The organism is Bacteroides timonensis, assembly GCF_000513195.1.
In the GTDB taxonomy this organism is placed as follows: domain Bacteria; phylum Bacteroidota; class Bacteroidia; order Bacteroidales; family Bacteroidaceae; genus Bacteroides; species Bacteroides timonensis.
Map to the genome: position 1 here is coordinate 1 of NZ_CBVI010000090.1, position 57671 is coordinate 57671.

At 43.0% G+C, this 57671-nt stretch carries 35 protein-coding genes and 2 pseudogenes (1 of these 37 running past the window's edge); 31 read left to right on the forward strand and 6 right to left on the reverse strand.

What is annotated here, in order from left to right; translation table 11 throughout:
* Nucleotides 1-225 (forward strand): DUF1266 domain-containing protein (locus tag BN161_RS16455; protein ID WP_044268263.1); only part of this gene is annotated, 225 nt, incomplete at its 5' end.
* On the opposite strand, the gene BN161_RS16460 is transcribed toward BN161_RS16455, so the two are convergent.
* Nucleotides 226-1200, reverse strand: coding sequence for a polyprenyl synthetase family protein (locus BN161_RS16460; RefSeq protein ID WP_044268266.1), 975 nt, complete (start codon nucleotides 1198-1200; stop codon nucleotides 226-228).
* A gap of 86 nt (nucleotides 1201-1286) precedes the next feature.
* On the opposite strand from BN161_RS16460, the gene polA reads away from it, so the two are divergent.
* The 8 genes and pseudogenes from polA (at nucleotide 1287) to lgt (ending at nucleotide 9309) form a co-directional block, all read left to right on the forward strand.
* Complete coding sequence (gene polA / locus BN161_RS16465; protein WP_044268268.1) at nucleotides 1287-4112, forward strand: DNA polymerase I; 2826 nt, start codon at nucleotides 1287-1289, stop codon at nucleotides 4110-4112.
* Between the two features lie 279 nt (nucleotides 4113-4391).
* Nucleotides 4392-4784 (forward strand): DUF3836 domain-containing protein, encoded by a 393-nt coding sequence (locus BN161_RS16470; RefSeq protein WP_044268273.1) that lies wholly within the window; start codon nucleotides 4392-4394, stop codon nucleotides 4782-4784.
* 140 nt (nucleotides 4785-4924) lie between these two features.
* Complete coding sequence (locus BN161_RS16475) at nucleotides 4925-5551, forward strand: HD domain-containing protein (protein ID WP_044268275.1); 627 nt, start codon at nucleotides 4925-4927, stop codon at nucleotides 5549-5551.
* 10 nt (nucleotides 5552-5561) lie between these two features.
* Nucleotides 5562-5858 (forward strand): annotated as a pseudogene (locus BN161_RS30600) (carboxypeptidase-like regulatory domain-containing protein); the annotation flags it as partial.
* A 308-nt stretch (nucleotides 5859-6166) separates the two neighbouring features.
* Nucleotides 6167-6307 carry a hypothetical protein gene (locus BN161_RS30605; RefSeq protein ID WP_244436526.1) on the forward strand — a complete coding sequence of 47 codons (141 nt, stop codon included), beginning with the start codon at nucleotides 6167-6169 and terminating at the stop codon, nucleotides 6305-6307.
* A 115-nt stretch (nucleotides 6308-6422) separates the two neighbouring features.
* Nucleotides 6423-7526, forward strand: coding sequence for a redox-regulated ATPase YchF (ychF, locus tag BN161_RS16485; protein WP_007211200.1), 1104 nt, complete (start codon nucleotides 6423-6425; stop codon nucleotides 7524-7526).
* A 13-nt stretch (nucleotides 7527-7539) separates the two neighbouring features.
* The gene (locus BN161_RS16490; protein ID WP_044268279.1) at nucleotides 7540-8448 is read left to right on the forward strand and encodes a ketopantoate reductase family protein; all 909 of its coding nucleotides are present in this window, start codon (nucleotides 7540-7542) and stop codon (nucleotides 8446-8448) included.
* 27 nt (nucleotides 8449-8475) lie between these two features.
* Nucleotides 8476-9309: a prolipoprotein diacylglyceryl transferase gene (gene lgt / locus BN161_RS16495; protein ID WP_044268281.1), complete on the forward strand. Its 834-nt coding sequence runs from the start codon at nucleotides 8476-8478 to the stop codon at nucleotides 9307-9309.
* 50 nt (nucleotides 9310-9359) lie between these two features.
* Here lgt and BN161_RS16500 read toward each other — a convergent pair whose 3' ends face one another.
* Nucleotides 9360-10901 (reverse strand): hypothetical protein, encoded by a 1542-nt coding sequence (locus BN161_RS16500; RefSeq protein WP_044268283.1) that lies wholly within the window; start codon nucleotides 10899-10901, stop codon nucleotides 9360-9362.
* 298 nt (nucleotides 10902-11199) lie between these two features.
* On the opposite strand from BN161_RS16500, the gene rbsK reads away from it, so the two are divergent.
* A complete protein-coding gene (rbsK, locus tag BN161_RS16505) occupies nucleotides 11200-12108 on the forward strand; it encodes a ribokinase (protein ID WP_044268285.1) in 909 nt (302 codons plus the stop codon).
* A gap of 24 nt (nucleotides 12109-12132) precedes the next feature.
* Complete coding sequence (locus BN161_RS16510; RefSeq protein ID WP_044268288.1) at nucleotides 12133-13137, forward strand: GRP family sugar transporter; 1005 nt, start codon at nucleotides 12133-12135, stop codon at nucleotides 13135-13137.
* Between the two features lie 249 nt (nucleotides 13138-13386).
* On the opposite strand, the gene BN161_RS16515 is transcribed toward BN161_RS16510, so the two are convergent.
* Together BN161_RS16515 and BN161_RS16520 are read right to left on the reverse strand one after the other, a co-directional pair.
* Entirely contained in the window at nucleotides 13387-14178 is a 792-nt protein-coding gene (locus BN161_RS16515) for a hypothetical protein (protein ID WP_125910859.1), read from the reverse strand.
* Nucleotides 14153-15472 (reverse strand): AAA family ATPase, encoded by a 1320-nt coding sequence (locus tag BN161_RS16520; protein WP_044268291.1) that lies wholly within the window; start codon nucleotides 15470-15472, stop codon nucleotides 14153-14155. The genes BN161_RS16515 and BN161_RS16520 overlap by 26 nt, the downstream gene beginning before the upstream one ends.
* A 134-nt stretch (nucleotides 15473-15606) precedes the next feature.
* Between BN161_RS16520 and BN161_RS16525 the strand changes: the two genes are divergently transcribed.
* The 11 genes from BN161_RS16525 (at nucleotide 15607) to BN161_RS16575 (ending at nucleotide 38430) form a co-directional block, all read left to right on the forward strand.
* Complete coding sequence (locus BN161_RS16525; protein WP_125910860.1) at nucleotides 15607-15930, forward strand: hypothetical protein; 324 nt, start codon at nucleotides 15607-15609, stop codon at nucleotides 15928-15930.
* Between the two features lie 796 nt (nucleotides 15931-16726).
* Nucleotides 16727-17926 carry a glycoside hydrolase family 76 protein gene (locus BN161_RS16530; protein WP_044268378.1) on the forward strand — a complete coding sequence of 400 codons (1200 nt, stop codon included), beginning with the start codon at nucleotides 16727-16729 and terminating at the stop codon, nucleotides 17924-17926.
* Between the two features lie 31 nt (nucleotides 17927-17957).
* The gene (locus BN161_RS16535; RefSeq protein ID WP_044268295.1) at nucleotides 17958-19424 is read left to right on the forward strand and encodes a glycoside hydrolase family 125 protein; all 1467 of its coding nucleotides are present in this window, start codon (nucleotides 17958-17960) and stop codon (nucleotides 19422-19424) included.
* A gap of 14 nt (nucleotides 19425-19438) precedes the next feature.
* Nucleotides 19439-20560 (forward strand): glycoside hydrolase family 88/105 protein, encoded by a 1122-nt coding sequence (locus tag BN161_RS16540; RefSeq protein ID WP_044268297.1) that lies wholly within the window; start codon nucleotides 19439-19441, stop codon nucleotides 20558-20560.
* Nucleotides 20561-20581: 21 nt separating this feature from the next.
* Nucleotides 20582-22528: a glycoside hydrolase family 97 protein gene (locus tag BN161_RS16545; RefSeq protein ID WP_081743729.1), complete on the forward strand. Its 1947-nt coding sequence runs from the start codon at nucleotides 20582-20584 to the stop codon at nucleotides 22526-22528.
* A 15-nt stretch (nucleotides 22529-22543) separates the two neighbouring features.
* Nucleotides 22544-24694 carry an alpha-glucuronidase family glycosyl hydrolase gene (locus BN161_RS16550; RefSeq protein ID WP_044268304.1) on the forward strand — a complete coding sequence of 717 codons (2151 nt, stop codon included), beginning with the start codon at nucleotides 22544-22546 and terminating at the stop codon, nucleotides 24692-24694.
* A gap of 11 nt (nucleotides 24695-24705) precedes the next feature.
* Nucleotides 24706-26634: a hypothetical protein gene (locus tag BN161_RS16555; RefSeq protein ID WP_044268308.1), complete on the forward strand. Its 1929-nt coding sequence runs from the start codon at nucleotides 24706-24708 to the stop codon at nucleotides 26632-26634.
* Nucleotides 26635-26703: 69 nt separating this feature from the next.
* The gene (locus BN161_RS16560; protein ID WP_044268311.1) at nucleotides 26704-29814 is read left to right on the forward strand and encodes a SusC/RagA family TonB-linked outer membrane protein; all 3111 of its coding nucleotides are present in this window, start codon (nucleotides 26704-26706) and stop codon (nucleotides 29812-29814) included.
* 29 nt (nucleotides 29815-29843) lie between these two features.
* Nucleotides 29844-31652 (forward strand): RagB/SusD family nutrient uptake outer membrane protein, encoded by a 1809-nt coding sequence (locus BN161_RS16565; protein ID WP_244436527.1) that lies wholly within the window; start codon nucleotides 29844-29846, stop codon nucleotides 31650-31652.
* Between the two features lie 676 nt (nucleotides 31653-32328).
* Nucleotides 32329-34089 carry an AAA family ATPase gene (locus tag BN161_RS16570; protein ID WP_044268317.1) on the forward strand — a complete coding sequence of 587 codons (1761 nt, stop codon included), beginning with the start codon at nucleotides 32329-32331 and terminating at the stop codon, nucleotides 34087-34089.
* Nucleotides 34090-34356: 267 nt separating this feature from the next.
* Nucleotides 34357-38430 carry a hybrid sensor histidine kinase/response regulator transcription factor gene (locus tag BN161_RS16575; protein WP_044268320.1) on the forward strand — a complete coding sequence of 1358 codons (4074 nt, stop codon included), beginning with the start codon at nucleotides 34357-34359 and terminating at the stop codon, nucleotides 38428-38430.
* 32 nt (nucleotides 38431-38462) lie between these two features.
* Here BN161_RS16575 and mutS read toward each other — a convergent pair whose 3' ends face one another.
* Nucleotides 38463-41051, reverse strand: a complete 2589-nt coding sequence (gene mutS / locus BN161_RS16580) for a DNA mismatch repair protein MutS (RefSeq protein WP_044268323.1) — start codon at nucleotides 41049-41051, stop codon at nucleotides 38463-38465.
* Between the two features lie 414 nt (nucleotides 41052-41465).
* Here mutS and BN161_RS30610 point away from each other — a divergent pair, with 414 nt between their 5' ends.
* From BN161_RS30610 to BN161_RS16585, 3 genes and pseudogenes are all read left to right on the forward strand, one after another.
* On the forward strand, nucleotides 41466-41978 hold the full coding sequence (locus BN161_RS30610) for a ligand-binding sensor domain-containing protein (RefSeq protein WP_244436528.1): 513 nt from the start codon (nucleotides 41466-41468) through the stop codon (nucleotides 41976-41978).
* Nucleotides 41975-42025, forward strand: a pseudogene (locus tag BN161_RS30615) (hypothetical protein); the annotation flags it as partial. The gene BN161_RS30610 and the pseudogene BN161_RS30615, both read left to right, overlap by 4 nt.
* Before the next feature lie 69 nt (nucleotides 42026-42094).
* A complete protein-coding gene (locus BN161_RS16585; RefSeq protein WP_244436530.1) occupies nucleotides 42095-45472 on the forward strand; it encodes a hybrid sensor histidine kinase/response regulator transcription factor in 3378 nt (1125 codons plus the stop codon).
* Nucleotides 45473-45489: 17 nt separating this feature from the next.
* Here BN161_RS16585 and BN161_RS16590 read toward each other — a convergent pair whose 3' ends face one another.
* Nucleotides 45490-48150 carry a serine/threonine protein kinase gene (locus BN161_RS16590; protein ID WP_052356313.1) on the reverse strand — a complete coding sequence of 887 codons (2661 nt, stop codon included), beginning with the start codon at nucleotides 48148-48150 and terminating at the stop codon, nucleotides 45490-45492.
* Between the two features lie 280 nt (nucleotides 48151-48430).
* Between BN161_RS16590 and BN161_RS16595 the strand changes: the two genes are divergently transcribed.
* The 6 genes from BN161_RS16595 to BN161_RS16620 all read left to right on the forward strand — a co-directional run.
* Complete coding sequence (locus BN161_RS16595; RefSeq protein ID WP_044268325.1) at nucleotides 48431-49774, forward strand: IPT/TIG domain-containing protein; 1344 nt, start codon at nucleotides 48431-48433, stop codon at nucleotides 49772-49774.
* Nucleotides 49775-49808: 34 nt separating this feature from the next.
* Nucleotides 49809-52886 (forward strand): SusC/RagA family TonB-linked outer membrane protein, encoded by a 3078-nt coding sequence (locus BN161_RS16600; RefSeq protein WP_044268330.1) that lies wholly within the window; start codon nucleotides 49809-49811, stop codon nucleotides 52884-52886.
* A 20-nt stretch (nucleotides 52887-52906) separates the two neighbouring features.
* Nucleotides 52907-54913 carry a RagB/SusD family nutrient uptake outer membrane protein gene (locus BN161_RS16605; RefSeq protein WP_167332550.1) on the forward strand — a complete coding sequence of 669 codons (2007 nt, stop codon included), beginning with the start codon at nucleotides 52907-52909 and terminating at the stop codon, nucleotides 54911-54913.
* Between the two features lie 23 nt (nucleotides 54914-54936).
* Complete coding sequence (locus BN161_RS16610) at nucleotides 54937-55773, forward strand: BT_3987 domain-containing protein (protein ID WP_044268335.1); 837 nt, start codon at nucleotides 54937-54939, stop codon at nucleotides 55771-55773.
* A 137-nt stretch (nucleotides 55774-55910) separates the two neighbouring features.
* Nucleotides 55911-57389, forward strand: coding sequence for a glycoside hydrolase family 30 protein (locus BN161_RS16615; protein ID WP_044268340.1), 1479 nt, complete (start codon nucleotides 55911-55913; stop codon nucleotides 57387-57389).
* Between the two features lie 143 nt (nucleotides 57390-57532).
* Nucleotides 57533-57671 carry the beginning of a DUF6078 family protein gene (locus tag BN161_RS16620; RefSeq protein ID WP_044268383.1) on the forward strand. The gene runs 296 nt beyond the window's last position, so only the first 139 of its 435 coding nucleotides appear in the window; it begins with the start codon at nucleotides 57533-57535; the stop codon falls past the right edge of the window.

Here is a 57671-nt window from a genome sequence, read left to right on the forward strand (position 1 = left end):
ACCGACTATGGACTTTTAGCTGAAGAAGAAGCCTGGAATTACATAGAATTTGCTGGTAAGAAATGCCGTGAAACATTCTCTTGCTGGAAAGAGATAGGCAAAAGCTTCCTGTTAGGACAAGTCATGAGTTATCCCGGCGAAGAGAACTTCCAGGAAGCAATCCGCTATTTCCTGCTTTCGATGGAGAGTCCCGAAAGCCCTTGGGTAAAATATAAATTTGGTTGATTATTTATCGCGGTCCACTACATAATCCAAATAAGCAGCAAGGCCGGCTTTTACATCTGAATCAGGCAAGGACGCCAATAATGAAAGTGCTTTTTCCTTATAGGCAAACATGGTCTGCACAGCATATTCAATGCCACCTTGTTGCTTGGCAAATTCGATTAATCGGGCGATTTCATCGGCCGAGGCAGTACCATTTTTCACTTTGACGGCAATCTCTTCCGCACTTTCATCCTTGGTAGAGTTCAAGGCATAAAGAACGGGAAGGGTCAGTTTGCCTTCCAACATATCGTTTCCTGTTGGCTTACCTATCTCCTTACTATCATAATAGTCGAATATATCATCCTTAATCTGGAAGCAAAGACCGATATATTCACCGAACTGGCGCGCAAATTCTGCCTGTTCATCAGTCACTCCTACCGAGAGAGCACCCGATTTAGTACAAGCAGCAAAGAGCACAGCCGTCTTCTTACGGATCACATCAAAATAAATTTCTTCGGAGAATTGGAGATTACTTACATTAGAAAGTTGAAGAAGTTCACCCTCGGACAAATTCTGTCCCAGACGGGAAACCACATCAATAATAGCGTAATTATGCGTCTTGCCTACCTGCACAAGTGCAGTTGCCAAAAGGTAGTCACCCACCAGTACCGCTACCTTATTATTATAAATAGCATTCACCGACAGCTGTCCGCGACGCTCGGTGCTTTCATCCACCACATCATCGTGTACCAGACTGGCCGTATGTAATAATTCAAGGGAAACCGCCGCATGAAGTGATTCGGGACAAATCCGTCCATATAGCTTTGCCACAAGCAGCAGCAAAATCGGACGCATCATCTTCCCGTTCTTTTGTCGAATGTGTGAAATTACTTCATTCAGCAAAAAGTTAGAACTGGTAAGCGAATTGTCAAACAGCTTTTTGAAATCGTCCAGTTCTGCCACTATCGGAGTTTTTATGAGTGATGAGTTGTCCATGCATCGCTATTTTCCCACAAAAATAGTAATAAAACACTTAATACGGTATTTTTTTGTACTTTTACCATGAAAAAAAGGATAAATATATGAATTCTGACGATAAACTGTTTCTTCTCGATGCCTATGCATTGATATATCGCGCCTATTACGCGTTCATCAAGAGCCCTCGGATTAACTCAAAAGGGTTCAATACTTCCGCCATTCTGGGCTTTGTAAATACCCTAGAAGAAGTACTCAAAAAAGAGAACCCTACTCACATCGGAGTCGCTTTCGATCCCGCCGGACCGACCTTCCGCCATGAGGCCTACGAACAATATAAGGCACAACGTGAGGAAACTCCGGAAGCTATCCGCCTTTCCGTACCTATTATAAAGGATATTATACGTGCATACCGCATTCCCATCCTGGAAGTAGCGGGATACGAAGCCGACGACGTCATCGGTACGCTTGCCACTGAGGCAGGACAACAAGGCATCACCACTTACATGATGACTCCCGATAAGGACTATGGCCAATTAGTATCTGAAAATGTATTCATGTACCGTCCCAAACATACCGGCGGGTTTGAGGTTATGGGAATAGAACAGGTAAAAGCTAAATTCGACATTCAGTCCACCCAGCAGGTTATTGACATGTTGGGATTAATGGGGGATGCCTCCGATAATATTCCCGGATGTCCCGGTGTCGGAGAGAAAACCGCACAAAAGCTGATCAGTGAATTCGGCAGTATCGAAAATCTTCTGGAGCACACCGATGAACTAAAAGGTGCATTGAAGACGAAAGTCGAAAATAACCGAGAAATGATTACCTTCTCCAAATTCCTTGCAACAATCAAAATTGATGTTCCCATCAAACTTGACATGAAAGCTCTCGTTCGTGAAGAACCGAATGAAGAAGAACTCCGGAAAATTTTCGAAGAATTGGAATTCCGTACACTCATTGACCGTGTACTCAAAAAGAGTAGCTCCCCCTCCCCTTCTTCCGTTGCTCCCGATCTTTTTTCACCAGGCCCGCTTTTTACTCAAAATAACGGTCCGGTTCAAGGCAATTTGTTTGAAGAATTTGCGTCCAACGGGCCGGAAGATTCCAAAAATTCAAATCTCGCGCGTTTAGAAACCATCAATACTGACTACCAACTCATTGATACAGAAGAGAAAAGGAGCAAAATTATTAAAAAGTTGCTTACAACTAAAATTCTCTCAATAGATACAGAAACGACTTCAGCCGAACCAATGGAAGCAGAATTGGTAGGGATGAGCTTCAGCGATACCGAAAATCAGGCTTATTATGTTCCGGTTCCGGCAGAACGGGAAGAAGCGTTAAAAATAGTAAATGAGTTCCGGCCGCTCTACGAAAATGAAACTTCAATGAAAGTCGGACAAAATATCAAGTACGATATTCTTGTTCTTCAAAATTACGGGATGGAAGTGAAAGGTGAACTTTTCGACACCATGATCGCACATTACGTTTTACAACCCGAACTTCGTCATAACATGGATTACCTGGCAGAAATTTACCTGCATTATCAAACCATCCACATTGATGAACTTATCGGCCCGAGAGGAAAGAACCAAAAGAACATGCGGGACCTTCCACCAGAAGAAGTTTACAAATATGCATGCGAAGATGCAGACATTACTTTAAAGCTAAAGAATGTACTTGAAGAAGAATTGAAGAAGCAGAGGGTTGAACATCTCTTCTATGAAATAGAAATGCCGCTCGTACGCGTACTTGCCAATCTGGAAAGTAACGGGGTGCGCATTGATACCGAAGCGCTGAAACAAACCTCCGAACATTTCACTGTCCGCCTGCAAGAGATAGAAAAAGAAATCTATGAACTGGCAGAGGAAACGTTCAATATAGCTTCACCCAAGCAGGTGGGCGAAATCCTGTTCGACAAACTGAAGATTACGGATAAGGCGAAGAAAACCAAGACAGGACAATACGTCACTTCGGAAGAGGTGCTGGAAAGCCTGCGCAATAAACATGAGATTATCGGAAAGATCCTCGAATACCGTGGATTGAAGAAATTATTAGGAACATATATCGATGCTCTCCCCCTGCTGATCAATCCACGCACAGGACGTATTCATACTTCTTTTAACCAGGCAGTCACAGCTACCGGACGACTCAGTTCCAGTAACCCGAACCTGCAAAACATTCCTATCCGCGACGAAGACGGTAAGGAAATCCGTAAAGCCTTCATTCCGGACGATGGTTGCGAGTTCTTCTCCGCCGACTATTCACAGATAGAGTTGCGCATTATGGCGCACCTAAGCGAAGATAAGAATATGATTGACGCCTTCCTCAGCGGTTATGATATTCATGCCGCCACTGCCGCTAAAATATATAAGGTAGACATAAAGGACGTCACTTCCGACATGCGTCGCAAAGCCAAGACAGCCAATTTCGGTATCATCTACGGTATTTCTATCTTTGGATTGGCAGAACGTATGAATGTGGACCGTAAAGAAGCCAAAGAATTGATCGACGGATATTTCGAAACCTACCCGCAAGTTCGTGAATATATGGATAAAAGTATTCAGATAGCACGCGAACAAGGATATGTGGAAACGATCTTCCACCGCAAACGTTTCCTGCCCGATATCAACTCCCGCAACGCAACCGTACGCGGATATGCAGAGCGCAATGCCATCAATGCGCCTATCCAGGGAAGTGCAGCTGATATCATTAAAGTTGCCATGGCACGCATCTACAAACGCTTTCAAAGTAACAATCTGAAAGCAAAGATGATTTTACAGGTCCATGATGAACTAAATTTCAGCGTTCCAGAGGCTGAAAAAGAGTTTGTGCAACAAATTGTAATTGAAGAAATGGAACGCGCATATCGTATGCACGTACCCCTGAGAGCCGACTGTGGGTGGGGAAAGAACTGGTTGGAAGCCCATTAATTCCACCTATAACTTTATTTAACTTACAATCAGAAAGCAACTGAAGTAATCTGTTCGAAATACAGTTTGCTCACCATAATATCCGGCAACATCACTGCCGGATATTTTTTTGTCATCAATCTTGGCAAAAAGAAAGTATATAAAAACAACCACATCTGACATTTTGTCTATATTTAATTCATATATTATATTTATGTCAATTAAATACGTACATTTGCAGCGGATTCAATGACATATCGATAGAATATAGTAAGAGATAACTTAAAAACATATAGGACCATGAGAACAAAAGTATTTTTAAAAACAGTTGCTTTATCAGCAGTAATTCTTTTTAGTGCTATGGCAGCTTCTGCAGCTAACAAAAACAACCTTATTTACAATTCGGAAGAGAAAGACGGAGTGATGGTTGGGCAAACCGTTTACAAGATGGACAGTGGAACTTTAGCAAACTACATGAAGTACAGCTACAAGTATGATGACCAAAAACGTATGACGGAAAGTGAAACTATGAAGTGGAACAGCCAAAAGAATACTTGGGAAAACGACCTCCGCATTTGCTACGCCTATCAGGGAAAAAGCATCACTACCACTTATTATAAATGGAACAGCAAACAAAAAGCATACGTCCTTGTACCTGATATGACGGTTACAATGGACAATCCAAGCCTGTAAATCTTACAGATACTCTCTTAAAATTCTAACAAATTGAACGAACCGAAACCTTTATAAGTTTTGTACACCAATGAAAGCCGGAATACGCGATGTATTCCGGCTTTTTTCATAACTTTGCCTTTCAAAAAAAGCATCTATTTATGATACCTGCCAACCTCACCCACTACATTGAAACAGAAATCATTCCACGTTATGAGAAGTTCGACAAGGCTCATAACCTCTCGCACGTACAGGCCGTTATAGAAGAGAGCCTTTCACTTGCCAAACAGTATGATGTAAATGAAAGTATGGCATATACTATTGCCGCTTACCACGACACCGGGCTTTGTCATGATCGTGCTACACATCACCTAATCTCAGGTGAGATTCTGAAGCAAGATGTCGCTCTCCGCCAATGGTTTAATGAGATAGAAATAGAAACAATGAAAGAAGCGGTAGAAGATCACCGGGCATCTACGGATCATGAACCTCGGAGTATTTACGGAAAAATAGTCGCAGAAGCAGATCGCGTGATTGACCCCACTATCACTCTACGCCGCACTGTACAATACGGGCTGAAACAACAACCAGAAGCAGATAAAGAATGGCACTATCAACGTTTTCATCAGCATTTAATGGACAAATATGCACCTGGAGGATATCTGAAACTCTGGCTTCCAGACTCCAAGAATACAGAACGCCTGAAAGAACTACAAACTATTATCCTAAACGAAGATTTGCTCAAAAGAACATTCAACAAATTATTTTCAGAAGAAAAAAACAATTAAGCCTCCAATAATGAAAGCACCTTATTATAATGCCATACTTGGCATATTACTATTCTTTCCCTCATTTTTGAAAGCGCAAATCAGACCTTTTGAACCACTTAATCCAGACAGGATATTCTTTAAGGGAAAGGTTGTGGATACAGATAACAACGCTCTCCCCAAGGTAAGTATCTACATACCCGGAAGTATGCGTGGAACAATTTCAGACTCAAACGGAAATTTCTACATAGATGCCAAACCTAAAGAAACCCTATACTTTACCTATGCAGGAAAAGAAGATGCATACAAACAATTACAGGAGAAAGATACTACCGGCTTCATAGTACAAATGCAACCACGTATTCAAAGATTGAAAAATGTACATGTAAGAAAAGATAAGAAAATCATTGAAAAAGGTGAACCTTATGAAGACGACCGTGATGGTACGTTTGAACTTGTATATGCAGATACCTATTTTCCAGATGGTGAAGAAGCTTTATACAAATTCTTTAAAGAAAACCAACAATATCCTCAGGAAGCTTTTAAGCAAGGGGAAGAAGGAGAAATACTAATACAGTTCACTATTGATGAAAGGGTAAAGCTACCGATCCTAAAATCCTCCAGAGTGTATCACCAATGCTGGATCAAGAGGCAAAACGCCTCGTTCTTTCCATGCCAGCTTGGAAGCCTGCCAGACAAAGAGGTTTGTGTGTGGAAAGTACCTTTATATTGCCTGTCTATTTCCATATAGATATACGGAAACAATATACAGAATAACACTACATAGCATTGAAAGACATAGGGCAACGTTAATTAAAACCTAATCTTTTATCAGATAAACAGAAGAATACCTATCTTTGCAGCAAGAAAATAAGTAATAACAAAATAGATAATGGCTTTACAATGTGGTATTGTTGGTTTGCCGAACGTAGGTAAATCAACACTTTTCAACTGTTTGTCCAACGCAAAAGCGCAGGCAGCAAACTTTCCTTTCTGTACAATAGAACCGAATGTAGGTGTAATTACCGTACCCGATGAGCGCTTGAATAAGCTCGCCGACTTGGTACATCCGCAACGAATTGTCCCCACTACAGTGGAAATCGTGGATATTGCCGGATTGGTAAAAGGTGCCAGCAAAGGTGAAGGATTAGGTAATAAATTCCTCGCAAATATCCGAGAAACAGACGCTATCATCCATGTGCTGCGTTGCTTCGACGACGAAAACGTGACACATGTAGACGGAAGTGTAAATCCCGTACGTGACAAGGAAATCATCGATTATGAGCTACAACTGAAAGACCTTGAAACCATCGAGTCGCGCATACAGAAAGTACAAAAGCAAGCACAGACCGGTGGAGACAAGACCGCTAAACTTGCCTACGACGTACTGGTAAAGTACAAAGAAGCACTGGAGCAAGGCAAATCAGCACGCACCGTAGTATTTGAGACTAAAGATGAGATAAAACTTGCCCGCGAACTCTTCCTGCTGACTTCCAAACCTGTGATGTACGTATGCAATGTAGATGAAGCAAGTGCTGTAAAAGGTAATAAATACGTAGATATGGTACGGGAATCCGTCAAGGATGAGAATGCCGAAATTTTGGTGGTAGCCGCCAAAACAGAAGCGGATATTGCTGAACTGGAGACTTATGAGGACCGCCAGATGTTCCTCGAAGAAGTAGGACTGGAAGAGTCAGGTGTAAGCCGCCTTATCAAATCAGCCTACAGCCTACTGAACCTGCAAACTTACTTCACTGCCGGTGTACAAGAGGTACGTGCCTGGACGTATGAAAAAGGCTGGAAAGCTCCGCAATGCGCCGGCGTTATCCATACAGACTTTGAGAAGGGCTTCATTCGCGCTGAAGTTATCAAGTACGAAGACTTTCTGCAATATGGTAGCGAAGCTGCTGTAAAAGAAGCCGGAAAGCTGGGCGTGGAAGGAAAAGAATACATAGTGCAGGATGGCGATATCATGCACTTCCGGTTTAACGTATAATCAATTACAGGTTATGAAATATCTCATAGCCGGTACAGGCGGCGTAGGAGGCAGTATCGCCGCTTTTCTTTCTCTTGCCGGGAAAGATGTGACTTGTATAGCCCGCGGCGAACACTTGACTGCCATACGCGAACATGGATTGCGCCTGCACTCTGACCTGAAAGGTGAACATACACTACCGGTAAAAGCATATACTGCCGAAGAATATAACGGCAGTGCCGATGTCATTTTCGTATGTGTCAAAGGTTATTCGGTTGATTCTATCACTGACTTAATCAAGCGTGTATCGCATAAAGACACTATTGTCATCCCCATTCTCAATGTATATGGGACAGGTCCGCGCATTCAGCGCCTTGTACCCGGAGTAACGGTACTGGACGGCTGTATTTACATTGTCGGTTTCGTATCAGGTAAAGGTGAAATTACCCAGATGGGAAAGATATTCCGCTTGGTATACGGAGCACATAAAGACACGGTTGTTCCCCGTGGAACGTTGGAGGCTGTTCGGCAGGATTTAGAAGAAAGTGGCATCAAAGCAGAGATATCTCCGGACATCAATCGGGATACCTTTGTGAAGTGGTCTTTCATCTCTGCCATGGCTGTTACCGGAGCTTATTACGATGTGCCTATGGGCGAAGTACAGAAGCCCGGCAAGGTTCGGGATACATTCATTGGTCTTTCAGAAGAAAGTGCCGCTTTGGGCCGGAAATTGGGTATTGAGTTCAAAGAAGACATTGTGGAGTATAACCTCAAAGTAATCGACAAACTTGCCCCGGAAAGCACCGCCTCCATGCAGAAGGATATAGCCAAAGGACATGAAAGCGAAGTACAAGGACTGCTATTCGATATGATTACTGCTGCTGAGGAACAAGGAATCGACGTTCCGACGTATCGGATGGTGGCGGAGAAGTTCAGAAGTTGAAACAATAAACTTAATAAAAAATATATTATGCTTCCATTACTCAGCATCAATTGGGACCCAAACCCCGAACTATTCAATCTGTTCGGCCATATTCCCGTACGCTATTACGGTCTGTTATGGGTCATCGGTATCGCCTGTTCCTATTTCGTAGTCCGCTACCAGTACAGAGACAAAAAAATCGGCGATGATAAGTTTGAACCGCTGTTCTTTTACTGCTTTTTTGGCATCCTCATCGGAGCACGCCTGGGACATTGCCTGTTCTATCAGCCGGAATACTATCTTCATCATTTCTGGGAGATGATATTGCCTATACAGTTCCTGCCCGATGGAGGTTGGAAATGGACCGGCTATGCAGGTCTCGCCAGTCATGGAGGCACGTTGGGGCTGATGATAGCCCTATGGCTGTACTGCCGGAAGATGAAAATGCACTATATGGACGTATTGGACATGATTGCCGTAGCAACTCCTATCTGCGCCTGCTTCATCCGCCTTGCCAATCTGATGAATTCTGAAATTATCGGTAAAGCGACCGATGTGCCTTGGGCATTTGTATTCGAACGGGTAGATATGCTTCCCCGGCATCCGGCACAGATTTACGAGGCAATCGCCTACTTCATTTTCTTCCTGCTGATGATTTTCCTGTATAAAAATTACGGCAAGAAGCTGCATCGTGGTTTCTTCTTCGGACTCTGTCTGACAGAAATTTTTGTATTCCGCTTCTTCGTAGAATTCCTGAAAGAGAATCAGGTAGATTTCGAGAATAGCATGTCACTGAATATGGGACAATGGCTCAGCGTTCCGTTTGTAATCATAGGAGTGTATTTCATGTTCTTCTACGGAAAGAAGAAAACACAGAAATAAAAGAAGAATGAGGATGTATCAGACACGATTCTGATGCATCCTCATTCACACTATTTACGTTGCCACTTACTCTTCGAGGCATGCTCCCGCTTCAGAATATCACTTAGGGGAACTTCAAATATCTTGGCCTCAACCCATGCTACAAAGTCAAACTTACGCAAAATCTGAGTCTCATATTTATCCGCATACAAAGCGTGAACTTCCTCCGCCATACTTTCCCATATTTTCGCTCGTTTTTTCCGGTCCGTATCAACAAAAGAGTAATTCAAGAATTTAAGCAGAAAAGATTCTACCTTCAGATTATGCCCTTTATTTTTGGACATTTCCCGCTTGATAGAGCGAACTTCGGACTGGATATAGTCTACATCCCCCAACTCATAATGAATCATCACATTCACGATCCTAATGGTGCGAAACAGTGGCAGAGAATATAGATGTCCTCTCCCGATAGTCGTACTCAACCGTTTCCGAGCTTTCCTGTACTCCCCGTTCCCCAAATGGATCAAGGCGACATACAAGGACATTTCCGCCTGTTGCTGTTCTTTTAATAAGGCCATTTTATCAATCAGCGAAGCCTGATGTTCAGCAATCCACAAACCCGCCTGCTCAAACTCTCCTCTATCGATATAGGAAAATAGCCTGTATATGAATATCACATAAGTTACATTCAACTGAAAACTCGATGACGGTGAAGACAGTTTCTCCAACTTCCTTATAAAGTAATCCATACCCTCATAGTTATGCATAATGCGAAGACTCTCTAACATTCCTTCTACAGTCATCAGATAATATACCGGAGGATTATTCCACAGATGCGTATTCTCCTCGAACAGCTTGTTCAGTTCCACAAACGAATTGAAGGCTGCTCTGTAATCTCCCACCATCATAAAGTAATTGGCCTGAAAAAGCTGGTGGTTTTTCTTTATCTCAAAGTTCTCGACGCCTGCACTTGCCACGATACTGATCTCACTCGTCACCAGATCATCCAACTTCTGTGTTTCCTCCAATGATCGTGAAGCTCCCCTATTAAGCATTCTCAACTTCAATAACTCATGCAATGAAGACTGTTCATTCAGCTGCCTGATATTCTTTAGGGTATTATTCATCTTATATTGCTTGTTCAGGAGCTTCTTTTCATCCACCTCTTCGAAATCCAAAGTCAAGAGATAATTCAGTTCCAGCCTTTGCGCCACAAGCAGTGCAAAATGATTCTCATAATAGACAGCTTTTTCCTTCACTTTTTTCAGTACCTGGAAGCACTCCTGATACATTGATTTCTCATACAACACCCTGGCATGCAACAGCTCATTGAACAACAGATAATAGCTATCCTGCTCTGTTCTCAGTTTTGTCAATATCTCTATCAGCAGATCAAACAGGTAAATAACCACCGTATTGAAAGAAGAAGTAGGTTTTGCCTTCAGGAAACACTGTTTCAGTTCTTCAGGGTCACTGATCTTCTTATCATCAATCAACCTGAAAAGAAAGATATAGTCTTTCTCCGGCTTATTGGATATATACATGGAGAACTCTTTCTTCTCTTGTTTCGTGAGACTATTAATCAATTGAATAAGTGATTCGGACTTCAACATAGCATTAGTAGATTTTGAAATAACGAAAGCAAGGTAGAGAAAAAAACAAAAGGAAACAATCTTTTCGCGGAATAATATAAGCTTTAGCTATATTACAAATATTAAAATACCGCACACATATATACACAAAACCCGCTGTATATCAACTATTTAACATTTATATTAACGATATTATATAAATTTACCAGTATTATATTTGTGCACTTTTTGTTTGCTTATGAATTATCTATCGCATACATTTGGCATAGAAAAAGAAAGCACAGTTCCGAATTACTTAATCTTAAACTAATTAATAGCCATGAGCAAGAATATCATTGTAATAGGTAGTTGTAATACAGATATGGTCATCAAAGCCGACCGCCTCCCCGTTCCCGGAGAAACAGTAATGGGTGGCAGTTTCATGATGAACCCCGGAGGTAAAGGAGCCAACCAGGCTGTAGCCGCTGCCCGATTAAAAGGAAATGTGTACTTCATAGCCAAGACCGGCAACGATCTATTCGGCAAACGTTCCATAGAGCAGTACGAAGACGAAGGAATTCACGTTGAAAATATCTATTCAGACCCTACCCTCCCTTCCGGAGTAGCACTGATTATGGTAGACGTGAACGGAGAAAACAGTATCGCTGTCGCCTCCGGAGCCAATGGCTCACTGAGTCCCGAAGATATCCGGAAAGCACAGCCCGCCATTGAGAAAGGAGATATCTTGCTGATGCAATTGGAAATTCCCATAGAAACAGTGGAATACGCAGCCCAGATAGCAAGCGAACAGGGTATCAAGGTTATCCTAAACCCGGCACCCGCCCGCGCGCTTTCCAACAAGCTGCTGCAAAACCTGTATATGATTATCCCCAACGAAACGGAAGCCGAAATTCTTTCGGGAATCAAAGTGACCGACTGGGAAAGTGCCCGGAAAGCTGCGGACATCATCAGCGCCAAAGGAGTGGACATTGTCGTTATCACAATGGGGGCCAAAGGAGCCTTGATTAAGGAAAACAACAAATACCATGAGGTTTCCGTCCCCAAAGTGAAAGCGGTGGATACCACGGCTGCCGGAGACACTTTCTGCGGGTCCCTGTGCGTTGCTTTATCCGAAGACATGAATGTGCTGGATGCCGTGAAGTTTGCCAATAAGTGTGCCTCCATCACAGTGACTCGCATGGGAGCACAGTCCGCCCTGCCCTATCGCAAAGAAATAGATGTTTTATAAATAATAACTTTAAATTCTGATACCATGTTTATTGTAGACAGTTACTCATTAGCCGTTATTTTCTGCGTTATCACGATGCTCTGCTGGGGTTCGTGGGGTAATACACAGAAACTTGCCGGGAAGACCTGGCGTTACGAATTGTTCTACTGGGATTACGTTATCGGTATCCTGGTCTTCTCCCTCCTTTTAGGATTCACGCTGGGCAGTACGGGAGATGCCGGACGCGGTTTCGTTGAAGATCTGAAACAGATCAGTATGGAGAACTATACAAGCGCTTTTGCAGGAGGGGTTATATTCAACCTATCCAATATCCTTCTGTCAGCCTCCGTCTCGATGGCCGGGCTTACGGTAGCATTCCCTCTGGGAGTTGGCATAGCACTGGTATTAGGGGTTTTCGTCAACTACTTTGGCGAGCCCAAAGGTGATGCGGTAATCCTTTTCAGTGGTGTGGCGCTGGTGGTACTCGCCATTATTTTCAATGCCATAGCTGCCGGAAAGATGAATAAGAAAGGAAGCAGTACGAATAAGAAAGGAATTCTTATCGCCATCATAGCAGGTGTACTGATGTCCTTCTTCTACCGGTTCGTTGCCGCTGCCATGGACTTAAATAACTTTGAGTCGCCTACTCCCTCAATGGCTACTCCGTATTCGGCATTCTTTATATTCGCAATAGGTATCTTCATAAGCAATTTCATTATCAACACCATCGTGATGAAGAAGCCGTTTGTAGGTACTCCGGTAAGCTATAAAGAGTACTTCCAGGGTAAATTCAGCACACACATGGTCGGAGTGCTGGGAGGAGCCATCTGGGGATTAGGTACGGCTCTGAGTTACATTGCAGCAGGGAAAGCCGGCGCGGCCATCTCGTATGCACTGGGACAGGGAGCGCCTATGATTGCAGCTTTGTGGGGCATATTCATCTGGAAGGAGTTCAAAGGCTCTTCACGGACGGTAAATATTCTTCTGGCTTGCATGTTCGTTCTGTTTATATCCGGTTTAGGAGCAATTATCATCTCCGGAGCCAATTAATACGGCTCTCACTCGATCTCATAAATTAATGCTTTCTTTTTCTACCTTTCATCGAGTGAAAGAGGAAATTGCCTGAACTAAATATACATTTTTCGTTCAATTTGTGCGCACAAATCAATGTCACAGGCATTGTAAATGATAACACCGGGAAGATACTTCCCGGAGTATCTATCTTGGCAAAAGACGGCAACCGTACTAGCGCAGCTTTATGCAAAGAGAGTAGATCCTTCGACAAGCTCAGGATGACGATTACTTAACCCTCAAACAAGAAAGATCATCCTTGGTTATATATAAAAGACAGTAATCATCCGAAGATGTATTTAATCCCAAATTATCCGGCTTAATTGTGTTCCATACATCTAACAACGCAGTGCAGATGCCCTCAAACTCAGCCAATTCATAACGATATTTATAGTCAAGAGCTTTTTCCCGCCAATAATCCGTTTGTTTGCACAAATGTTCCCAATGCTTATTGGCAATGCAATCTTTAAGTTTTTGAGCTATTTCTCCCCAATCATTTTTCGGCACATAAGGCATATCCTCTATAAACTGAATCAGATGATTAAACTCATTCACAGATAAAACAACCCATGTGCCACGCTCTCGGACTTCTTTCCTTCTTCTCTCAACCCAGCTTTTAGCTTGTGCCGACACACCATCTTTAAAGACAAAATAACTCTTACAATCAATAGGATGGCCTGCCAACAAATCTTTGGAATGACTTATCTTACTTTCTAAGGAAGATACACTTAAATTATCCACATTCTCATATCCCATTCTCAATTCCACTAACATCAACCGAGAAGCAGTAATACGGTTGTTTTCATAATTCCCGACTCCAATAGCAGCATCCATCGTACTGTCTTTACTACCCTTGCAGACATTAGTTTCGTAATCATCGAGCGAAAGGCAAACAATGCGTCCGTCAAACCAGCCTGATCTCTGATAATCTCTCGCAGCAATGCCATCCAATGTAGACTGACAATGACAGGCAAAAGGGTGGGATATTACAATATCATTCTGACAAACCAGTTGAACCATAATCTTGAATACGTGAGATGGCGATATTAAATGATTTGAATATTTCACTTATATCATTGCCCAAATCCTTATACACATATTGCATAGAGTCTTCTGAAGCTCTTTCTGCCTGATAGAAGCAGGTATTTCTCAGCACGTCCTCTTTACGGGCTATGGACTGGATAGCAGAAACCATATCGGGATTATGGGTTGCAATCATTATTTTAAGTCCCAGTTGCTTATGAAGCAGTACCAATAAGCGGGCAAACTCCACAATCCATTGGGGATGCAGATGTGCCTCAGGCTCGTCAATAAGCAAAAGAGATTCTTCATTTAGATATCCATTCTCAAGCAAGCGTTGCAGATAAGCGAATGATTTGATTCCGGTAGCTGTATATTCAAGTTTAATATTTAAGCCATCAGTACGATGATAATGCAATTCTTCATCTTTAAAAACATCTTCATCAGCAGATATCCGACCTCCTATGGAACGTTTTATGCGAGCTAGAAAAGTCTTACCCTGTTCCGGCATATCATTTCCTTCAGATTTAAGCATCATATCTACCAATTCCGCCCAATGCTTCAACTCAGGATAATCCATCGACAGTGCCATAGGCGTATCAACATAAATAGCTCTATGTAACATATAAGGTATACTAAAATCTTGTTCTGTCAAAAGAGATGTTTGATCTTCATAAAGTTGAATAGAAGCTGGAATTTCAGCACTATCCTCTTCAGCCAAAAAATAGCTTATATACTTTCCCAAAGAAGCGACTGGATGTTTACTCAAATCACTTTTGGCACTCAAATACGCAGCCTCAACATCTTCTTTCAACTCGGTGCAATAAAAGAATACATAATTTTCCCAATTATCAAGTTCTTCTTCCGGTACGGATAAATATATTAAAATACGATTTTTATTCCTCTTATCACCACCATCAATATAACTTAAAAGTTCTTTCTGAAAGGAGTCTATTATGTCCAAACTCTGATTGAAAAGGCCATCTATATCACCATAAAATACTTTTGAGCCAAGCATTCGACTATAAGTAACATTGCTATTCTCATCTCCCCGAGCTTTTATATCCCTCCGAACTCTGTCCGGCTTACGCAGATAACTTTGTATTTTCTTGAGTAAGTCTTTATAAACAAACTCATCAAACTTATTGAAACCATTTATCAGATAATAAAGCCAACGGGACAGGGTACTTTTCCCACATCCGTTTTCTCCGGCCAGTACAGTTATGCCATTAATGGTAATATCTGCCTCCTTTATTGCATGATAATCGGATAATGTGTATCTGTAATTACTCATAATCTACTATATGACATTTGAATTCAACAAAAATAGAGCATTTCTTTGGATTAATAAACAAACTCGTCGAATTCTTTTCCTTTATAATTTCTATAAAAACTCTGAAAATACAATCATTTTATCAATCTGACAATTTGATAATCCCATCACGCGAGAATATCTTCTTTCCGCCCGAAGATAAGGAAGGAAGAAAAAAACGCAAGGATTTCAATTTGCAGAAACGCAGGAAGAAGGGGAAAAGCACTTTTGGAAGAACATCATGGAAAGATTTGTCCTCTTTTAGTGTTTTAATGCCCGATATCGGGCGGAATGCTGACAAAAGGTGGGATTGCCGGTTATCACGTCATTCGTTCAACCAGAAGAAAATAAAGCATGTTTCCGGTAAGGCTACACCCTTTCATCCACATGGTATCACCCTTTCAGGGAAATGGCTACACCCTTTTTGGGAAAAGGTGTAGCCCTACCGAAAAACAGATGGTGTATTTTACTTGAATACATCATCTGTTTTGTCTGAAAAGACCATCCGTTCAAGGCAAATAGATGGTGTATTGCAACAAAAGGGATAGTGTTTCTCCCGAAAAGAGACGATGGATTGCGCTAAAAGGAGTAATTCAATCCAATGCTACGTCAACAGAATATACGAAATTACATCTTTATGTCAGCAAAATAGCAATATCTTTATCTTTGAAGCAGACTGAAAAGCACTCAGCAATATTTCACAAGTCTTATTCTCTCAGTTACCCCGTTACCCCCACTTTATTACAAAATATCTGCAAAGTTACCCCTACTTTATTACAAATAACAGGGAATCATACCCCCACTTCATTACAAAATCATTATCTTTATACTGAAAAACAAACACTTAAGCTTTTATGATAGAACGTAGACTTTTATCCTCCTTGACCGAATGGAAAAACAGTAAAAACAGAAAGCATGAGGAACAGCCCCGCAGAAACATAACGGGCTGTTCCTCTTCTTTTTACGGTTTTGTGACATATCTATCTATATTTATGCCATTGCCTGCATCCATACATTAATGTCGCGAATTCATATACCTCTTCCCACATTTGCGCATACCTTTGCAAACAGAAAAAGATTTCATTTGTATCCTTGATTGAAGAGATAGGTAAGATAAAAACATAGGTAAGAAAGATTTCAGAACAGGAAAACAAAAACAGGTAGTCGAAGCTACTACCTGTTTTTCTAAAAGAGAAAAAAGAAAAACATACAATATAACAATCAAAATTAAGAATGATGAATTCAAAACAAGCGCTTTTCAGTCTATTAATATGCGTACTGGCAATAACAGGTTGTGATACGCAAAAACAAGCCCTCGTAGGCAATGAACTTGCCCTGACACGAGCCAAGCAAACGTTGGATTCCTTGTACCAGAATTATTCAGTCTCCGGCACATGCCTGTTGCGTGAAAATTATCCTTCCAACATAGGTGATTACACCGCAACCTACCTGGCATCCGAAGAGCAAAAGAATATGCCTAACCTGTATTCCTATCTATGGCCCTATTCCGGAACCTTCTCTGCCGTGAACGCTTTATTCGAGACAACAAGCGATGCAAACTACAAATCGCTGCTCGATAATAAAGTATTAGTAGGACTGGAAGAATATTTCGACACCCGGAGAACTCCCGAAGCCTACGCTTCATACATCAACAGCGCAGCGCAATCCGACCGTTTCTATGATGATAATGTCTGGTTGGGCATTGACTTTACCGATGTTTACACGCTTACCAAAGAAGCAAAATATCTCCGGAAAGCGCAACTTATCTGGAATTTCATAGAAAGTGGTACAGACAGCAATCTGGGAGGCGGCATCTACTGGTGCGAACAAAAGAAAGAATCCAAAAACACCTGCTCGAATGCTCCCGGTTCAGTCCTCGCACTGAAACTTTTCAAAGCCACAAAGGACAGTACCTATTTCGTAAAAGGTCAACACCTTTATGAATGGACCAAAGCGAACCTGCAAGATTCTACCGATTACCTGTACTTCGATAATATCGCCCTGGACGGAAAAATAGGTAAAGCCAAATTTGCATATAACAGTGGGCAGATGATGCAGTCGGCCGCCCTACTCTACCAACTGACAGGTGACAAAAACTATCTGACCGACGCTCAGAACATCGCCCGGGCATGTCACAACTATTTCTTCATGGACTATGCAACGGAGCAGGGCAAAACCATCAAACTCCTGAAGAAAGGCGATATCTGGTTCACCGCAGTCATGCTCAGAGGTTTTATCGAGCTGTACCAGGCAGACCGGAACAAAGTCTATCTGGATTCCTTCAACCAAAGTCTGGACTATGCCTGGGAACATGCACGGGATGAGAAAGGATTATTCAGCACCGACCTCAGCGGAAATACCCACGACAACCGGAAATGGTTACTGACCCAAGCCGCCATGGTTGAAATGTATGCCCGCCTTGCGGCCGTCAAATAATAAATGAGAATATACTAATACCTTTTAAAACATGAAAAAGAGAAATATCGGTCTATGCGCCGTAGCCTTGTTATGTATGCACAACAATGCCAAAGCAATGGAACCAACTTTAAAACAAGACAACACCAAAGTTGTGAACCATGCCCAGGTGACTGCCGCTTACAAGACCAACCGCCCTGCCGTAAAAAACAGACTGTACGTTTCGAAAGCCGTAGAAGCCGAAATCCTGCGGGTAAAGAAACTGCTGACCAACCAGAAACTGGCGTGGATGTTCGAGAATTGTTTCCCGAACACGCTGGACACAACCGTACACTACCGATTGCTGGACGGCAAGCCCGACACATTTGTCTATACCGGTGACATTCATGCCATGTGGCTGCGCGATTCCGGTGCACAGGTTTGGCCCTACGTGCAACTGGCACACAAAGACCCTGAACTGAAAAAAATGTTGGAAGGTGTCATCCGCCGCCAGTTCCTATGCATCAACATCGACCCTTATGCCAACGGATACAACGATGGTCCCACAGGCGGCGACTGGATGTCTGACAATACAGATATGAAGCCCGAACTGCACGAACGGAAATGGGAGATAGACTCTCTCTGTTACCCTCTCCGACTGGCTTATCAATATTGGAAGGAAACCGGTGACGCCAGCGTTTTCGATGAAGCATGGCTGGAAGCTATCACAAACATCCTGAAGACATTCAAAGAGCAACAACGTAAAGACGGTGTCGGCCCTTACAAATTCCAACGCAAGACGGAACGTGCCCTCGACACGCTGAACAATAATGGTTTAGGCTCCCCTATCAACCCTGTCGGACTGATTGTTTCCTGTTTCCGTCCTTCGGACGATGCAACGACATTTCAGTTCCTGATTCCATCGAACTTCTTTGCCGTATCTTCTTTAAGAAAAGCTGCGGAAATTCTTTCGACAGTAAATCAAAATGATACTTTAGCTCAAGAGTGCACAGCCCTGGCTGACGAGGTAGAGACTGCCCTGCAGAAATACGCTACCTACAATCACCCGAAATATGGCACAATCTATGCTTTCGAAGTAGATGGTTTCGGCAACCACATGCTGATGGACGACGCTAACGTACCGAGCCTCCTCGCCATGCCTTATCTGGGAGATGTGGATGTAAACGACCCTATCTATCAGAATACCCGTCGCTTCGTATGGGGCCAGGACAATCCGTATTTCTTCAAAGGAAAAGCCGGTGAAGGAATAGGCGGCCCACATATTGGATATGATATGGTATGGCCCATGAGTATCATGATGAAAGCTTTCACCAGTCAGGATGATCAAGAGATTAAAGAATGTATCAAGATGCTGATGGATACAGATGCAGGAACCGGATTCATGCACGAATCTTTCCACAAAGATGATCCCGCCAACTTCACCCGCGCCTGGTTTGCATGGCAGAATACACTGTTCGGAGAACTGATTCTGAAATTGGTGGATGAAGGAAAACTGGAATTATTGAACAACATCAAATAAGAGGAGAAACAAATATGCGTAAATTAATAATAGTGGGGTTAATGACTTTTGTGCCCATCTGGCTGTCGGCACAAAAAACTTTTAAGAATTGGCCTGAAGGCGCATCTCCTAAAGCAGTGGGTGAACTGGTTAGTAAGCGCTTTGTAGAAGTTCCGCACCCCAATTTTAATGGTAATCCGGCTCCCCCCAATGAAATCACTTATCCTGAAACATGTGCTTGGTTTGGAGCTTTGCGCTATGCGAACATAACCCATAATAAGAAACTACTCCGGCAATTGGAAGAGCGCTTCTTACCCATCTTCGGTCCGGAACGCCGTTTGCAGCCGTTACCCGACCATGTAGACCATACCGTATTCGGAACGATACCTTTGCAATTGTATGCGCAGACGGGTAAGGAGATTTATTATCATATGGGAATCTGGTACGCCGACGAGCAATGGAAAATGCCCCGTAACACCAAACATAAAGAAGAGTATCAAGCCTTGCTGGACAAAGGGTTATCGTGGCAGACACGTTATTGGATTGATGATATGTTTATGATATCAACCATTCAGTCCCAAGCCTTTTTCGTAACCAAAGACCGCCGGTATATAGACCGTGCTGCCGCAGAAATGGTGGTTTACCTTGATAAAATACAGCGACCGAACGGATTATTCTATCATGCAGAAGATGTTCCATTCTTCTGGGGGCGCGGTAATGGATGGATGGCAGCCGGAATGACGGAACTTCTCGGACTCTTGCCTGAGGACAATCCGAACCGAACCCGCATTTTAGAATCGTACCGGAAAATGATGGATACCTTGCGCAAATATCAGAAAGAAGATGGTTTGTGGGGACAATTAGTAGATGATAAAACGACTTGGACGGAAACATCCGGTTCGGCTATGTTCATTTATGCAATGATAAAAGGCGTAAAACAAGGGTGGCTGGATGAGGCTGTCTACACTCCCATAGTTCGGAAAGCCTGGATTGCTTTAGTGGAACATATTGACGAAAAGGGAGATATTGCCGGTGTGTGCGAAGGCACCAACAAGACGAACGATCGTCAATTCTACTTGAACCGCCGCACTTTATCGGGCAATATGCATGGACAAGCTCCGGTATTGTGGTGTGTGAATGCATTTTTGGAAAAATAACCTTATAACGATAGAAAAACAATGATACATAAGTATTTTATGCCTGTACTGATAGCACTGTTGTGCATGTATGGAGGAAAAGTTTCTGCCAAGGAAATCAATGTACAGTCGCCCGACGGCAAACTGAGAGTGAACATAGAATTAAAAGATAAGGTATATTACTCCGTATATTCGGGCAATGACTTATTACTGGATAATTGTTCTTTGACTATGACATTAGGCAATGAAGTACTGGGAGAGCAACCGAAACTGAGAAGTTTGAAACGTGGCAAGATTGATGAAAGCATAAGACGGGAAATCCCATTGAAAAATGCAATCGTTGAGAATCATTGCAATACGTTACGCATGAATATGGCAGGTAATTACGCCATCGAATTTCGGGTCTTTGATAATGGAATGGCCTATCGTTTTGTAACAGACAAGAAAGGTGAGGTTGAAGTAAAGGGAGAAGATTTCGTAATCAATTTCCCGGCTGACTATTTGGCTCACATGTCTCAGCCGAACAGCTTTAAAACGTCCTACGAATATCCATATACGCATATACAAACTAAAGAATACAAAGCAACAGACCGTATGACCTATCTGCCTGTACTATTAGAGACAGATAAACAATACAAGATATTGATATCGGAAGCCGATTTGCAGGATTATCCATGTATGTTCCTGAAAAGTACCGGTAACAATGGGATGCAATCGCTTTTCCCGAAGTGTCCGCTGGAATTTGGTGAGGACGGTGACCGTAGCATGAAAATATTGAAAGAGGCCGATTATATAGCCAAGACTTCCGGAAAAAGGAGTTTCCCGTGGCGTTTCTTTGTGATTTCCGATGATGACAGGGATATTATTTCCAATGAGATGGTGTACAATCTTTCTTCTCCCTGTGAACTGGAAGATTATAGTTGGATTAAGCCGGGCCAAGTAAGCTGGGAGTGGTGGCATGATGCCCGTTTGTATGGAGTTGATTTCCGCTCCGGTTACAACATGGATTCCTACAAATATTATATTGATTTCGCTTCATCTTTTGGCATTCCTTACATCATCATGGACGAAGGCTGGGCAAAAAGCACCCGTGACCCGTTTACACCGAATCCTACGATTGACCTGCAAGAACTGATTAAATATGGCAAAGAACGTAATGTGAAGATTGTATTGTGGTTGACTTGGTTGGCGGTGGAAAATCATTTTGATTTGTTCAAGACATTTGCCGATTGGGGAATTGCCGGAGTAAAAATCGATTTTATGGACCGTAGCGATCAATGGATGGTGAACTATTACGAACGTGTAGCCAAAGAAGCTGCTAAATACAAATTATTTGTAGATTTCCATGGTTCATTCAAGCCGGCAGGTTTGGAACGCAGATACCCGAATGTCCTTTCGTATGAAGGAGTATTGGGCATGGAGCAAGGCGGCAACTGTAAACCGGCAAATTCCATCTATCTGCCGTTCATGCGAAATGCCGTAGGTCCCATGGATTTTACCCCCGGCTCTATGCTTTCCGCCCAACCGGAAGATAATCGCTCCACCCGTGCCAATGCAATGGGTTCGGGAACCCGTGCTTACCAAATGGCTCTGTTTGTTGTGTTTGAGAGTGGTTTGCAAATGTTGGCTGATAACCCGGTGTATTACTATCGTGAACGCCCTTGCACAGAATTCATATCCAGTGTTCCTGTGGTATGGGACGAAACCAAAGTACTGGATGCCAAAGTGGGAGAGTATGTCATCATTGCCCGTCGTAGCGGAGATAAATGGTTTATTGGCGCTATCACCAACAACACAGGACGTGATCTTGAGGTGGATTTGAGTTTCCTGCCGGAAAACAAAAAGTTACATCTTACTTATTTTGAAGATGGCATCAATGCGGACCGTCAGGCAATGGACTATAAAAAGAAAGAAACAGAAGTTACAAGCTCTGCCAAGTTGACAATGAAACTGGTCCGCAATGGTGGTTGGGCTGGCGTAATCGAATAAAAAGGAGACAATATCATGAATTTGAAAAACATATGTCTGTTTCTTTTGCTATGTTGCACACAATGGGTGCATGCAGAAAACGGTTATGAGCTGTGGCTACGTTATAAGCCGGTAAGCAAGGGAGAGTTTTACGACTCCTACTGCTTGAAAAGCCGTAAAATCATGTTCCCGGGAGAAGCAGAAAGCCTGATTGCTGCAAAGAAAGAACTACAGGCCGGTCTGTCCGGATTATTAAATATGCCTTATACAGAAGCGGAGACTTTAGAGGATAACATGCTGGTGGTTGGTACACCTCAGTCTGTACCATTGTTTAAGAAGCAAGATTTCTATGCCGAAATTAACGGATTGTCCGACGAAGGCTATCTAATTCTGGACTGTACTATAGAAGGGAAAAAGGTTATAGCTATAGCAGCCAGGACAGATGTTGGAATACTATATGGCGTTTTCCATTATCTCAGGTTGATACAGACCAATCAGCCTTTGGATAAACTATATATTAAGGAAAATCCAAAACTGAAGTATCGTGTATTAAATCATTGGGATAACCTGAACGGAACAGTAGAACGTGGTTATGCAGGATATAGTATCTGGAATTGGGAAAGGCTTCCATCTTATAAGGAACAACGCTATACGGATTATGCACGCGCCAATGCCTCCATCGGTATCAACGGAACGGTACTCAACAATGTGAATGCACAAGCTAAGAGCTTGCGAACGGATTGGTTGGTAAAAGCTTCCGGACTGGCAGATGTATTCCGCCCTTATGGTATAAAAGTGTATCTGACAGCAAAGTTTAGCGCACCCAAAGAAATAGGCGGGCTGAATACGGCTGACCCTAAAGATCCTCAGGTGCGGAAATGGTGGAAAGAGAAAGTGAAAGAAATATATTCTTTAATACCCGATTTTGGTGGTTTTCTGGTAAAGGCAAACTCAGAAGGTCAACCCGGACCACAAGATTACGGCTGTTCTCATGCCGATGGTGCGAATATGCTTGCCGAGGCTTTGGAACCTTATGGGGGTATTGTATTTTGGAGAGCATTTGTCTACCAGAATGAACGTCATGTAGATCGTGTGATAAACGGGTACAATGAGTTTAAACCGCTAGATGGTAAATTTGCAAAAAATGTCTTTGTACAACCCAAGAACGGCCCCATAGACTTTCAGCCGCGTGAACCTTTTCACCCTTTATTCGGTGGTATGCCCGATACGCCACTGTCTTTAGAGTTTCAGATAACACAAGAGAATCTTGGACATGCAGGGCATCTGGTATATTTGGGCACTCTGTTTGAAGAAACCCTCCAATCAGATACTTATGAGAATGGAAAAGGCTCTACCGTTTCAAAGGTTTTGCAAAACTACGGGGAATCTCATGGAATTTCAGCCATCGCCGGTGTTCCTAATATTGGTACAGACCTTAATTGGACAGGACATTTATTCGGACAAGCCAACTGGTATGCCTTCGGTCGTCTGGCATGGAATCCGGATACAAGCTCAGGCAAAATTGCGGAAGACTGGGTGAGAATGACCTTCTCCAACGACGAAAACGTACTCTCTCCGGTACTGAAAATTATGATGATGTCCCGTGAAACCTATGTCAACTATACCATGCCCCTCGGACTGAATCATATCATGAACTATGACACACATAACGGACCTGAACCTTGGCATGACGATCCGGTATGGACTGCTTTCGACTATCATAAAATAACCAAGGACAGTATTGGTGTAAACAGAACTGCCAAGGGGACGGGAGCTACCGGACAATATCATCACCCGGTCAGTGAAATGTTTGATGATATCAAGGAGTGCCCTCAGGAATATCTTCTGTGGTTTCATCGAGTTCCTTGGAACTATAAGATGGCTTCGGAAAGGACTTTATGGGATGAACTTATTTATCATTACTACAAAGGTGTGGACGAAGTTCGGCAGATGCAGGCTATTTGGAACAAACTGGATGGTAAGATAGACCGTGAACGTTTTAATCATGTCGCATCTTTATTGAAGTATCAGGAACAGGAAGCTATCTGGTGGCGAGACGGCTGTCTACTTTTCTTTCAGGACTATTCAAGATTGCCTATCCCTGCAAATCTGGAACAGCCCAAACATTCATTGAAATATTATAAAACCATTCCTTTCCCGCATGATTGGAAAGGACGCTACGAATAAATAAAGAATTTATGAAATACATGATGTTTACAATGTTGTTGGTGTGGTTATTTGCCATGCCGACCCAGGCTCGTCAGCCTGATGAATATTGGAGTTCTCCTCGTGGCACTTACGAAGAACGTCGTGATTTATTTTTAGATTACTACTCAGAGAATGGAGGCGGACACCCTCTTTACGGTGTCTTCCGCCAGGCAGCGCGTGCCGCTTCCGGACGTCCTCTGGAGATGGACAAGATGAGGGAGGTGATTTCCGTCATCAAATCGAACCGTGATTGCAATGACTTTACACTCAATTGTCTACTTCGCATGGTTTATCTGGACAAGAGGCAACCTTTCTTTCCGGCAGAAATAAAAGGAAGCATTGAAGAGTGTATTCTGGACTTTAAATATTGGTGGGACGACGGCCGCCGTGATACAACCTACCGTTGCTATCATACGGAAAACCATCAGGCGCTTTATCATACCGCGGAATTGCTGGCAGGTCAGCTTTATAAAAAAACAAAGTTTACCAATGGGATGAACGGCAAGCAACACATGGCACACGCTAAAGAAAGGCTGATGAAATGGTTGGAATATCGTTTCCGTTTCGGATTCAGCGAATGGATGTCCACTTATTACGAGGTGGAAGTATTGCTGCTGGCCAATTTGTATGATTTTGCCGAGGACAAGGATATTCGCTCCAAAGCCGGCATGGTGCTGGATTTACTCATGTTTGATGTAGCGCTGAATAATTATGAAGGTTTCCTCGGCTCGGCAAGTGGACGTAATTATGCCCATTCTATCATCATGGGAGCCCACAATACGGCTCCATTGACCAAGTTGGTATTCGGCGTGGGGACTTATGACCGGGATGAGGTGATGGCGCCCGTAGCTCTCTCCACCAGTTCGTACCGTTGCCCGGAAGTCATCCGAAAAATAGCAGTGGACTACAAGACTCCTTTATTAAACCGTCAACGGGTAAGTATAAACGTAGAAGATGCTCCTGCCTATGGCATTTCGTATGATAAGGAGCTGGATTGTCACCTCTTCTGGGGCATGCAGGAGTTCATACATCCTATGGCTATTCGTATGTCTAAACAGATTTCAGAAAAATACGACGTATGGCCCTATCGGAACTATGACGAGTACATTAAAAAATATGATGCGCAGATAGCCGAACATGGTAAACTTGTGGATATGCATCTGGATCGATTTGCACTTTCAGAGGCCAATATAGAGACCTACCGTACTAAGGACTATATGTTGAGTTGTGCGCTGGACTACCGAAAAGGTGCTCCGGGCTATCAGCAACATATATGGCAAGCAACATTGGACAATAAGGCTCTGGTATATACCAATCACCCCGGCGGAAAGAATCTGCGTTGGTCGCCCAACTATTGGGCCGGTAACGAAATTCTGCCCCGTGCTGTTCAAAGCAAGAATGTGGTAATCTGCATCTATAACATACCGGTCAATCAAAAGAATGATTTTTCCCATGCTTATTTCCCAGTGAAAGCTTTTGATGAAGTACATATTTCCGGTTCCTGGATATTTGGATGCAAAGAGGATGGCTATGTAGCTTTATATTCAAGAAATACAGCAGATTTAAGAGCCGACGACAGAGGCGAAGTCTGTGACCTACTGGCAAAGGGCCGGCAGAATATCTGGATTTGTGAGACAGGTTCAAAATCACAATGGGGAAGCTTCTCAAAGTTTATAGAAGCCATATCTGCCGCATCGGTTCATGATAACGGACTAGACATCAGTTATGAATCTCCGTCCGAAGGTGCGATTTCATACGGTTGGGACAGTCCTTTCTATGTGAAAGGCAAGGAAATGCCATTGCGTTGGCAGTATAGATATGATAATCCTTATTGCAAAGCCCTGTTCAATTCTACCTGTATAGAGATAGAAAAGGATGGAGAAAAGATAATCCTGGATTACAATAAGACAAAAAGGTGACATTCGGTCAGGATATATAGAATATAAACTATAATTAAATAACAAATCGTTTAATTTAAATTGCATATTATGAAGTTACGAAAAACACATTTATTATGGATACCTTTAGTGGTATGCCTATTTCTCGTAAATAGTGTAAATGTCATGGCGGCTATAGAGCAAGCCATCCATGTGAAAGGGCAGGTTGTAGACTCTGCCGGTGAACCTGTGATTGGAGCCAATATCGTAGTAAAAGGTACTACTACCGGGGTGATTTCGGATATAGACGGCAATTTTGCTATTGACGCTCCGAAGAATGCGGTACTGCTTATTTCCTTTATCGGATATAAGTCAGAAGAAGTGAAAGTGACAGGACCTTCGGTGAAAATAGTGTTGAAGGATGATGCCGAGATGCTGAACGAAGTGGTAGTTGTCGGTTACGGTTCTCAAAAGAAATCAGACATAACGGGAGCTATGGTGAACGTAAAGAGCGAAGCGCTGCAACAAGCGCCTGTAGGAAACATCGGCGCGGCATTGCAAGGTCTTGCTGCCGGTGTGGATGTACAGATGGCAGGCGGAAATACGCACCCGGGAGCTTCTCCGCAGATTCGTGTGCGTGGAGAGCGTTCGCTTAGTGGAAGAAATGATGTCTTGATCATTGTAGACGGAATCCCTTTCTCCGGCGGACTGAACGAAATCAATAACGATGACGTAGAGAGCATCAGCGTACTGAAAGACGCTTCGGCAACAGCCATCTATGGTTCTCGCGGTGCCAACGGCGTACTTCTGATCACTACGAAACGTGGAAGCAAAGGGAAAATGAACGTCAGCTACAGCGGTTATTACGGTATCACGACTGCCATCAAGGAATATGACGTGATGAACAGTTCCGAATATATCCAACTGAAGAAATGGGCTACCTATAATGCCAATCCGGATGCCTACACCGGCATTGACGACCCGAATCTGATGCGCGTGGGGGATGTCTTCCGCGATCAGGAGGAGATGGAAGGCTATCTGGCAGGAAACGATACGGACTGGCAGGACTTGATATTCCGAAACGGCATGACGACGAATCATCAGGTGGCTATCAATGGCGGCAATGACCGTACTACGTACAGCGCTTCCGTAGGTTACTATAAAGGACAGAATAACTATGAGGCACACAGCTTCGAGCGTATGACGGCAAAGCTTTCTCTCGACACGGAGATAACCAGCTTCCTGAAAGTGGGTCTTTCTACCTTGAATACTTACATCATCAATAAAGGTCAGGACACCAATCCGATGGAAATGGCTTTGCGTGCTTCTCCTTTCACCACTCCGTACAAAGAAGACGGTTCTCTGCGCACTTACTTGCCCGGTAGCGGACAGAATGTATGGAACCCCTTATTAGATACGCAGAAGAACAGTGTAGTGGACGACCGTAAGAGCCTGTCTACCTTCACCACCGGTTATATCGACGTGAAGTTGCCTTTCGGCATCAAGTATCGTTTCAACGGCGGTATCAACCTGAAATATTACTCAATCGGCCAATTCCAATCCACCAATACGACCAAACGTATGGGCGCCCTCGACTGGTCGTTCGGCGAATATCAGCACAGTGTAGACTATACGTTGGAGAATATCCTGACTTGGGATTACTCTTTCAACAATGTCCACAACTTCAACGTGACCGGATTGTTTTCCGCAGAAGAGAAGGAGTTCACCAAGAACAGCGTGTCTGGCAATGACTACTACGATGACAACATCCAGTATTACAATCCGGGACTTGCACAGGGCAACGTGACCGGTGGCGGTGGCTACGAGAAATGGGGCCTGCTCTCTTACATGGGACGTCTGAACTATAACTATAAAGAGAAGTACCTGTTGACGGCAACCGTGAGATACGACGGCTCGTCCCGCTTGGCAAAAGGTAACAAATGGCATGCGTTCCCTTCGGTTGCTTTGGGATGGAACCTGATGCGTGAGAACTTCATGCAGAATGTCAATACGGACGTCCTTTCCGGCATGAAACTGAGAGCCAGCTGGGGTAATGTGGGCAGTACGGCTATCAATGCTTATCAGACGATGTCAATACTGGATACCGGCAGCAAGTACTTGTTGGGTACAGGCGGCGTAATGGGTGTTCGTCCGGGTACTGTGCCGGATAGCTCCCTGGGATGGGAAAACACCGAGACATGGAACGTAGGTGTAGACTTCGGCTTCCTGAACAACCGCATCACCGGTACTATCGAATGGTATCAACAGAATACTACGGACTTGTTGTTGGGTGTACATCTGCCTTCTACTTCCGGTTACTCCAATTCTTACCTGACCAATCGCGGGGCTACCCGAAACCGTGGTCTGGAATTCAATGTGACTACAGTGAATATCGAAGGCGACGGACAGGACAAACTCTCTTGGTCAACCGACTTAAACATCTTCGGCAACCGTAACAAAATCATGGATCTTGGTGAAGGAGTAGAATTTGACAAAGATGCCGGATTCTTCTTGGGACAAGACAGCTATGTGATTTACTCATACGAGCACGACGGCCTGTGGCAGGATACTCCCGAAGACCGTGCATTGGCCGAGTCATTCGGCTACGCGACTTCCGGTGCCAATTCCGTAATCGGTACTGTCAAGATCAAAAACCACCATATCGATTATGAGGAAGACGGCGTCACTCCGAAAGCCAAACAGATTATCAACGAAGATGACAAAGTATTCATCGGTCGCCGTGCCCCGAAGTTCGAGGGAGGTATCAACAACCGTTTTGCCTGGAAAGGCTTCGACCTTTCGTTCTTGTGGACATTCCGTTATGGTGGAACTATTACCTCGGATATGCATAACGGCTGGATGAATACTTTGCAGGGTGGTTACAACAACCTGAACGTGGATTACTGGACGCCGGACAATACAACAGCCCGTTGGCCGAAACCCACTACCGCTACAATTTCTAACAAAGGATTGCTGGCCCGTTACGATGGCTCTTATCTGAAATTGAGAAACATCACATTAGGATATAATATTCCCAAGACATTCCTTTCCAAATTAAACGTGCAAACAGCCCGCATATATGCTACAGGCTCAAATCTCTTCACTTGGTTTAGCAAAGAGTACCGTAAAGATGGTGGCATAGATCCGGAGACTACAAGTTCCATCAACTTAAAGACTCCTCCTACCCGCACATTTGTGTTTGGCTTGAATTTAACTTTCTAAATTAGTAATTGAATAATAGCAGAATGAATATGAAAAAGATATTATCAACACTTGCCTTGTCATCACTTGTTTTGTTGGCAACCGGTTGTTCCGATTTTCTGGAGGAAGAGAATCACTCGAATGTAATGCAGGATTTCATGGCAACACCTTCCGGCTTTGGCATGGCCCTAAACTCTGTTTATGCCAATGTACGTTCCACTTATAGTGCCGAAGAAGGCATTCACGGATTAATGAATCCGGGCACGGACGAATTGAAGAACAACATCGGAGGAAGCAACCGTTGCGCCGATCTTGCAAACTACGATTTAGAGAAATATAATGCAAACAATGAATACCCAAGGAAGTTGTGGAACGATGCCTATATCCACATCAACACCTTGAACTATATGATTGAAAATGCTGATAAAGTAGACATTACCACCACTGTGCTGACTGCTGCACAGCGTGACCAGTACTTAGGTGAAGCTTATTTTATGCGAGCTTATAATTACTTTCATTTGGTGGAACAATTCGGTGACGTTACACTGACTACCACCTATAATGCATCCCCAAGTACTTCGGCCGAACGCCATGATATGGTGCGTGTTTATGAAGAGGTCATTATCCCTGATTTATTGAATGCCATCAGGCTCTGTTCACCCAGTCCGCAACTCAATAATCTGGAGTCAGGCCGCGCTTCTGCCGCAGCTGCCCGCCACCTGTTGTCACGCGTTTATCTGACATTAGCCTGGGTATTCGATAAAGATCCTGCCAATCCATCTTATAAAGGAAATACGCAGACGAAGTACTATAACACCACCAAGGCTAAGGAATATTATCAGAAAGCGTTTGATATGGCAACCGGATTAATCACGGATGCCCCTTCTTTGGGATTGAAGCTGATGGACAATTATGCAGATGTTTTTGATGAAGCCAATGATGCCCCTTCCGGCAAGAACAAGGAAGAACTGTTTGTAGCCCGTATGGACTGGGATGATGACAACACTTTTGGCGGACGCAGCACGCTGAATCATTACTTTGTGAATGGTTATGACCAGTATTTGGGTGAGCGTAACATCAATGACGGACGTTGTTACTCTTGGATTAATCCTACCGGCTATACCTATAATGCTTTCAACAACCGTGATAAAGATACACGTTATAAAGCAACTTTCCAGACAGTGTGGTATGCCACTAAAACGCAAAAAGGTGGTGTTGTCAATTATGTCATTGACGGCAAGGACGAAAGCTTCAACTGGGACTATACCGTTGTTGGCGATACTGCCATGTACTATCCGGGATATTATATGTCTGCTGAAGAAATCAGAGCTAAAACCCAGAATCGTGAAGGTAATCACTATCTGATTTTTACCCCTGACGCTTACAATGGTCGTGCCATTTTCCCCACTATCATGAAGTTCCTGGACAGAACGCGTGCTATTCCCAATGACAATACAGATCGTTCTTACATCATTTATCGTTTAGCCGAAACTTATTTGCTGGCTGCTGAGGCCGCTTTCAAATTGGGTGATAATACGAATGCAGCTAAATATATAAATGTGATTAGAGAGCGTGCCCGTGATAAGCAAATCGGTGAAATTGGTGCATTGGACATCGCTCCAAGTGATGTTACGCTCGACTTCATCCTTGAAGAACGTACCCGTGAGTTGCTTGCAGAACATTGCCGATGGGCAGATTTAGTTCGTACCGGAACATTGATTGACCGTGTGCGCAAGTATGACGATGGTAAAGCCAATACGAATATTACGGAAGACAGACATTGGTTACGTCCTGTTCCACAACAAATGATTGACCGTGTGACGACCGGCGAACGTTATCCACAGAATCAAGGATGGTGATAGGTTTTTGACACTTTGTATTTCCCATCCCCCGAGAATGCGTTATTTGCGCACCAGGGCACAGTAGGACAGAAATACGCGATTAAAAAAGTATATCCGGCTGATGCACAGCCGGATATCTTTTTATACACATCGCTAAAAAAGTAGAAGCATCTCCTATTTCTACAAAATGAAGGTGCTTTTCGTTGGAAAAGGATGCCGTTCGTGCAGGATATAGACTTCCAAGGTGCAGGACATATAGACCCAGCGCGCTGGATATAAGCGTTGACAAGTTGGATATAAAGTACCGACAGATTGGATATATAGTTCTTGCAAACAGAATATCAACATCTGAAAAACAGCATACGAAATAGCTGCATTTACAGGCATTATCCGGCACATGTAACTCCTTATTTCATGTTTTCAAAAAAGGCTCGTGTTAGCAAAAGAAGAGAAATGGCGTCTTTCTGCAAAAGGAAGACGCCATTTTAGTAACAAGTGGAAGGCCTGCACAGTCTATCTATCAACCTATACCGGGATATTACGGAATGCCGAGGCATGCAGTGCCCAAAAGATAAACCTGAAGTACTTCATAAAATATGTAGTTAGAAACGCATCGTCCCTATAAGAACTTTTGTTATCTTTGTATCGTTGTGTTACAAGGTAACAGATTAAAAAACAATAAGGAGGACAGGAAATGAATCCATTGGACTATATAGTACAGGACAGGAAAAGACTTCCCTACGGAATGATGAACTTTGCAGATATTCGCTGCGACAACTATTATTATGTAGATAAAACCCGCTTCATCCCCATGATAGAGCAGGCAGACCGTTTCTTCTTCTTCATCCGTCCACGACGCTTTGGCAAGAGTCTGACACTGAATATCCTGCAACACTATTATGACGTGAGTACCCGCGATAAGTTTGACGATCTTTTTGGTGACCTCTACATCGGGCAACACCCCACGTCTGACCGCAACAGCTACTTAGTGCTCTATCTCAACTTTTCCGGCATCAATGCCGAACTAAATGATTACCGCAAAGGATTGGATGAGCACTGCGGCACAACCATCGAGAGCTTTTGCAAGAAATATGCCGATCTCCTCCCCCCGGAGACATGGGAAGAACTGCATACCAAAAACGGAGCTGTAGCGCAACTGGAATTCCTCTACCAAGTATGTGAACGCGCCGGACAGAAAATGTACCTTTTCATCGACGAATACGACCATTTCACCAACGCCATCCTTTCCAATCCCGAAAGTTTACGCCGATACACTGACGAGACGCATGGCGAAGGTTATCTGCGTAATCTATTTAACAAAGTGAAGGCAGGAACCTATTCCAGCATCAAGCGCTGCTTCATCACCGGCGTAAGCCCTGTGACGATGGACGACCTGACCAGCGGATTCAACATTGGTACCAACTACTCACTCTCATCGAAATTCAACCAGTTGATGGGTTTCACTGAAGAAGAAGTGCGCGAAATGCTTAACTATTACTCTACAAACAGTCCTTTCCGCCACACCGTGAACGAATTGATAGAGATAATGAAACCTTGGTATGACAATTACTGTTTTGCGCAGGATTGTTATGGCGAAACCACGATGTACAACTCCAATATGGTGCTTTATTTCGTAAAAAACTACATTGATAATGGTAAAGTGCCGCAAAACATGATAGAGAGCAACATCCGCATCGACTATGAGAAGTTGCGCATGCTCATCCGCAAGGACAAGGAATTTGCCCACGATGCCTCCATCATCCAGACTTTAGTGAGCCAAGGTTATATCACCGGTGACCTGAAGGATGGTTTCCCTGCCGTCAGCATCACCAATCCCGATAATTTCGTAAGCCTGCTCTACTACTTCGGAATGCTCACCATCAGCGGAATGCACGAAGGAAAAACCAAACTGACCATTCCCAATATGGTGGTGCAGGAACAACTCTACACCTATCTGCTGAATACTTATAATGATGCCGACCTCAGCTTCAGCAGCTATGAAAAGAGCGAACTATCCAGTGCACTGGCCTATCGGGGTGATTGGCAGTCCTACTTCGGCTACATTGCCGACTGTCTGAAGCGTTATGCCTCACAGCGTGACAAGCAGAAGGGCGAGTTCTTTGTCCACGGCTTCACCCTTGCCATGACTGCTCAGAATCGCTTCTACCGTCCCATTTCCGAACAGGACACACAGGCAGGATACGTCGATATCTTCCTCTGTCCGATGCTGGAGATTTACTCCGACATGACGCACAGTTACATCGTGGAGTTGAAGTATGCCAAGTACAAAGACCCCGAAAACCGCGTGGAAGAACTGCGCCGGGAAGCCATTGCCCAAGCCAACCACTACGCCGACACGGACACAGTGAAACGCGCCATCGGCAACACCCGGCTGCACAAGGTTGTAGTAGTATATAAAGGGATGGAAATGCGGGTGTGCGAGGAAGTGATCTGATTCACCTAAAAGAACTTCCTTGTCTTTCAGACGGCAGTTTCAGTGGAAAAGCCAATGAATGAGGCAACAATGAAAGATGAAAGAGCCTTGCAGATAATTAGTGCATACTGAATTATCTGCTTTTCTTTTAATTGTCACAAAAAAAGATATATGGCTGTAAAACGCACAAAAAAGTCAGAAAAGTATTACTCTTTTTTCTATGCTTCCCAGCCGTATCCTACCATAATTCTCTATCTTTGCAATACCTAATTAGTCCGATATACAGATATGAAAAACAGACACTATTTCCCCCAAGTTTCACTGTTTATTTGCATCTTATGCTGCTTTCCGCATTTGATTCATGCATACAGTCTGCGGCAATTTTCAAACAAAAACGGCTTATCCAACAGTGCTATCTTATCCCTTTACCAGGATCATCAGGGAGTTATCTGGATCGGTTCATGTGATGGTCTGAATATTTTCGACGGCACCAATATCCATGTATATAATCCTGTCAACCCGACGAAAGCCCCATTATCCGGAAACCTGATTAACGACATCATGGAGACTGAAAAGGATGTATTATGGATACAGACCAACTATGGACTGGATCGTCTGGATACCAAACTCCAGACATCTAAAAGCTTTACGGAGTTCAAAGACAAGAACTATATGGCAAAAAGCAGGGATAATGACCTCTTCATTGTAAAAGACGACGGATATATCTATTACTATCAACCGGAAAAGCAACTCTTCCAAAAATTGGAAGTAGCTCAAATAGCATTCGGACACGTATTATCCACTATCATCGACAAAAACAATATTCTATGGGTATTCACTTCGAATAATGACACCCGCAGCTATCAGATAAACAAGAATAAAGAAGGAATAACCCTCACCCCCAGCAATCTTTTCAAGCACCCCGAACAGTTATTATGGGCATTCGCAGAAGAAGATCTGGCCTATTTCATCGATAAAACCTACTCACTCTATGAATATGACTTCGGCAATCAACAGCAATACTTTATTGCAGATCTCAAAGCAGAAGTCGAAACTCGCGGAGAAGTTTCTTCCATCATCAAACAACAAAACGACTATTACATTGGCTTCAAAAGCAGCGGATTGATCGTATTGAAATATATGTCCGATCAGAAAATAAAATACCAGATACAAGATACGGAAATCCATTCCGGCATCTTCTGTCTGATGAAGGACAAATATCAAGATATTGTTTGGATAGGAACAGACGGACAAGGGGTATACATGTATTTCAATGATGCTTTCTCCATTACCAATACACTGCTGGATACTCCTGTATACCAGATAAACAACCCCGTACGTACCGTTTACTACGATGAGGAACAAACCTTATGGATAGGAACCAAAGGAGGAGGTATATTGCGTATCAGGAATTATTCTCCGGAAACCAATGCAGCAGTTTCTTTCGACCGGATCTCCATCAGCAACAGTACCTTAACCGACAACACCGTCTATTGCTTTGCCCCCGGTTCTGCGAACAGGCTATGGATTGGAACGGAAAACGGGCTTAACTACTATTCATACCAGAATAAACAGCTGAAAGCGTTTACAGTGATAGCCGATGGAAAGAAGGTGAAATATGTACACTCCATCAACGAATTAAATGATACCACTTTATGGGTATCCACTGTAGGTGAAGGTATCGTAAAAGTTATTTTGGATAAAGCCGGTAGCTCTCCTTCCGTTAAATCGGCTACCAGAATTGTTCTGGATGACGGGCGTATGGCTTCCAATTATTTCTTTACCTCCTTCCAGGAGAATGATTCTATCCTTTGGTTCGGTAATCGTGGTTATGGAGCCTACCGGCTCAATGTCGAAACCGAACAGCTAACTCCATACAGGTTTGATAATGTAGTGAACAGTCAGACGGCCAATGATATTTTCGCCATTTATAAAAATGAGAAAGGATATTGGCTGGGAACCAGCTCCGGACTACTTCACTTCAATGAAGATTACTCACATTATCATGACAGGGCTGACCTTTTCTCAAACAACACAGTACATGGCATTTTGGAAGACCAGCAAAATAACCTTTGGATCAGCACGAATCAAGGACTGGTAAGGTTCAACCCTAAAACCAATACCGGGCAGACTTACGACCGGGAAAACGGACTGGAAGTCACTGAATTCAGTGATGGAGCTTTCTATAAAGACTTGCGGACCGAAACTTTGTTCTTCGGAGGGACAAACGGATTTGTTACCGTCAAGCCTAACGCTTATATTATGGCAGACTATATGCCTCAAATAAACCTGAAGGGATTATCTATCTTCGGAAAAGAATACAATATTCATGATTTTCTTCACGACAAGAAAGGAAAGAAGATACTTCAGCTGGATTATAGCCAGAACTTCTTCTGTATCGACTTTATGGCAATAGATTATATAAATGGTAACAATTACTCTTATTCTTACAAATTGGACGAAGTAAGCAGCCAGTGGATAGAAAGTGGAATATCGGCCAGCGCCATCTTCTCCAATCTTGCACCCGGACAATATACCTTGTTAGTGAAATACAAGAATAACATGAATGGAAAAGAGTGCGAACCGCAGAAACTTCTGATTCAGATTACTCCTCCCTGGTATTTAAGTAACTGGGCGTATATTCTCTATTTCATATTAACCGCTTTGTTCTGCATTCTTGCTGTTTACAGGATAGTTCATCAATACCGCCGGAAGCAACACCGCATGATTGAGAAATTGAACCGGGAAAAGAAAGAAGAAGTCTATGAGTCCAAGCTGCGCTTCTTTACCAACATCACGCATGAATTCTGTACGCCGCTGACGCTGATTTATGGTCCGTGCGAAAAGATACTTGCCTACCCGCAATCTGATTCGTATATCCGCAAATACGGGAAGATGATACAGCAGAATACAGAAAAACTGAATGGCTTGATTCTGGAACTGCTGGAATTCCGCAGGCTGGAAACCGGTCATAAAGTGCTTTCTATCCAAAGATTATCCGTATCGGACAAACTCCGGAACATAGCGGAATCCTTCTGTGAATTGGCTGAAAATAAGAATCTGAACTATCGGTTGGATATTGAACCGGACATTGAATGGAACACGGATATCAGCTGTTTCAGTAAGATCGTAAATAACCTGATCTCAAATGCTTTCAAATATACTCCGGAAGAAGGGAATATCACCATCGGCCTGAAAGTAGAAAACCAGCTTCTAACCCTTAATATATCCAACTCAGGAAAGGGGATAGCTAAAGAGAATCTTGCAAAGATATTCGATCGCTATAAGATATTGGATTCTTTTGAAATGAATGGCAAGAATTCACGGAATGGGCTGGGATTGGCTATTTGTAAGAATATGGTTACTCTGTTGAACGGTGAAATCAATGTCAGCAGTATTCAGAATGAGATAACGACATTTACAGTCACTTTACCGGAACTATCGCCCACTGCACAGGAAGCGGAAACACCCCAAAAAGTGTATGAAACAGGACCTCTGAATACAAATACGGAGCCCATGGAACTGGAACAGACCGCTGTTAATTTCGACACTTCCAAGCATACGGTTATGATCATTGACGACGATCCTTCTATGCTATGGTTCGTCTCGGAAATATTTGTAGATAAATACAATGTATTATCTTTCAATAACGCTGCAGAAGCTTTTGCCAGCCTGGAACTGAAGCAGCCGGATCTGATTATTTCAGATGTGATGATGCCTGAAATAGACGGACTTTCCTTTGCCCAGAAAATCAAGCAAAACAAGTTATGGAGCCATATTCCACTCATTCTACTGTCTGCCCTTCATCACGAAGACGATCAGGTGAAAGGCATTGAGGCTGGTGCAGAAGTGTATGTGACGAAACCTTTCAATGTAAAATACTTAGAGAAAGTAGTCTACCGGTTGATTAAAAGAGAATCGGACCTGAAAGAATATTATAGTTCCATATTCAGTTCATTCAAAGTGGAAAACGGGAACTGTATCCACAAAGAAGATCAGGAATTCCTGGATAAGGTGATAGAAACCATAGAAAAGAATATCACAAACCCTGACTTATCCGTTGAACTATTGAGCAGTGACCTGGGCTATAGCACCCGTCAGTTCTACCGTAAATTAAAACCTATAACGGACAAATCCCCCGCTGATATCATCAAAGAATATCGCCTCACAATGGCCGAGCGACTGTTGCTGACAAAGAACTATACCATTGAGGAAATAATGGACAAGACAGGTTTCAATAACCGCGGAACGTTCTATAAATTATTCTCCCAGCGTTTCGGTATGCCACCACGCCAATATAGGGAACAGCAGAAAGATAGTGTGAAGAAGGAATTGACAGATATGGATTCTATCAACGGATAACACCACCGGATAAGAATAAAAAAGGGAAGTTTTTACTTCCCTTTTACAATCCTCTTAATATCATTCAACTTATTCAATGCCTCCAGCGGGGTCAGATTATTCACATCCAGATTCAAAATCTCGTCACGTATCTGGCAGAGCACAGGATCTTCCAACTGGAAAAAGCTAAGCTGCATGCCGCCACGCGTCTCTCCTACTTCCGCCATCGGCTTACTTGCAATACCTTGCTGACGATTGTCCGCCTCAAGCTGTTTCAGAATGTCATTCGCACGTTTTACGATACTTTTCGGCATACCCGCCATCTTTGCCACATGGATACCAAAGGAGTGTTCACTACCGCCACGTTCCAGTTTACGTAGGAAAATGACCTTATTATCCACCTCCTTTACGGAAACATTGTAGTTCTTGATACGCTTGAAGCTTTTCTCCATCTCGTTCAACTCGTGATAGTGCGTAGCAAACAACGTACGCGCCTTTGCTTTAGGATGTTCATGGATATGCTCTACAATTGCCCAGGCAATAGAAATACCGTCGTACGTAGATGTACCTCGTCCCAACTCGTCAAAGAGCACCAGACTGCGCGAAGAAAGGTTATTCAAAATATCAGCCGCCTCGTTCATTTCCACCATGAAAGTAGACTCTCCGACAGAAATATTATCACTGGCACCTACACGGGTAAATATCTTATCCACCAAACCGATATGTGCACTCTCGGCAGGTACGAAGCTACCAATCTGTGCCAGCAGCGTTATCAACGCCGTCTGTCTCAGCAATGCAGACTTACCCGCCATGTTCGGACCGGTAATGATGATGATCTGTTGCGAGCTACTATCCAGCACCACATCATTGGCAATGTACTTCTCTCCTATGGGAAGTTGCTTCTCGATAACCGGATGTCGTCCCTGGCGGATATCCAGTACATCGTTGTCTTCGATGACAGGACGTATATAATTATTCTCACGTGCCACATTGGCAAAAGACAGCAAACAGTCCAGACGCGCGATCTGGTTTGCATTCACCTGAATGGCAGGAATAAACTCACTTAAAGCCTGCACCAGTTCCATGTAGAGCTGGGTTTCCAGTATCAATATCTTATCTTCGGCACCGAGAATTTTCTCTTCGTACTCTTTCAGCTCTTGTGTAATGTAACGTTCGGCATTGGCCAAGGTCTGTTTACGTATCCACTCCTGTGGTACCTTATCCTTATGTGTATTGCGCACTTCAATATAGTAACCGAATACATTGTTGTAACCGATTTTCAGACTGGGAATTTCAGTCAGCTCACTTTCCCGTTGCTGTATCTGTAGCAGATAATCTTTACCGGAATAAGCTATCTGGCGTAATTCATCCAATTCGGCATTGACGCCCAACTTCATAACACCACCTTTGTTTATCAGCAACGGAGGATCATTATTAATCTCTTTTTCAATGCGGTCGCGAATGGACTTACAGATATTCAGTTGCTCACCGATACGGTTCAGACTGGCATTATCCGCCTCCATACAAGCTTCCTTAATAGGCTCGATAGCCTGCAAAGCTACCTTTAATGCAACTACTTCACGAGGAGAAACACGTCCTACAGCCACTTTAGAGATGATACGTTCCAAATCGCCTATCAAATGCAACTGTTCTTCGATCAGTTCTTTGAAATCCGGCTGACGAAAGAAGTATTCCACCACGTTCAGACGTTCATTGATAGGCAACACATCTTTCAACGGAAACACCAACCAGCGCTTCAGTAAACGGGCACCCATCGGACTGATAGTCTTATCAATCACATTTAGCAAACTGCTGCCTCCATCATTCATGCTGCCTATCAACTCAAGGCTACGGACCGTGAATTTATCCAGACGGACGTATTTATCTTCTTCAATACGTGCCAAAGAAGTGATATGCCCGATTTGGGTATGCTGCGTCATGATGAGATATTGCAGGATAGCTCCCGAAGCGATGATACCATTCTTGAGATGCTCTACACCAAAACCTTTCAGATTCTTCGTTTCAAAATGCTTCAGAAGTTTCTCCCGGGCGGTAGTCTCTGTAAACACCCAGTCGTCCAGTTCGAAGGTAAAGAACTTACTTCCGAAATTCCCCTCGAACATGCCCCGCTTACCACGCTCAAAAAGTACTTCTTTAGGCGCGAAGTTATTCAATAGCTTGTCTACATAGTCGAAAGGCCCTTCTGCTGTGAGGAACTCACCCGTAGATATATCGAGAAATGCCACACCGCACGTTCCCTTACCAAAATGTACGGCAGCCAGGAAGTTATTCTCCCGGTAATTCAGTATATTATCATTGATGGAAACACCGGGAGTTACCAGTTCCGTAATACCCCGCTTCACCAGTTTCTTGGTCATTTTCGGGTCTTCCAACTGGTCACAGATGGCTACACGCTTCCCGGCACGTACCAGTTTAGGCAGATACGTATCCAGTGCATGATGAGGGAATCCCGCCATTTCAACAGTCTTCCCTTTACCATTGGCACGCTTAGTCAGGGTAATTCCCAGGATTTCGGCTGCAACAACAGCATCGGTAGAATAAGTTTCATAGAAGTCGCCGCAGCGAAACAGCATAACGGCATCAGGATGCTTGGCTTTCAGGTCCAAGAACTGTTTCATCATCGGGGTAAGGGCAATATCTTCTTCGCTCACAGTAGTTGTTCTTTATAAATTTATTAATAGGCAAAAGTGCAGCTTATTTTCGCAGCCATGCAAAGATAATTCTTTTTTAGAAAACAAGTGCTGAGGGGGCTCAAATCCTTAGTAAGCCTTAACAAAAACAATGTTTTTGCTAAAACATGTTATGAAACACTCTTTTTTATTTGTTTTATTTGCAGATATCCCAGAAGTCCGTATCTTTGCACTGTGTTTTTCATAGTATTAGATTTAAGGTTAACAAAGGTTGGAGTACAGCGGTACTCCTTTTTTTATGCCCATACTTTACAGGAAGGTTCACAAAAATGCCATTTTGATTGAAGTATTGCCAATAATACCCTATTTTTGCAATCGTCACCAAAGAAAACACCTTGTAACATTATGGAAAACAGAATTCATCGTACAGAAATTCAGATATATGTATCCCCCTTTCTCATTGTCATCTTCCTATTAATGAGCATTTCCTCATATGCACAGCAAATAATAGCCAAACAAATGCCTTTTCTAGAACAGCTGCCTTCCAATGAAGTAATAGACTTACATCAGGATCAGAATGGATTCATCTGGTTAGGGACTAAAAACGGCTTAGGACGATATGACGGATACCAACTCCAGACTTTCAAATCAGATTTTAACCAGCCTCATTTATTAACCGATGACTTCATCTGGTGTTTTGCTGAAGATGATAATTGCCTGCTGGTAGGAACAAGACAAGGGGTTAATTTGGTGGATAAGAGTAACTATCAGATACGGCCATTCCCAGATACAGAAATCCAGAATACATGGATAAACTTCATGTTGGTAGATAGCCGGAAAGAACTATGGATATGTACCCGTAATCAGGTTTCTCACTATAATTCCGACTATTCGTTGAAGAAGGCTACGGAAATTTGATCCCGGCGGTTCCCAATAATGGTATAAACTCAATATATGAAGATCATTTCGGCAATATATGGGTATGCACATGGGGAGGAGGTTTATATAAGTATCTCAAGAATACAGATACATTTATGAGTTTCCCTACACTCGGAGCGAATAATAATCCGTTTAAAATATTTCAGGACAGAGATGACCAATATTGGATATTGACTTGGGGAGACGGTATCTACCGTTTTCATCCGGATGCAACAGAGGATAAAATGTACACGCATCAAGAAATCTTCAATGAAAAACTGCACCTGCCTGAAACCGCCTTCTTCAGTGTAGTACAAGATGATGTTTACGGCTATATATGGGTATTCGGCTACCACGAACTCTATGCTTTCAAAGTGGTGGACGGACATCTGGAAAAAGTGGACCTCAGCTCGTATATGTTCGATTATAACAAAATGTTCAGCCAGATCATTAAAGACAGGGAAGGCAACCTTTGGGCCGGGGCTTATGACAGCGGGTATCACTTGCTAATGGGAAATCCTGCCATAGCTAATAACTTCCTGCCCAAACTGAAAAGACATGTAGGTTTCGACACGAATATAACCACTCTGGGTATTGACCCCAACAATGGGCTCTGGTTCAATCAGGAACGTTGGGGACTCTGCTGGTATGACATAGAACAGGATAAATTCTATGACTACTCAAATACAAATTCCGGAGTGCATAATGTAGGATATATCCTCCGTTCGAAACAGCCGGGAGAATTCTGGTTGGGATGCAGAGACCAGCCTACTCTCTACAAAGCAAAACTAAACAGTAAAAGAGAAATTGAGTACCTACTGGCAAAGGACTTATATACACCAAAGGGGACTACAGGCAACATTACATCCATGTATGAAGACAGTAAGGGAAATTTATGGGTAGCTACCACCGGACAGCTCTATCTAAAACCGGACGGCAAAGACTTTATCATCCCCGAATTCTCTATGCCCAACATTACATCTATTGCAGAAGACGGACACGGTAACATCTGGTTGGCAACCGAAGATTCCGGTTTACATAAGGTTTCTTTAGAGGATAAACTGAAACCGATTAAACAATACTCAACCCAGAATTCATCCTTACCCAGTAACAATATTGATAAGATAGTGATCCAGGAAAACCATCTATGGATCGCCACTACTCAAGGTTCCATCCTGAAAATGGATCTCAACTCAGAGACAATGAAGGACTTCAGTAGCTCATGCGGAATGACCGGACAGTCTATTTTAGGGATGAAACATGACAGGAATACCCTTTGGATACTAACAAACCGACAATTGACTGCCTATGATATCCAGTCAGATAGATACATTCATTATTCAAATTCAGACGAATCCGTTCAGATAAACTCGTTCAAGAAGGACGTCATAGACTTGTTCAACGGCAGGCTTTATGCCGGTGGGCATGGTGGCTTTGTATCGATGGCTTCCTCAAAATTCCCGTCTAAGAAGATCAATTCCAATCCGGTCATCATAACAGATATCAAAGTATCCAATAATTCTTTCTTCTTCAATCCCCAGCGCCAGTCGAAAGATTTATCAACCCGAAGCATCTGGTTGGAGCCCGAAGATAACAATCTTGAAATCTTCTTCTCCGCTCTTCAATTTACAGCAACATCGAGAATAAGATACGCCTACAAGATGGATGGCGTGGACAAAGAGTGGGTATACACCGAAACCGGTAATCGGTCGGCTTTCTACAATAAAATTCCTAAAGGATATCATACTTTCAAGGTACGCTCTACGGATGAATACGGCTACTGGAAAGACGACGTCACAGAACTGCGTATCTATAAAAAGCCGGCTTGGTACGAAACATGGTGGGCATACGGTACCTATATAACTCTCATCATTCTGATCCTTTATTCCATCATTTTCTATTACCTGCACAGGGTAAGACGGTCCGACCAGGTTAGATTCCAGAAAGAACTGACCAAGACTAAACTGGAATATTTCACCCATATAAGCCATGAACTGCTCACCCCGCTCACTACCATCAGTTGCGTAGCAGATGATTTGGAAGAAACAAAGGCATCTCCACAGGAAGATGTACATATATTGAAAAGTAATGTGCTCCGCTTAAAACGCTTAATCCAGCAAGTGCTAGATTTCCGGAAAGTAGAAAACGACTCGTTTGTACTCACCCCTACCTATGGCAATATCAGCAGCTTCATCCGTGAAATCTACCATACAGGCATACGACCGATCATTGAAAAGAAAAACCTTCATTTCAGTCTTCATCTGAAAGAAAAAGACATTTGGGGATATATGGACTTTGACAAAATAGACAAGGTTCTGTACAACATACTCTCGAATGCGGCCAAATATACACCTGCCGATAAAAAAGTAGAGCTGAATGTATCGACTCTGCAAAAGGATAATTCCCGATTCCTCCGGATAGAGGTGCAGGATGAAGGAATAGGCATAGACCAGAAAGAAATATCCAAGATATTCACTCCATTCTATGTGAACAAAACAGCTTATGCACCTCAATCAAACGGTGTAGGGCTTTCATTAACCAAGAAACTAGTAACCTTGCATAAAGGAGACATCCAGGTAGAAAGCAGCATCGGAGAAGGTTCCAGATTCACCGTTCTAATCCCTATCGACCGGAATTATTATCCGGAGATAAAGGACATTATCGAAACCAGTAAAATACCGTCAATAGTACCGAATGATGCAACAGAAGATACAGAAGAGAAAGAAGGTACGATATTACTGGTAGATGACAATGAAGAGTTCCTGCTATTGATGAAAAGAAAGTTGGCAACACACTACAATATACTCACTGCTACGAATGGGAAAAAAGCATTGGAAATTGTAAGAAGCGAAGACGTAGACCTGATGGTCAGTGACTATATGATGCCCGAAATGGATGGAATCGAGCTCTGTGCAACAATGAAACAGGACATCAACACCAGTCATATACCGGTGCTGATGCTTACGGCAAAGAATTCTGTGGAAGACCAGGTGAAATGTTTCAATGCAGGAGCAAACGGCTACCTGACGAAACCATTTGAAATGAAGATGCTGAATGCACGCATCGACAATCTGATGAAATCCAACCAGAAGCGACAAGAGAAGTTCAGAGTCGATACGGAAATCAATGTTGTAGCACTGGAATATCAGAGTACCGACGAGCAGTTCCTGGAAAAAGCCATCGAATGTGTTGAGAAGTATCTGGTTGAATCAGATTTTGATATAGATGCTTTCGCTTCAGAACTTAATGTCTCCAAATCCACCCTAAACAGGAAAATGAAGGTTATGACCGGGCTTTCACCTGTTGAGTTTATCCGGAATATCAGACTTAAACATGCCTGTACAATACTAAAAAAGCCTTTTGTGAATATATCCGAAGTGGCTTATGCCGTAGGTTTCTCCAATCCTAAATACTTCAAAAAATGCTTCAAAAACGAATTTGGTATGACTCCCACTGAGTATCAGAAAAAAGAAGAAGAGAAATCTTCAATCTAGATACTTTGAAAGGTGTCTTATGAATAAGACATAAATGCCAACCAGCCCACAAGCCACAGAGAAATAGCTGTATAAAAAGAGAATTCAAAGGCGCAATCTTTCAGATATCTGTTATATTGCGTCAATTCACTGCCAATAGAAGATTCAAATTTCGTCTCCATATCTGTTCTGAAAGCAAAATACAAAGGTTCAACAACCTTCTCCTCAAAAGTAAGGTTTAACAAGTGATTATACTTTTTCCGCTTGACAGGGAAAGTGAAATAACAGCTTTTTATCAGAAAATAAGTAGGAATAAGCAATATCCCTGCTAATAAGTAAGGCGCCTGAGGCAGAAATACTTCCAATATAAAATATACGGTATAATAAATCATTGCTCCCAAAAGAGAACCCATAACAATACTTCCAATCAAGGCTGCATTAGCCACAAAATAAATCAGAATAATAAAAATGACGGATATCGTTACAATCGTTTCGACAGAACAAACGGGCAACGGATTCTCCGTAAACGGAAGCCCATACACGACTAATGTAAATACAGAGATTAAAACAGGAATAATACAGAATATTGCCAGCAAAACAGGCACAGATGCAAGTATCCTGTTATACATACGTATATCCCGAAGGTTCGTATTCAAAAAATCCGTGGCAACACGAAAGCCAGAGACGGCCGCATCTTTACTATCTATTTTTTCGATGAATTCGAGGTATTTTACAGTTTCCTGCTCATAAGTAAATTTGGGAGAAAGATCCTTAAAAGGGTCTTCCTGAAAAAAGACAGTCAGCCAGTCCTTCAGATATCCGTTTTCCAGTTCATTCCTGAGTTCTTTCCAGGGAATAGCCTTCAAATCCTCCAGATCAGTTACATATTTATCGCTATCCTTGAAATAATAATAAGGCAAAGCTCCCAACCCTTTAATCATCTTGAAAGTAGCGATGATCCAGTTATAAGGTCCCGCTTTTCGAAGATTATCTTTAGATTCCAGTTCAAAACAGTAACTTATCCACTCAACCTTATCTTCATACACTTCCTTAGATTTCAGATAGAAATAAAGCCGCGAACCTTTCATACCCGAAAACATTCTGAGGATATTATCAACAGATTCGTGGTTCACATCATTCTCAGATGTATCCTTATAAACCATCAACTGTTGATTGATGAATTGGGCTATTTGCGTATACGTGAAATAATAATCACTTGCGGTTTCATCCATTTGCAGGGTGAAGGAAACTTTGGGATTTAAGTTATAAAGTACACCATAAGTCACGGCAGCATCGGATGTAGTGAAGCCTTCTAATTGAGTGCGTATCTTTTCTACTAATTCTTTATCACGGGCAGAAAGCCAGATCAGGAATGATTCTTCTGCCAGGTCATTCCACGAATCAGAGCTCAGAATGTTATTAGAAACATAATAAAGAATTTCCCCCGGAGTATTACAGTGTCCCGAATTTCCCTTTTCATCGGTCAATTCATAAGGACGCGAAGGATCAAGGGTATAGATCAAACGCCACAAAGCTTCCCGTTGTCGCCCCTCCTCATTGAACAACGGCGTAACTTTATCTGTAAGCTGATTCAAGCCGCGAGCATTGAAAAAAAGAAAAAGGGAATCATTAGAATTCACCAATGCCGTCTGATAGGTATTAAAATTCTTAATAAGAGATTGGGCTATTCCCTCAACTGTAGTTTGCGGACGTCCATCAATATCATAATAGGGCATATCCAATACACTTTCTCCCTGGGCCCAACAACCAATTTCAGCAAAACCATAACGTTTTTCCGGCTGTGGTGCAGTCAATGCTCTTATCAATTGCAACGTATGTTCGGACAAGTCTGTTGGAAAAGGTAAATCCCCCGTACGTTTACGCTGCATCAATTCAAATTCTCTCTCTTTAAATTCTTTCTCCCCCATCCACAGGCAAAGTAACACCATGCCAAGAGAGTAGAAATCACTCTTCGTATCAATCTCCACTCTGTTCTCACCGGGAACCGTATAATACATTTCAGGAGCTGCATAGATGCGAGTGCGTGCTTGGTCAGTACAGGCCACTCCATCCTGATCACATCTTACTGATATGCCAAAGTCTCCCAGCAACACTTGCTTTCGACTTTCATCGGCAAAAAAGAAGTTACCCGGCTTAATGTCACGATGAATGAACCCATGCTTATGGCAGAAATCAATGGCAGCGGCTGCCTGTTTAGCTATTTCACAAAGCTTCCTTTCATTTCCCTTCAAGTTTATCTTATCCAGAGACCCGCCGCTACAATAGGTCATTATTTCATAATGCCTCAATTCATCGGAAACATGTGGATTATTCCACTGGCCGTGATCTATAATATCTACCAATAAACCGGAATGTGGAGTTTGTCTGATAATTTCCAGAATATGGTGATTAGGGGGAGGTTCAATGCCAGCATAATAGAGCTTCAAGACATATTTTTCACCCTTATTTTCCACCAAAAAGATCTGTGCTTCTCCCGTCCCTTCTGAAAGGATATCTATCACTTTGTAGTTCAGCCCACCAATTAAATACTCCCTATCATGTTGACGGGTGATAATCTCAATATCTTTTTGCTGTTCGGCGCGCAGGGTTTTATCCGCACTATCTGCTGGGCGGAGAGTCATATTATGATCCGCATCACCAGGACGCAATGTTTTATCAATATCTCCCAAGTCGCTCATAGTCCTATATAAATTACAGATTTTAAACTTCCAAAGATATCATTTATTCATGGAATACGATGAATACATATAAAAAAACGCACGGATTCTCATAAAATAAGTGTCTTTTTGACGCAGTTAAGGTATACAAATAACGCATTCCCCGCTCTGTACCCCTTTCTGCCTCATTTGAGTACTCTTCCCAGTTCTTTTCTATATTTATTTGCACCGGCCTTAAAGACGGTAAATCAGCAATAAGGACAAAAAGTTTCAGTGACCAATCCTTTAAATAATAATATATATGAAAGACAAATTTCTTAAATCAATCCAAAGAAAGAGCTGGCTGTTGCTGGCCTTGTTCTTCATCAGCAGTTGTAGCAATGAAGACATCGTGAAACATCCCGTCATCACCAACAAGTATGATCCCTCAAAGCCTCAGGCACTGACCGGCTTTATCCCGGAAAAAGGTGGAATAGGTGACAAAATCATTGTTCAGGGAAACTTCGGTACAGACCTGTCCAAGATGAAAGTGATCTTTGCCGATACCAAAGAGGCTAACATCATATCAAGTGACGGAACTTCTATTTACTGTACCATACCTAAACAACCAGGCGGTAATAATTCTGTTAAAGTCGTTGTAGACGATAAAGAGCTTACCATCGACAAGACATTTGCCTACACGCAGGCACAGAAAGTTTCTACAGTTTGCGGAACCTACAATAAAAGAGGAGATACCGATGGAAACATCTACGATGCACTATTCAATAATGTATTTGCTGTCGGTATAGTGGCAGGAGATAACATTGTAGCAGTAGAGTCGGACAAGCAACGGGTACGCCTGATTTCTGAGAGCGAAAACCTGGTTACAACCCTGATAAGCGGATTCAAAGCAGGTAAACCTGCAATCAATAAAACCCGTGATAAAATGTATTTTATTGATGTCAAATCAGCTAAAGTATATATCCTGCGCCGTGAAAATAGCTGGCAGCCGGAGCTATTGCGCGAAGGTATCACCGAATTATCCGCTAACAGTGGTGAAACCTGGTCCTGCGTTATTGACGATGAAGAAAAATACCTCTATACAAGAAATCACCTAGGCATCTTCGTACGTATCAATCTGACAGAAAAAGATGATAGCGGACAGTACAAAGTAGAAAAACTCCTTGAACACCGCTGGGACTTTGAAGCTTGGGTTTCCGACCATTGTAGCTATCTGGCTTATAGCCGTGTAGAAGATTGCTTCTATTTTGCAGAGGACAGGACACATGCCGTATACCGGATTAAACAGAACGCCAATGGCACATGGTCGGACGAAAGATATGCCGGAAACGGCTGGCCTAACCAAACCAATACGGAAGGTTATCGGGAAGACATACAGTTTGCCTGGCCAAATGGAGTAACTGTTGACAATGAAGGCAACATATATGTAGTAAACGCAGGCGGACAATCCATCCGAAAGATATCCTACCCGGACGGCTACGTAACAATCGCTGCCGGCGGCACCATGTCGGGCGAAACAGAAACAGACGGACTCCCACTGGAATGTACATTCCTATATCCCAAAGATATAGCTATGGATTCTGAAGAAAACTTCTATATAGCCGGAGGTGCAGGATTGAATGTGCGTAAACTCGCTATAGAATAAACCCCTTCCCGTAAATCAATAAATAAACTAATATATGAAAAATAGATTTTTCCTTATACTTTCATTCCTATTGCTTGCAAGTGTGCTTCCACTTGCCGCACAGAATGGTTTCACCGTATCCGGTATTGTAATGACGGAGCAAGGTGAAGAATTACCCGGTGTTACGATTCAATATAAAAACAATCCTTCCAAAGGAGCTATCACGGATGTTGATGGTAATTTCCGCATAGACAATGTTCCCGCCAATACAGTATTGGTGTTTACCTACATAGGTTATGCACCCCAGGAACTGGTGGTAAACGGAAATAAAACCAAGCAAAAGATTGCACTGAAAGAAATTGTAAATGAGACCGATGAGGTAGTGATTGTAGGTCGGGGTACTCAACGTAAAATCTCGGTAGTAGGTGCGGTAACTAATGTAAAGGCATCTGATTTACAAGTTCCTTCATCCTCGGTAACAAACATGTTGGGAGGTCGTGTACCGGGCATCATTGCCGTAACCCGAAGCGGTGAGCCTGGCAATGACTTTTCTGAATTCTGGATTCGTGGTATCAGTACTTTCGGTGCAGGTGCATCCGCTTTAGTGTTGATTGACGGTGTGGAAGGCGACCTGAATATACTTGATCCTGCCGATATTGAAAGCTTCACCATCCTGAAAGATGCTTCCTCTACAGCAGTATATGGTGTACGCGGCGCCAACGGTGTGGTACTCGTTACAACAAAGCGCGGTAAATCGGGTAAACTGAATATCAGTGTGAAAAGTAATGTCGGGCTTTCCTATTCTGCACGCAATCCCGAATATGTGGACGGATATACATACGCACAACTGGCCAACGAAGCCTCCGTTGTACGAGGTGGACGTCCTGTATATAGTAATGCCGAGTTAAACCTGATAGAAACAGGACTGGACCCGGATTTATATCCCAATGTAAACTGGCGCGATGTCATGCTGAAAGATTATGTATGGAACAATCAGCATCACATCAGTATCAATGGTGGTGGAACGAATGCACGTTACTACATGAGTGTGGGCCTCCAACACAAGGATGCTATCTATAAGCAAGATAAAGGAATTAAAAACTATGATAATAGTGTAGGTTATAATAAATACAATTTCCGCGCAAATATCGATGCTAACCTAACCAAAAGTACTATTATTGAGCTGGGCTTATCAACAGAGATTGTAACCAACTCTTTCCCCGGATATGCCAATGATACGAAAGCCTTGTGGCAAACACAAGCCAACCTGACCCCTGTGACCGTTCCGGTACTTTATTCGGATGGTTCGCTTCCAGCCTACGGTGCCAGTGCTGACCAACAGAACCCATATATCTTACTAAACTATACAGGTTATAAGAAGAGAAATGAAACGACAAGCAGTATCCGCCTACGCCTTGAACAAGATTTTGACCAATGGATAAAAGGTCTGAAGGCGGAAGCCACCATGTCTATCAATAATTACTCAGCCTTAACGCAGTCTCAAACAAAAACTCCGGCACTCTACTATGCACAAGGAAGAAATAAAGACGGCTCCTTAAATCTGATAGAAAAAGTAGCCAAAACAGATGATAAATACGAGTCTACCAATCTGTCTACACGGAAAATCTATTTTGACGCCCGTGTTAACTATAACCGCCTGTTCAATAATGATCATCGCGTAACCGGATTAGCCGATTTTTATATGGAAGACTTCATTACCGGTGAAGCGCAAACACTTATCGCATCTATCCCAAAACGGTATACAGGTTTGGCTGGGCGTGCAACCTACTCTTACAAAGATACCTATTTCCTGGAAGGCAACATCGGCTATACCGGTTCAGAAGCATTTGAGAAAGGACAGAAGTTCGGCGTATTCCCAGCCATCTCAGCAGGTTGGGTACCTACACAATATGAATGGGTGCAGAAGAACTTGTCTTTTATCAATTTCTTCAAGATCAGAGCTTCATATGGTATCGTAGGTAACGACCGACTTGGTAACGACACACGTTTTCCGTTCCTTTCCACCATGACCGAAGGTAGTGGAACCGGCATCTGGGGAAGTGGCAAGAATATAGCAGAAAGCCAGGAGGCTTCCCAAAACTTACGCTGGGAAAAAGCAAAGAAATTCGATATAGGTATTGACGGACAACTCTTTAATAGTAGTGTGGAATTTACAGTCGATTTTTTTAGTGAACGTCGTACTGGAATTTTCCAGCAACGTGCAAGTATTCCCGATGAAATGGGATTGGCTACGTTGCCTTGGGCAAACGTAGGCGAAATGAAAAGTTGGGGAGCGGATGGTAACATCTCATACACTTACCGGTTCAAAAATGATATGAGCCTGACAGGACGCGCCAACTTCACTTACTCTAACAATAAACTGCTTGAATACGAACAAAGCGGAATTAAATATCCCTACCAAGCATGGAAAGGAACACCTTGGGGAACTCAACGCGGATTAGTTGCCCTAGGACTATTCAAAGACCAGGCAGATATCGATTCAAGCCCCAAACAAACCTTCGTAACCAATGTAATGCCGGGTGATATCAAATACAAAGATATCAATGGCGATGGTAAAATTGACAGTTACGATGAAGTACCCATCTGCTATTCCAAAGTTCCACGTCTGCAATACGGTTTCGGTCTGGAATTTCATTGGAAAAGACTGACTGTAAGTGCTCTGCTTGAAGGAGTAGGCCAAGTGAACTTTCTGTATGGAGGCAGTGGTTTTCACCCTTTCAACGGTGGACAAACAGGAAACGTACTCGGTATTGTAGCAGATGCCGGCAATCGCTGGACACCGGCTTCTTATTCCGGAACCAAAGACACAGAGAATCCGAATGCCCGTTTTCCGCGTCTCACTTACGGAGAAAACAAAAACAATAATCAGGCATCCACATTCTGGATTGCAGACGGATCTTATGTACGCTTGAAGAATGTACAGATTATGTATGACATCACTCTGCCATGCTTCAAGAAGATCGGCTTGCAAGGTTGCCAGATCAGCTTGATCGGTGATAACCTTCACTGCTGGGACAAAATCAAACTATGGGATCCGGCACAAGCATCCGACAACGGTGCGGTATACCCGCTACAACGTGTATTTACCATACAGGCAAATCTTCAGTTCTAAACCTAAAAAACGATATGATTATGAATACCAAATATACATTTAAAGCTCTTCTTTGTGGCATATCCATTTGGGCAGGGATGAGTCTCGGATTAACCTCATGCGAGTCTTATCTGGATGTGGATTCTTACTTCTACGACCAGACAAATATTGATTCAATCTTTCAAAGTAAAGTTCGCGTCAATGAATACATTAACGGCATTGCCACCATACTACCGGATGAAAGTAAACTGTTCACCTCCTCTTATTTCCCGTTCGGCATGGGTTCTGACGAATGCTTCGCATCATGGGCGGACGATTATGGAAAAAATGAAAAAGACCCTTACAGACATGCCGCAATGGCTCTGTTGCTGGGAGATGAAACTCCCCAAAGCGCGAACTATAATAACTGGGGAAGCTTTTATAAAGGTATCCGCAAAGCCAACATCGTGTTGACCCGCATCAGCGAATGCAAAGACTTGTCGGATATGGAACGCCGTGACTATACAGGACGCACTTACTTCTTACGCGGATATTTCTATTTCAGTTTGCTGCGCCAATACGGACCGGTGCCTATCGTTCCCGACAAGCCTTTCGATGCCGATACCCCATCCGACGAAGCCTCTATCGAACGAAGCACGTACGATGAGTGCATAGACTACATCTGTAGTGATATGGAAAAGGCTGCGGAGTTCCTTCCGGATTCTCGTACACAACAATTCCAGTATATTGCAAGCAAAGGTGCAGCATTAGCGGTAATCTCTCGCTTACGCCTTTATGCGGCAAGCCCATGGTATAACGGAAATACCCGCTATGCGGACTGGAAAACAGCCGATGGGCGGAATTTCATTTCTCAAAACAATGATAACTCTAAATGGGGTGTAGCCGCTGTAGCTGCCAAACGAATCATTGATATGGGAAAATACGCACTCTATACAACTGCCCGTACAGAAAGAACACAGGAACTCCCGTCCAATATTTCACAGGCTGGTTTCCCTGATGGAGCCGGTAATATCGATCCTTACGCATCTTACAAGAACCTGTTCGATGGTTCTGTGAATGCAGAGTTAGTTCCGGAATATATTTATTATTGCAATGCCATAGTGAAAGAGAACTCTCCTCAATGGCTGGCGACGCCTACCGCTCTGGGAGGTGCCAACGGTATAAATCTCTGTATGGATTTGATTGATTCCTACAAAATGATAGATGGATATGACATTCACCATTCCAGCGCAAACTATCCTTACCCTGATGCTTCTCATGCAGGTGATCCGATAGATATTGCTTACAGAGTATCTGACGGCTATACCGTGAATGGCAATGTAGCCAAAGTAGATGCCTACCGTGAACCTCGCTTTTACGCAACCATAGGATATAATCATTGTATCTGGCCTGGAACTTCTTATGTAGGCAATGACCCGGTAACAAATGTGGAAGTGACTTATTACTCTGATGGTAATGCAGGCCCCCTTCCCGAATATCCGGACAACTACAACCGTACAGGCTATACCCTCCGCAAATACATCAATCAGGAAGATAACATGAAAGGCTCCAGTCGTGCCAAAACATTTGCTGTATTCCGTTATGCGGAAATCCTCCTCAACTATGTAGAAGCTTTAAATGAATTGGAAGGAAGTTATACGGATGAAGCCACAGGTATCACCGTGGCCCGCAATACAGAAGAAATAAAGAAATATTTCAATATGATACGTTATCGTGCCGGTATGCCGGGCATTACCGATGCCGAACTGAACAGCAGAGATGACATGCGTGAAGCCATCAAGCTGGAACGTAAAGTGGAGTTTGCCCTCGAAGGACTTCGCTATCACGATTTACGCCGTTGGGGCGATGCGGACGCAGCTTATAATACAAAGATTATCGGTTGGAACACCAAAGCCAGAGTAAACAACCGTACCGGATTCTACACCCGTACAATATGGGATTCAGAGAGAATACAGAAGCGTGTATTTACACAGAAGATGTACTTCTTCCCCATCCCACAGACAACGTTGGATCATAATGCAAAACTGGTTCAGAATCCAGGCTGGTAATTAACTTCAATATTAAGACAATTATGAAAAAGCATATTTTATTTTCATTAGCGATAGGTTCACTCTTTATGCTCACCGGATGTGAGAACACCAATGTTTGGGAAGAGGAACAGTATATAAAACAAGCCTATCTGGTAGGTATCGGAGAAGAAGGAGCATTAGTGACCCGCAACGTCAACTATGCGGACGAAAGTGCAGAAACTTTCGTATCGGTAGGCACTAGCGGCTCATTGAATCCGGATGGGGACATTCACTGTACATTGATTGAAGATCCCTCAGGCATCACTTCTTACAATCAAAAATATAAATCGAGTACGGAAATCCAATATCAGGCACTTCCTACGGCTAATTACAACATATCTTCAATGAATGCAGTGATCCGTGCCGGAGAATCCTATACCCGCATACCTGTCGCCATCCACCCGGAAGGATTACATTGTGACTCCTTATACGCCCTTCCGCTGAAAATGGAATCTTGCAAGGAGTATCCCGTTGCACAAGCTGAAACAGTGGTTCTGTTCGCTATAAAGACCTACAACAACTACTCGGGATACTACAATTACATCGGTACCAACAACGGAGCTTCCTTTAGTTTGATTCGTAATGCCGTTGCCGTAAACAAGAATACAATTCGTATTTATTATACAGGTACTGAGGAACTGGCAAGAGCGAAAGATACCGGACTCACCATTACAGTGAACGAAGATAACACACTCAGCCTTGCCGGATGGAAGAACCTGAATGTTACGGAGGGAAGCGGAAGCTACGATCCTCAAAACAAAACATTCAGCTTTACATGCAAGGTGAATGGAAATGAAGTGGAAGCCTACTTAATATCGGCAACGGCAAGCGAAGAATAATCGTAGCCGGAAAGGATATATTAAAAACCACCACAGATTATACAGATAAAAACAGATACTTGCTCTTCAATATAAACAATCTGTGAGTATCAGTGTAATCCGTGGTGAATTATTAATTACATAAACGAACTATTATCATGAGAGAAAAAAACATCAAAAGAGTGTTCATGTGTTGCCTCACCGCTTTGGCTGCTAATACCTATGCCCAGAATTTCAACTGGGTCAGCAGCACCGAAGGCAACACTTGGAAACAATCAAAAGTAAAATTACAATCGAGCGCCGGCCAAACCCCGCTTTTAGATATCAGCGGAACGGAAGAAGGCACCACATTCAAAGCATGGGGAACCACCTTCAACGAACTGTGCTGGGATGCCTTGAACATGCTCACCCGTGATGAACAGGATGACCTGTTGAAGAAAATGTTTTCCCCTGAAGGAGAACTCCGTTTCAACAGAGGCCGTATTTCGATGAATGCCAATGACTATGCCCGCGACTGGTATAGCTGCGACGAAGTATCAGGCGACTTCCAACTGAAGTATTTCAACATCAACCGTGATAAACTGGCTATTATCCCCTTTGTCCGCGCAGCGCAAAAGTATAATCCGGATATGACTTTCTGGATGTCTCCCTGGTCACCTCCCAGCTGGATGAAAATTAACAATGACTATCCGGTTCGCAGCGACAGGACTAATAAGATGTCGCCTCTGTCTGATGTAGTACTCTATGAGGATAATACGGAGACACGTGATAACGTCTTCCCCCGACAACTCGCAGTGAATGACTACATGATTCAGGACCCACGCTATCTGCAAACCTATGCCAACTTCTTCTGTAAGTTCATTGATGCTTATAAAGAACAAGGAATTCCCATCGATATGATCATGTATCAGAACGAAGCATACAGTTATACCCCGTATCCCGGTTGTGCCTGGACAGCTGAGGGTACCGTACGTTTCAACGTAGAGTATCTGGCGCCCACATTAAAGAAGCGCCATCCGGAAGTAGCTCTCTACCTTGGTACTTTCAATACCAACCGCTATGACTATGTTGATAAAATACTCTCCGACCCACGCATGCCGCAAAGCGTTCAGGGAGTTGGCTTTCAGTGGGAAGGAGGACAGATACTGCCTAAAATACGTGCCAAATACCCCCAGTACAAGTATATGCAGACAGAAAGCGAATGTGGTGGGGGTACCTTCGACTGGAGAGCGGGCGAACACACCTTCCATCTGATTAACCACTACCTGGGTAATGGTTGCGAAGAATACACCTTTTGGAACAGTACGCTTTGTGATAATGGTGAAAGTCCCTGGGGTTGGAAACAGAACGCTTTGATACATGTTGATTCAAAATCCCGTACGGCAACTCTTACACCGGAGTATTATGCTGTAAGACATTATAGCCAGTTCGTAACACCCGGTTCACGTATAATAGCTTACAAGCCTTCAACAGAAGGAAGAACACCGGTCTTGGTAGTGGAAACTCCAGAAAAGAAAAAGGTAGTGATAGCCGGAAACTTTAATGATAAGGCTAAAAAAGTAACCATGAAGTTTGGGAACCGCTATCTGAATGTAGAGCTCCAGCCACATTCTTTCAATACGTTCGAAGAGAAATAAATTGATAAAAGTAATCATTATCCGGGTAATCGTATCTGAATAATGATTACTTTTGCCATGAAATACAATCGTAGTCATCACAAAAGAAACACTGAGCTTCTATTTTGAATAAAGATAACTGCCTTGGAAACAACAAAACAATCATGGAAGAAGAACATCATTTTACGAACGTACCCTACAATTACCCCTTATGCCTCAACCGCCAATGCCCCAAAGCATCTACCTGCCTGCGGCAACTGGTAGAGCAAGAAGTGCCGGACAGTATGGAATACTGGGTAGTCA

Coding starts and splice junctions, on each gene's coding strand:
- BN161_RS16460 (WP_044268266.1), bottom strand. CDS start 1,200: ATGGACAACTCATCACTCATAAAAACTCCGATAGTGGCAGAACTGGAC.
- polA (WP_044268268.1), top strand. CDS start 1,287: ATGAATTCTGACGATAAACTGTTTCTTCTCGATGCCTATGCATTGATA.
- BN161_RS16470 (WP_044268273.1), top strand. CDS start 4,392: ATGAGAACAAAAGTATTTTTAAAAACAGTTGCTTTATCAGCAGTAATT.
- BN161_RS16475 (WP_044268275.1), top strand. CDS start 4,925: ATGATACCTGCCAACCTCACCCACTACATTGAAACAGAAATCATTCCA.
- BN161_RS30605 (WP_244436526.1), top strand. CDS start 6,167: ATGCTGGATCAAGAGGCAAAACGCCTCGTTCTTTCCATGCCAGCTTGG.
- ychF (WP_007211200.1), top strand. CDS start 6,423: ATGGCTTTACAATGTGGTATTGTTGGTTTGCCGAACGTAGGTAAATCA.
- BN161_RS16490 (WP_044268279.1), top strand. CDS start 7,540: ATGAAATATCTCATAGCCGGTACAGGCGGCGTAGGAGGCAGTATCGCC.
- lgt (WP_044268281.1), top strand. CDS start 8,476: ATGCTTCCATTACTCAGCATCAATTGGGACCCAAACCCCGAACTATTC.
- BN161_RS16500 (WP_044268283.1), bottom strand. CDS start 10,901: ATGTTGAAGTCCGAATCACTTATTCAATTGATTAATAGTCTCACGAAA.
- rbsK (WP_044268285.1), top strand. CDS start 11,200: ATGAGCAAGAATATCATTGTAATAGGTAGTTGTAATACAGATATGGTC.
- BN161_RS16510 (WP_044268288.1), top strand. CDS start 12,133: ATGTTTATTGTAGACAGTTACTCATTAGCCGTTATTTTCTGCGTTATC.
- BN161_RS16515 (WP_125910859.1), bottom strand. CDS start 14,178: ATGGTTCAACTGGTTTGTCAGAATGATATTGTAATATCCCACCCTTTT.
- BN161_RS16520 (WP_044268291.1), bottom strand. CDS start 15,472: ATGAGTAATTACAGATACACATTATCCGATTATCATGCAATAAAGGAG.
- BN161_RS16530 (WP_044268378.1), top strand. CDS start 16,727: ATGAATTCAAAACAAGCGCTTTTCAGTCTATTAATATGCGTACTGGCA.
- BN161_RS16535 (WP_044268295.1), top strand. CDS start 17,958: ATGAAAAAGAGAAATATCGGTCTATGCGCCGTAGCCTTGTTATGTATG.
- BN161_RS16540 (WP_044268297.1), top strand. CDS start 19,439: ATGCGTAAATTAATAATAGTGGGGTTAATGACTTTTGTGCCCATCTGG.
- BN161_RS16545 (WP_081743729.1), top strand. CDS start 20,582: ATGATACATAAGTATTTTATGCCTGTACTGATAGCACTGTTGTGCATG.
- BN161_RS16550 (WP_044268304.1), top strand. CDS start 22,544: ATGAATTTGAAAAACATATGTCTGTTTCTTTTGCTATGTTGCACACAA.
- BN161_RS16555 (WP_044268308.1), top strand. CDS start 24,706: ATGAAATACATGATGTTTACAATGTTGTTGGTGTGGTTATTTGCCATG.
- BN161_RS16560 (WP_044268311.1), top strand. CDS start 26,704: ATGAAGTTACGAAAAACACATTTATTATGGATACCTTTAGTGGTATGC.
- BN161_RS16565 (WP_244436527.1), top strand. CDS start 29,844: ATGAAAAAGATATTATCAACACTTGCCTTGTCATCACTTGTTTTGTTG.
- BN161_RS16570 (WP_044268317.1), top strand. CDS start 32,329: ATGAATCCATTGGACTATATAGTACAGGACAGGAAAAGACTTCCCTAC.
- BN161_RS16575 (WP_044268320.1), top strand. CDS start 34,357: ATGAAAAACAGACACTATTTCCCCCAAGTTTCACTGTTTATTTGCATC.
- mutS (WP_044268323.1), bottom strand. CDS start 41,051: ATGATGAAACAGTTCTTGGACCTGAAAGCCAAGCATCCTGATGCCGTT.
- BN161_RS30610 (WP_244436528.1), top strand. CDS start 41,466: ATGGAAAACAGAATTCATCGTACAGAAATTCAGATATATGTATCCCCC.
- BN161_RS16585 (WP_244436530.1), top strand. CDS start 42,095: ATGAGTTTCCCTACACTCGGAGCGAATAATAATCCGTTTAAAATATTT.
- BN161_RS16590 (WP_052356313.1), bottom strand. CDS start 48,150: ATGAGCGACTTGGGAGATATTGATAAAACATTGCGTCCTGGTGATGCG.
- BN161_RS16595 (WP_044268325.1), top strand. CDS start 48,431: ATGAAAGACAAATTTCTTAAATCAATCCAAAGAAAGAGCTGGCTGTTG.
- BN161_RS16600 (WP_044268330.1), top strand. CDS start 49,809: ATGAAAAATAGATTTTTCCTTATACTTTCATTCCTATTGCTTGCAAGT.
- BN161_RS16605 (WP_167332550.1), top strand. CDS start 52,907: ATGAATACCAAATATACATTTAAAGCTCTTCTTTGTGGCATATCCATT.
- BN161_RS16610 (WP_044268335.1), top strand. CDS start 54,937: ATGAAAAAGCATATTTTATTTTCATTAGCGATAGGTTCACTCTTTATG.
- BN161_RS16615 (WP_044268340.1), top strand. CDS start 55,911: ATGAGAGAAAAAAACATCAAAAGAGTGTTCATGTGTTGCCTCACCGCT.